The organism is Janthinobacterium sp. BJB301, from assembly GCF_002735685.1.
Classification (GTDB): Bacteria; Pseudomonadota; Gammaproteobacteria; order Burkholderiales; family Burkholderiaceae_D; genus Janthinobacterium; species Janthinobacterium lividum.
The window spans coordinates 226,334-268,382 of sequence record NZ_PDZJ01000006.1; the positions used below are offsets into that span (position 1 = coordinate 226,334).

At 63.0% G+C, this 42,049-nt stretch carries 45 protein-coding genes and 1 rRNA gene; 20 read left to right on the forward strand and 26 right to left on the reverse strand.

Going from position 1 to position 42,049, the window contains the following annotated elements; genetic code table 11:
• Positions 1-105: 105 nt before the first annotated feature.
• Genes argS through CSQ91_RS26550 form a run of 7 tightly spaced genes read left to right on the forward strand, consistent with a single transcriptional unit; the run spans position 106 to position 6,302 of the window.
• Positions 106-1,815 carry an arginine--tRNA ligase gene (argS, locus tag CSQ91_RS26520; protein WP_099390063.1) on the forward strand — a complete coding sequence of 570 codons (1,710 nt, stop codon included), beginning with the start codon at positions 106-108 and terminating at the stop codon, positions 1,813-1,815.
• Positions 1,816-1,837: 22 nt separating this feature from the next.
• On the forward strand, positions 1,838-2,548 hold the full coding sequence (locus tag CSQ91_RS26525) for an SPOR domain-containing protein (protein WP_099390064.1): 711 nt from the start codon (positions 1,838-1,840) through the stop codon (positions 2,546-2,548).
• 9 nt (positions 2,549-2,557) lie between these two features.
• The gene (locus CSQ91_RS26530) at positions 2,558-3,229 is read left to right on the forward strand and encodes a thiol:disulfide interchange protein DsbA/DsbL (RefSeq protein WP_034784709.1); all 672 of its coding nucleotides are present in this window, start codon (positions 2,558-2,560) and stop codon (positions 3,227-3,229) included.
• A 37-nt stretch (positions 3,230-3,266) separates the two neighbouring features.
• Positions 3,267-4,049 (forward strand): SDR family oxidoreductase, encoded by a 783-nt coding sequence (locus tag CSQ91_RS26535; protein WP_099390065.1) that lies wholly within the window; start codon positions 3,267-3,269, stop codon positions 4,047-4,049.
• Positions 4,050-4,064: 15 nt separating this feature from the next.
• Positions 4,065-4,859 carry a biotin--[acetyl-CoA-carboxylase] ligase gene (locus CSQ91_RS26540; protein ID WP_099390066.1) on the forward strand — a complete coding sequence of 265 codons (795 nt, stop codon included), beginning with the start codon at positions 4,065-4,067 and terminating at the stop codon, positions 4,857-4,859.
• A 4-nt stretch (positions 4,860-4,863) separates the two neighbouring features.
• A complete protein-coding gene (locus CSQ91_RS26545; protein WP_099390067.1) occupies positions 4,864-5,622 on the forward strand; it encodes a type III pantothenate kinase in 759 nt (252 codons plus the stop codon).
• Positions 5,616-6,302 (forward strand): SPOR domain-containing protein, encoded by a 687-nt coding sequence (locus CSQ91_RS26550; protein WP_070278304.1) that lies wholly within the window; start codon positions 5,616-5,618, stop codon positions 6,300-6,302. Before CSQ91_RS26545 ends, CSQ91_RS26550 begins: the two co-directional genes overlap by 7 nt.
• A gap of 137 nt (positions 6,303-6,439) precedes the next feature.
• Here CSQ91_RS26550 and CSQ91_RS26555 read toward each other — a convergent pair whose 3' ends face one another.
• The 6 genes from CSQ91_RS26555 to CSQ91_RS26580 form a co-directional block, all read right to left on the reverse strand.
• Positions 6,440-7,483: a septal ring lytic transglycosylase RlpA family protein gene (locus tag CSQ91_RS26555; RefSeq protein ID WP_052140358.1), complete on the reverse strand. Its 1,044-nt coding sequence runs from the start codon at positions 7,481-7,483 to the stop codon at positions 6,440-6,442.
• Entirely contained in the window at positions 7,483-8,598 is a 1,116-nt protein-coding gene (rodA, locus tag CSQ91_RS26560; RefSeq protein WP_034784703.1) for a rod shape-determining protein RodA, read from the reverse strand. The genes CSQ91_RS26555 and rodA overlap by 1 nt, the downstream gene beginning before the upstream one ends.
• 8 nt (positions 8,599-8,606) lie before the next feature.
• The gene (gene mrdA / locus CSQ91_RS26565; RefSeq protein WP_034784702.1) at positions 8,607-10,577 is read right to left on the reverse strand and encodes a penicillin-binding protein 2; all 1,971 of its coding nucleotides are present in this window, start codon (positions 10,575-10,577) and stop codon (positions 8,607-8,609) included.
• A 12-nt stretch (positions 10,578-10,589) separates the two neighbouring features.
• Positions 10,590-11,102 (reverse strand): rod shape-determining protein MreD, encoded by a 513-nt coding sequence (mreD, locus tag CSQ91_RS26570; protein ID WP_034749354.1) that lies wholly within the window; start codon positions 11,100-11,102, stop codon positions 10,590-10,592.
• Positions 11,099-12,172 (reverse strand): rod shape-determining protein MreC, encoded by a 1,074-nt coding sequence (mreC, locus tag CSQ91_RS26575; RefSeq protein WP_034784701.1) that lies wholly within the window; start codon positions 12,170-12,172, stop codon positions 11,099-11,101. Before mreC ends, mreD begins: the two co-directional genes overlap by 4 nt.
• 109 nt (positions 12,173-12,281) lie before the next feature.
• Entirely contained in the window at positions 12,282-13,325 is a 1,044-nt protein-coding gene (locus CSQ91_RS26580; protein ID WP_010393186.1) for a rod shape-determining protein, read from the reverse strand.
• Positions 13,326-13,675: 350 nt separating this feature from the next.
• On the opposite strand from CSQ91_RS26580, the gene gatC reads away from it, so the two are divergent.
• The 6 genes from gatC to CSQ91_RS26610 all read left to right on the forward strand — a co-directional run bounded on the left by gatC (position 13,676) and on the right by CSQ91_RS26610 (position 20,105).
• Positions 13,676-13,978: an Asp-tRNA(Asn)/Glu-tRNA(Gln) amidotransferase subunit GatC gene (gatC, locus tag CSQ91_RS26585; protein WP_034784699.1), complete on the forward strand. Its 303-nt coding sequence runs from the start codon at positions 13,676-13,678 to the stop codon at positions 13,976-13,978.
• A 178-nt stretch (positions 13,979-14,156) separates the two neighbouring features.
• A complete protein-coding gene (gatA, locus tag CSQ91_RS26590; RefSeq protein WP_099390068.1) occupies positions 14,157-15,641 on the forward strand; it encodes an Asp-tRNA(Asn)/Glu-tRNA(Gln) amidotransferase subunit GatA in 1,485 nt (494 codons plus the stop codon).
• Between the two features lie 37 nt (positions 15,642-15,678).
• Positions 15,679-17,154, forward strand: a complete 1,476-nt coding sequence (gene gatB / locus CSQ91_RS26595; protein ID WP_257217490.1) for an Asp-tRNA(Asn)/Glu-tRNA(Gln) amidotransferase subunit GatB — start codon at positions 15,679-15,681, stop codon at positions 17,152-17,154.
• 190 nt (positions 17,155-17,344) lie between these two features.
• Positions 17,345-17,728, forward strand: coding sequence for a BlaI/MecI/CopY family transcriptional regulator (locus CSQ91_RS26600; protein WP_099390070.1), 384 nt, complete (start codon positions 17,345-17,347; stop codon positions 17,726-17,728).
• Positions 17,725-18,972, forward strand: coding sequence for a M56 family metallopeptidase (locus CSQ91_RS26605; RefSeq protein WP_099390071.1), 1,248 nt, complete (start codon positions 17,725-17,727; stop codon positions 18,970-18,972). Before CSQ91_RS26600 ends, CSQ91_RS26605 begins: the two co-directional genes overlap by 4 nt.
• Before the next feature lie 95 nt (positions 18,973-19,067).
• The gene (locus CSQ91_RS26610; protein ID WP_099390072.1) at positions 19,068-20,105 is read left to right on the forward strand and encodes an oxidoreductase; all 1,038 of its coding nucleotides are present in this window, start codon (positions 19,068-19,070) and stop codon (positions 20,103-20,105) included.
• A 6-nt stretch (positions 20,106-20,111) separates the two neighbouring features.
• On the opposite strand, the gene CSQ91_RS26615 is transcribed toward CSQ91_RS26610, so the two are convergent.
• From CSQ91_RS26615 to CSQ91_RS26635, 5 genes are all read right to left on the reverse strand, one after another.
• The gene (locus tag CSQ91_RS26615; RefSeq protein ID WP_052140357.1) at positions 20,112-20,441 is read right to left on the reverse strand and encodes a hypothetical protein; all 330 of its coding nucleotides are present in this window, start codon (positions 20,439-20,441) and stop codon (positions 20,112-20,114) included.
• Entirely contained in the window at positions 20,441-20,905 is a 465-nt protein-coding gene (locus CSQ91_RS26620) for a carboxypeptidase-like regulatory domain-containing protein (RefSeq protein ID WP_143451101.1), read from the reverse strand. The genes CSQ91_RS26615 and CSQ91_RS26620 overlap by 1 nt, the downstream gene beginning before the upstream one ends.
• Positions 20,906-20,964: 59 nt before the next feature.
• The gene (locus CSQ91_RS26625; RefSeq protein ID WP_034749384.1) at positions 20,965-21,156 is read right to left on the reverse strand and encodes a YqaE/Pmp3 family membrane protein; all 192 of its coding nucleotides are present in this window, start codon (positions 21,154-21,156) and stop codon (positions 20,965-20,967) included.
• Positions 21,157-21,251: 95 nt separating this feature from the next.
• Complete coding sequence (locus CSQ91_RS26630) at positions 21,252-22,124, reverse strand: alpha/beta fold hydrolase (protein WP_099390074.1); 873 nt, start codon at positions 22,122-22,124, stop codon at positions 21,252-21,254.
• A 21-nt stretch (positions 22,125-22,145) separates the two neighbouring features.
• Entirely contained in the window at positions 22,146-23,039 is an 894-nt protein-coding gene (locus tag CSQ91_RS26635; protein ID WP_034749390.1) for a LysR substrate-binding domain-containing protein, read from the reverse strand.
• A 125-nt stretch (positions 23,040-23,164) separates the two neighbouring features.
• On the opposite strand from CSQ91_RS26635, the gene CSQ91_RS26640 reads away from it, so the two are divergent.
• Together CSQ91_RS26640 and CSQ91_RS26645 are read left to right on the forward strand one after the other, a co-directional pair.
• Positions 23,165-23,908 (forward strand): sulfite exporter TauE/SafE family protein, encoded by a 744-nt coding sequence (locus tag CSQ91_RS26640; protein ID WP_099390075.1) that lies wholly within the window; start codon positions 23,165-23,167, stop codon positions 23,906-23,908.
• Complete coding sequence (locus CSQ91_RS26645; RefSeq protein WP_180278524.1) at positions 23,908-24,150, forward strand: GNAT family N-acetyltransferase; 243 nt, start codon at positions 23,908-23,910, stop codon at positions 24,148-24,150. The genes CSQ91_RS26640 and CSQ91_RS26645 overlap by 1 nt, the downstream gene beginning before the upstream one ends.
• Here the strand turns inward: CSQ91_RS26645 and pyrE are convergent.
• Positions 24,147-24,809, reverse strand: a complete 663-nt coding sequence (gene pyrE / locus CSQ91_RS26650; RefSeq protein WP_035824465.1) for an orotate phosphoribosyltransferase — start codon at positions 24,807-24,809, stop codon at positions 24,147-24,149. The genes CSQ91_RS26645 and pyrE overlap by 4 nt on opposite strands.
• A gap of 108 nt (positions 24,810-24,917) precedes the next feature.
• Between pyrE and CSQ91_RS26655 the strand changes: the two genes are divergently transcribed.
• Positions 24,918-25,694 (forward strand): exodeoxyribonuclease III, encoded by a 777-nt coding sequence (locus tag CSQ91_RS26655; RefSeq protein WP_034784687.1) that lies wholly within the window; start codon positions 24,918-24,920, stop codon positions 25,692-25,694.
• A gap of 112 nt (positions 25,695-25,806) precedes the next feature.
• Here CSQ91_RS26655 and CSQ91_RS26660 read toward each other — a convergent pair whose 3' ends face one another.
• The 13 genes from CSQ91_RS26660 to CSQ91_RS26720 all read right to left on the reverse strand — a co-directional run bounded on the left by CSQ91_RS26660 (position 25,807) and on the right by CSQ91_RS26720 (position 38,585).
• The gene (locus tag CSQ91_RS26660; RefSeq protein WP_070278327.1) at positions 25,807-26,709 is read right to left on the reverse strand and encodes a pseudouridine synthase; all 903 of its coding nucleotides are present in this window, start codon (positions 26,707-26,709) and stop codon (positions 25,807-25,809) included.
• A 1-nt stretch (position 26,710) separates the two neighbouring features.
• A complete protein-coding gene (locus CSQ91_RS26665) occupies positions 26,711-27,613 on the reverse strand; it encodes a M48 family metallopeptidase (protein ID WP_070278329.1) in 903 nt (300 codons plus the stop codon).
• Positions 27,594-28,853, reverse strand: a complete 1,260-nt coding sequence (locus tag CSQ91_RS26670; protein WP_070278331.1) for an AmpG family muropeptide MFS transporter — start codon at positions 28,851-28,853, stop codon at positions 27,594-27,596. Before CSQ91_RS26670 ends, CSQ91_RS26665 begins: the two co-directional genes overlap by 20 nt.
• Positions 28,853-29,464, reverse strand: a complete 612-nt coding sequence (gene metW / locus CSQ91_RS26675; RefSeq protein WP_034784683.1) for a methionine biosynthesis protein MetW — start codon at positions 29,462-29,464, stop codon at positions 28,853-28,855. The genes CSQ91_RS26670 and metW overlap by 1 nt, the downstream gene beginning before the upstream one ends.
• On the reverse strand, positions 29,461-30,660 hold the full coding sequence (gene metX, locus CSQ91_RS26680; protein WP_071653281.1) for a homoserine O-succinyltransferase MetX: 1,200 nt from the start codon (positions 30,658-30,660) through the stop codon (positions 29,461-29,463). The genes metW and metX overlap by 4 nt, the downstream gene beginning before the upstream one ends.
• 135 nt (positions 30,661-30,795) lie before the next feature.
• Entirely contained in the window at positions 30,796-32,538 is a 1,743-nt protein-coding gene (gene ptsP, locus CSQ91_RS26685) for a phosphoenolpyruvate--protein phosphotransferase (RefSeq protein ID WP_034785303.1), read from the reverse strand.
• Positions 32,539-32,582: 44 nt separating this feature from the next.
• Entirely contained in the window at positions 32,583-32,852 is a 270-nt protein-coding gene (locus tag CSQ91_RS26690) for an HPr family phosphocarrier protein (RefSeq protein WP_070254359.1), read from the reverse strand.
• A gap of 92 nt (positions 32,853-32,944) precedes the next feature.
• Positions 32,945-33,349 (reverse strand): PTS sugar transporter subunit IIA, encoded by a 405-nt coding sequence (locus CSQ91_RS26695; RefSeq protein ID WP_035824452.1) that lies wholly within the window; start codon positions 33,347-33,349, stop codon positions 32,945-32,947.
• A gap of 14 nt (positions 33,350-33,363) precedes the next feature.
• Positions 33,364-34,320, reverse strand: coding sequence for a glutathione synthase (gshB, locus tag CSQ91_RS26700; RefSeq protein WP_092612705.1), 957 nt, complete (start codon positions 34,318-34,320; stop codon positions 33,364-33,366).
• Between the two features lie 97 nt (positions 34,321-34,417).
• Positions 34,418-35,716, reverse strand: a complete 1,299-nt coding sequence (gene gshA, locus CSQ91_RS26705; protein ID WP_070254361.1) for a glutamate--cysteine ligase — start codon at positions 35,714-35,716, stop codon at positions 34,418-34,420.
• Positions 35,717-35,920: 204 nt separating this feature from the next.
• Entirely contained in the window at positions 35,921-37,456 is a 1,536-nt protein-coding gene (locus CSQ91_RS26710) for an ammonium transporter (protein ID WP_034784678.1), read from the reverse strand.
• Between the two features lie 11 nt (positions 37,457-37,467).
• The gene (locus tag CSQ91_RS26715) at positions 37,468-37,806 is read right to left on the reverse strand and encodes a P-II family nitrogen regulator (RefSeq protein ID WP_010393464.1); all 339 of its coding nucleotides are present in this window, start codon (positions 37,804-37,806) and stop codon (positions 37,468-37,470) included.
• An 11-nt stretch (positions 37,807-37,817) separates the two neighbouring features.
• On the reverse strand, positions 37,818-38,585 hold the full coding sequence (locus tag CSQ91_RS26720; protein WP_070254362.1) for a TorF family putative porin: 768 nt from the start codon (positions 38,583-38,585) through the stop codon (positions 37,818-37,820).
• Positions 38,586-38,855: 270 nt separating this feature from the next.
• Between CSQ91_RS26720 and CSQ91_RS26725 the strand changes: the two genes are divergently transcribed.
• From CSQ91_RS26725 to CSQ91_RS26740, 4 genes are all read left to right on the forward strand, one after another.
• Positions 38,856-39,104: an accessory factor UbiK family protein gene (locus tag CSQ91_RS26725; protein ID WP_034749434.1), complete on the forward strand. Its 249-nt coding sequence runs from the start codon at positions 38,856-38,858 to the stop codon at positions 39,102-39,104.
• A 110-nt stretch (positions 39,105-39,214) separates the two neighbouring features.
• Positions 39,215-40,735 carry a YifB family Mg chelatase-like AAA ATPase gene (locus CSQ91_RS26730; RefSeq protein WP_099390076.1) on the forward strand — a complete coding sequence of 507 codons (1,521 nt, stop codon included), beginning with the start codon at positions 39,215-39,217 and terminating at the stop codon, positions 40,733-40,735.
• Positions 40,736-40,799: 64 nt separating this feature from the next.
• Positions 40,800-41,345 (forward strand): hypothetical protein, encoded by a 546-nt coding sequence (locus tag CSQ91_RS26735; RefSeq protein ID WP_099390077.1) that lies wholly within the window; start codon positions 40,800-40,802, stop codon positions 41,343-41,345.
• A 180-nt stretch (positions 41,346-41,525) separates the two neighbouring features.
• Positions 41,526-41,870, forward strand: coding sequence for a DUF1840 domain-containing protein (locus CSQ91_RS26740; RefSeq protein WP_034749443.1), 345 nt, complete (start codon positions 41,526-41,528; stop codon positions 41,868-41,870).
• A 59-nt stretch (positions 41,871-41,929) separates the two neighbouring features.
• On the opposite strand, the gene rrf is transcribed toward CSQ91_RS26740, so the two are convergent.
• Positions 41,930-42,042: ribosomal RNA gene (gene rrf / locus CSQ91_RS26745) — 5S ribosomal RNA — on the reverse strand.
• Between the last annotated feature and the right edge of the window lie 7 nt (positions 42,043-42,049).

The following is a 42,049-nucleotide window of genomic DNA, read 5'->3' on the forward strand; positions in this document are numbered from 1 at the left end:
AACCAGTATAATTAACGCAGTCTGGGCGGCTTGGGTACTTGCCGTCCGTTTTGCTTTTTGATTCATTCTATTCATTCTTAACGCGGTTCCACCGCCATCCTGCTCATGCTCGCCCAACAGAAACAAGAAATCATCGCCCTGTTCCAGGCCGCCCTCGCTCCCGTCCTGGCCGGCACTTCGCTTGCGCCTAGCGTAGTGCTCGAGCGACCACGCGATGCATCGCATGGCGACGTCGCCTGCAATATCGCCATGCAACTGGCCAAGCAGCTGAAACAGAATCCCCGCGAACTGGCGCAAACCATCGTTGCGGCCGTGCTGGCCAATCCGGCCGGCAAGGGCCTGGTCGAGGCAGTGGAAATCGCCGGCCCCGGCTTCATCAACGTGCGCGTCTCCGCCGCCGCCAAGCAAGCCGTGGTGAAAACCATTCTGAGCGAGGCCGACAGCTATGGCCGCAGCACGGCAGGCGCCGGCAAGCAGGTCATCCTGGAATTCGTCTCGGCCAACCCGACCGGTCCGCTGCACGTGGGCCACGGCCGCCAGGCAGCCTTGGGCGACGCCCTGTCCTCGCTGTTCGACGCGCAAGGCTACCAGGTGACGCGCGAGTTCTACTATAACGACGCGGGCGTGCAGATCCAGACCCTGGCCAACTCCGTGCAGGCGCGCGCGCGCGGCTTCAAGCCGGGCGACGCAGAATGGCCCGAGTCCGCTTACAACGGCGACTACATCGCCGATATCGCCAGCGACTTCAAGGCCGGCAAGACCGTCTCGGCCAGCGATGGCCAGCCTGCTACGGCCAATGGCAACGTGGAAGACATCGATTCGATCCGCCCGTTCGCCGTCACCTACCTGCGCAACGAGCAGGACATCGACTTGCAGGCGTTTGGCGTGAAGTTCGACAATTACTACCTGGAATCGTCGCTGTACGCGGACGGCAAGGTCAACAGCGCCGTGGAAACCCTGATCAAGGCGGGCCACACGTATGAGCAGGATGGCGCGCTGTGGCTGCGCACCACCGACTTCGGCGATGACAAGGACCGCGTGATGCGCAAGACGGACGGCACCTACACGTATTTCGTGCCGGACGTGGCCTATCACCTGGTGAAATGGCAGCGCGGCTTCGTGCAGGCCATCAATATCCAGGGCAGCGACCACCACGGCACCATCGCGCGCGTGCGCGCCGGCCTGCAGGCCGTCGACATGGGCATCCCGCAAGGCTACCCCGACTACGTGCTGCACAAGATGGTCACCGTCATGAAGGACGGCGAAGAAGTCAAGATTTCGAAGCGCGCCGGCTCCTACGTGACCGTGCGCGACCTGATCGAATGGTCGGGCGGCGGCGACATCGCCAAGGGCCGCGACGCCGTGCGCTTCTTCCTGATCTCGCGCAAGGCCGACACGGAATTCGTCTTCGACGTCGACGTGGCGCTGAAAACCACCGATGAAAACCCGGTGTATTACGTGCAGTACGCACATGCGCGCATCTGCCGCATCCTGGAAAACTGGGGCGGCGATGCCAGCACGATCGCCGGCGTCGACTTGTCTCCCCTGACAGCGCCGACCGAAGCGACCCTGCTGGCGACCCTGGCCGCCTACCCGGAAATGCTGGCGCGCGCGCAAGCGGAACTGGGCCCGCACCAGGTCGCCTTCTACCTGCGCGACCTGGCAGCCAACCTGCACAGCTTCTACTTCGCCGAAAAAGTGCTGGTCGAGGACGAAGCCGTCAAGATGGCCCGCCTGGCCCTCGTCATCGCCGCGCGCCAGGTACTGCGCAACGGCCTGGCACTGATCGGCGTGTCCGCGCCAAACAAAATGTAATCGCGAAGGTCTAACCGTCAAAATGAATCACGCTTCCCGCTTCTCTTCGACCCGGCGCCAGCAGGGCAATACCCTGGTCGGCATCATCATCGGCCTGGTCATCGGCCTGGGCATCGCCGTGGTGGTCGCCCTGGTGATCACCAAGGGTGCCTCGCCTTTCACCGACAAGTCGGGCAAGGCCGGCAAATCGACCGAACCGACGGCCGGCCAGATCGCCGACCCGAACAAGCCGATGTACGGCAACAAGGAAGCGGCCAAGGAAGCGGCGCGCGACTTCTCCAAGGAGCCGCGCGAGATCGTCACGCCGACGCAGCCAGCAGCGCCAGCACCCGCTCCCGCGCAGCAGCCGAAGGCGCCGCCGCCGGACGCGCTGCAGGAATTGATCGGTACATTGAAGGACAAGCCGGCGCCGAAAACGCCAGCGGCAGCACCAGCGGCGCCCGCGCCGCAAGCCAAGGCCGACGCAAAAGAGGCCAAGGCCGATGCAGCCAGCGACAAATGGATTTATTATCTGCAGGCCGGCGCCTTCCATGACATGTCGGACGCCGAAAGCACGCGCGGCAAACTGGCGCTGCTCGGCTTCGAAGCGGCCATCAGCGACCGCAGCACCGATGCCGGCGTGCTGCACCGCGTGCGTATCGGGCCGTTCAACCAGCTCGAAGCGATGAACCGCGCACGCACCAAACTGTCTGAAAACGGCATCGATGTCGCCGTCGTCCGCAACCAAAAATAAGGAACCAGCATGCGTTTTCTGAAGAAAATCCTGTTCGCCGCCGCCCTGTGCACCGCCGCCATGGGCGCATCGGCCTCGCCGGCCGAGCCGAAAAACGGCGTCGAATACGAAACCCTGCCCACGCCGCAGGCGACGGAATCGGGCAAGAAAATCGAAGTGACGGAATTCTTCGCCTATTACTGCCCGCATTGCAACGTGCTCGAACCGCAGTTGGCGGCCTGGGTCAAGAAACAGGGCGACAACATCGTCTTCAAGCGCGTGCACGTGTCGCGCGATGACAGCGTGGCGCCGCAGCAGCGATTGTTCTTCACCCTGCAAGCCATGGGCCTGGTCGACAAGCTGCACACCGGCGTCTTCCACGCCATGCACGTGGAACGCAACCGCCTGAACACGGACGACGCCGTATTCGATTTCGTCGCCAAGCAGGGCGTGGACCGCCAGAAATTCATCGACACCTACCGTTCGATGGGCGTCTCGGCCCGCGTGCGCCGCGCTGACGCCATGATGCAGGGCTATAACGTGACGTTCTGGCCCATGATCGCCATCGACGGCCGCTACATCACCTCGCCTTCGCAGGCCGATCAGGGCAGCAAGTCTGCCAGGAACGAAGAACAGCTGAACGCCCAGGCGCTCAGCGTGATGGACGTGCTGGTCGCGAAAGCCAAAGCGGAAAAGAAATAAGCATGGCCACTTCCCTGGCGCACCCGGGCATCGCCTGATGCATCGCGTTTTCATCACGGGTGCGTCGAGTGGATTGGGCGCCGCCCTGGCGCTGCAGTACGCGCGCCAGGGCGCCCATTTGGGCTTGCTGGCCCGCCGCGGCGACACCCTGCAGCAACTGATCGCCTCCCTGCCCTACCCTGAACGCCACCGCGCCTACGCCGTCGATGTGTGCGACCACGCCGCCCTGAAAAGCGCCGCCGGTGACTTCATCGCCCATGCGGGCGGCATCGACGTCGTCATCGCCAGCGCCGGCGTGTCCTACGGTACCTTGAGCGAACACGCGGAAGACCTCGACGCCTTCGCGCGCCTCATCGCCATCAACGTCACGGCTACCGTCGCCACCTTCGCGCCCTTCATCGCCGCCATGAAAAGCCAGGGCAGCGGGCGCCTGGTAGGCATCGGCAGCGTGGCCGGCATCCGCGGCCTGCCCGGCGCCGAAGCCTACAGCGCCTCGAAGGCGGCCGTCATCAGCTACTGCGAATCGCTGCGCCTGGAATTGAAACCCGCAGGCGTCAAGGTCGTCACCATCACGCCCGGCTACATCGACACGCCGATGACGCGCCACAATGCCTACCGCATGCCATTCCTGATGCCGGCCGAAAAATTCGCCGCGCGCGCCGCGCGCGCCATCGCCGACGGCGACAGCTACCGCGTGATCCCGTGGCAGATGGGCGTCGTCGCCAAGCTGCTGCGCGCGCTGCCCAATGCCGTCTACGACATGGCCTTCGCCAACGCGCCGCACAAGGCGCGCAGCAAGCCATCCGGCGGCAGCCAGTAAAACCAACCTCTCCCCATGACGAAGCACTCAGACCTGAACAGCGCGGCCATCGCCGCCCATTGCGCCACGGGCGCCTCCCACGTGGCCATCGAGGTGGTCGACGAAACGGGATCGACCAACGCCGACCTGCTGGCGCGCTGCGCCACCCTGGCCGGCCCCACCCTGCGCATCGCCGGCCAGCAGACAGCCGGACGGGGGCGCGCCGGGCGGCCGTGGGTGTCGCAGCCGGACGCCAGCCTGATGTTTTCGCTGGCCTGGCGCTTCAAGGGGCCGCTGCATCAGCTGGTCGGCTTGCCGCTGGCCGTCGGCGTGGCGCTGGCCGAGACCATGACGTCGCTGGGCGTGCCGGTGCAGCTGAAGTGGCCAAACGATATGCTCAAGGATGGCCACAAGCTGGCCGGCATCCTCGTCGAGACCCAGCAGGCAGCGGACGGCGGCGTGTGGGCCGTCATCGGCTGCGGCATCAATCTGCTGATGCCCGATGCGCTGGAACGGCAGATCGGGCGCAGCGTCTCGGCCGTGCCCTGGCTGGCGCAGATGGAACGCAATACCCTGGTGGCCGCCCTGCTCAGCCGCCTGGCCGGCGTGCTGGCCGAATTCGACGACACGGGCTTTGCACCGTTTACCGAACGCTGGAACGCGCTGCACGCCTGGCAAGGCCAGCACGTGAAAATCCTCGACAACGGCCAATTGCTGCAGCAAGGCGTGGCGGCAGGCGTGGACCAGCTGGGCCGCCTGCTGCTGCGCACCGATGGCGGCCTGCAGGAAATCATGTCCGGCGACGTTTCCTTGCGCCTGACGGGGGAGTAAGCGCATGCTACTGCTGATCGACGCCGGCAATACGCGCATCAAATGGGCACTCGTGGCCGCTGGCAGTCCCACCGGCGGCTGGCTGGCCAGCGGCGCCGTCGCGCATGCGCAGATCGACACCCTGGCCGCGCAGTGGGAGACACTCGGCATCAGCGAAGCGCTGCTGTCGAACGTGGCAGGCGCCGCCATCGGCACGCGCCTGCGCGCCATGCTGCCGGTCGCCGCCCGCGACTTTGTATCGCTGCCGCAGCTGGCGGGCCTCACGAATGGCTACCGCGCGCCGTCGCAGCTGGGTTGCGACCGCTTTGCCGCCGCCATCGGCGCGCAGGCGCTGGCGCCTGGCCAGGCCGTCATCGTCGCCAATTGCGGCACCGCCACCACCATCGACGCCATCACGGCCGATGGCGTTTTCCTCGGCGGGATGATCTTGCCGGGACTGGGATTGATGGCCAGCTCGCTGGCGCGCAACACGGCGCAGCTGCCGCAAATCGCCAGCGACGCCCTGCTGCCGGCCGGCTTTGCCGACAACACGGACGACGCCATCCTTTCCGGCTGCCTGGCGGCACAGGCGGGCGCCATCGAACGGGCCGTGCGCATGCATGGCGCCAGCGCCTGTTTGCTGTCGGGCGGCGCCGCACCGCGCATCGCACCGGCCCTGGCGCTGGCCGTGCCGCTGCATCTGGTGGACAATATCGTCATGCTCGGCCTGCAGGCGGCCGCGCGCGCCGGGACCGCAGGAACACAAGGAAACCACGTATGCTGAAATTCGTCTTCTGGCTGCTGGCCGGCGTCAACCTGCTGGTGCTGGCCATCGGCCAGGGTTATCTGGGCAGTTTTCGCACCGAGACGCGCGAACCGGCGCGCCTGAAAAACCAGCTGCAGGCGGGCAAGCTCACCTTGCTGACGCAGGAGCAGGCCACGGCGCCCGCCGCCGAAGAGGGCGCGACGCCGATGGCGGCGGCACCGGCACCGCCGACATCGTATGCCTGCACGGAAGTGGGCAATTTCCTGCTGGCCGATGGGCGCCGCTTTGAAGCGCAAGTGGCGGCATTGGACCTGGGTGACCGTCAGTCGCGCCGCAACGTGGCCGGCCAGGAGATTTCCAGCTACATGGTGTATATCCCGCCGCAGGGCAGCAAGGAAGGCGCCGACCGCAAGGCCGGTGAATTGAAGCAGCTGGGCGTGACGAATTACTTCATCATGAATGAAAGCAGCCCGCTGCGCTGGGGTATTTCACTGGGCGTGTTCAAGTCGGAAACCAGCGCGCAAAGCCAGCTGGCATCGCTCAACAAACAGGGTGTGCACAGCGCCCGCGTCGCGCCGCGCTACAGTGCCGGCAAGCAGCTGGCCTACCAGTTCCGCGACCTCGACGCCGCAACACGCGCGCGTCTCGAGAAGATCAAAACGCAATTCCCTGACCAGGAACTGCGCAGCTGCAAATAAGCACCTGACCAAACCTACTGCGCGTCGCGCTTTGCGGCCTGCGATGCTCGCTGTGCTCCAGCACAGCTGCGCTTCTTGGCCAAAAATCGCTGCCGCTCGCTACGGTTTTACCAGGCGCTTTGCACTGTCAGGCGCGCCTATCGTTGGATGACGATGGGCTTAATGCCTGTCGATTCAGGCAGGCTGGCCGCCGCCCGCGCCGCATCGGCACGGCTCGAGAATGGGCCACCGTACAGGCGGAACAGATTCCCGGCCTGCACCACGCCCAGGGTCCCCAGGGCTGCCGCGTAGGGTTCCAGGCGCGAGCGGCCCGTTTCCGCATTGTCGGCGCGCGAGTAGGCGCCCAGCTGCAGATAGAAACCGCTGGCCAGCGCCGCCGGTGCCGGTGCGGCGACCGTCGCGTCGACGGGCAGCATTTGCGACGACACTTCCGGCTGCACCACGGCGCCCGTTTCCACCGGCGTATCGATGGAGATGGCCACCACGGACGGCACCGGCTTCGGTGCCGCACGGGCGGCCAGGATGGCATCGATATCGGCAGGCAGCAGCCGTTCGACCACCACCTGGTGACTGCCCTTGCCGAGGAAGCCCAGTTTCAGCGCCGCCGTGTACGACACGTCGATGACGCGCGTGGCATGGAAGGGGCCGCGGTCGTTGATGCGCACGATCACCTGCTCGCCGCTGTCGATGCTCGTCACGCGCGCATACGAAGGAATCGGCAAGGTCGGATGGGCCGCCGTCATCTTGTACATATCGTAGATCTCACCCGACGAGGTGCGCTGGCCATGGAATTTCTTGCCATACCAGGTGCCCGTGCCCTTTTGCTTGAAGGGCTCATTGTCGGTGATCGGCGTGTAGGTCTTGCCGAAGACGACATACGGGCGGTTCGAGCGCGTCGAATACGGCTCGTTGCGCACTTCCGCATCGGGCACGTCGCGCAGGTTGGCTGGCGGATTGTCGCCCGGGCCGTCATCCTTGTAGTAGCCGCCGCGCCCGGAGCCGGCCGCCGGCAATGCCGGCAAGGTGGGATCCTGGCGCACGGGCACCTTGACCTTGCCGCCGGACGGCAGCGGCACGTTATTCGATGCGGGCTTTTGCGGCGTCGTGCCGCAAGCGGCCAGGGTCAGCAAGACCGTCAGGCCCAACCCGCGCATGGCGAAAGTATCGAAAGGCGCGCGCATCAGGTCTGCACCAGCTTGCGGTGGCGCTGAATGCTCATCAGGATACCGGTGGCCACGCCCAGGGTCAGCAGCGCGGTGCCGCCATAGCTAAGGAATGGCAAGGGAACGCCGACCACCGGCACGATGCCGCTGACCATGCCCATGTTTACAAAGGCGTAAGTAAAGAAAATCATAGTGATCGCTCCTGCCAGCAGGCGAGTGAAAAAACTGGGGGCATTGGCGGCGATCATCAGCCCCCGTCCCACCAGCAGCAAATACATCAGCATCAGGATCAAGTTACCGACCAGGCCGAATTCCTCGGAATATACGGCAAAAATAAAATCGGTCGTACGCTCGGGAACAAATTCCAGGTGGGCTTGCGTGCCGTGCGTCCAGCCCTTGCCCGTCATGCCGCCGGAACCGATGGCGATGATGGACTGGATGATATGGAAGCCCTTGCCCAGCGGGTCCTTGGTCGGGTCGATCAGCATCATCACGCGGTCGCGCTGATAATCATGCAGGTGCGACCAGGCGATCGGCAGGCATGAAACAAAGGTGATCAGCAAGCCGGCCAGCACCTTCCACGACAAACCGGCCAGGAAGATGACGGTAAAGCCGGCCGCCACCACTAGCAGCGCCGTGCCCAGGTCGGGCTGGCGCGCAATCAGGTAGACGGGCACCAGCAACAGTATCGCCGCCATCAGGAACGATTTCCAGCGCAGGGCGCCCGCATTGTGCTGGAAGAACCAGGCCAGCATCAGCGGCGTGGCGATCTTCAGGAATTCGGACGGCTGGATGTCGATCACGCCGATATGCAGCCAGCGCCGCGCACCGAGCTTGATGGTGCCGAACAGCGCCACGGCCACCAGCAAGATCACCGATATCGTGTACGCCGGCACGGCGATGCGCATCATCATCTGCGGCGTGACGTTGGCCGCCACCCACATGACGAAAAAGCACAGCAAAATATTGCGCAGGTGGTCTTCGATCTTGCCCGGGATGCCGATGCTGGCCGAATACAGGGTCAGCAAGCTGGTACTGAGCAGCATCAGGATGATGATCATCAGCGGCGGATCGAACACCGCCAGATAGGGTTTGGCGCGCCGCCACAGCGAGCGCCTCTCGTTAATGGGCATGTGCTTCCTTATTGCCTGGCAGGTACCGCCGGGGCGGCCTGCTCGTCAGTGATTTCTTCCAGGGTGCGCACTTCGTCGACATCTTCCTTGGGCACCTTGGTGGTGTCCTTTTCCTTGTCGCTCGGGCGCTTGCCCAGCAGGTAGTAGTCGAGCGCCTTGCGCGCGATCGGCGCGGCCACGCCGGCGCCGAAGCCCGCGTTTTCCACCACGATGGCGATCGCGATGCGCGGCTTGTCGGCCGGCGCAAAGGCCGTAAACAGGGCGTTGTCGCGCAGGCGTTCGGCCAGCAGCTTGGCATTGTACTTCTCGTTTTTCTTGATGCCCACCACCTGCGCCGTACCCGTCTTGCCGCCCACCGTGTACTGCACGCCGGTGAAGATGCGCGCGGCCGTGCCACCCTGCTCGCTGGTCACGCCCACCATGGCGCGCTTGATGACGTCGATGTTTTCCTGCTTGAGCGCGATGCGGTAGCTTTCCTTGGGCACCGTCAGGGTGCGCGCGCGCGTAGCCGCGTCCTCGATGATCTTCACCAGATGCGGCTTCATCACCACGCCGTTATTGGCCAGGTTGGCCGTCGCGTGGGCGATCTGCAGCGGTGTATACGAGTTGTAGCCGGAGCCGTTACTCACCGAAATCGTGTCGCCGCCCACCCATTTTTTCTGCTGCGGCGTCTTGAAGCGGTTGCGCTTCCATTCCGTCGACGGCAGCACACCCGTCTTTTCGTTATTCAGGTCGATGCCCGTCAGCTGGCCGAAACCGAACGGTTTCATGAAGTCGTGGATAGCATCGATGCCCATGTCGCGACCCAGCTGGTAGTAATAGGTGTTGCACGAAACGACGATGGACTTGTGCATGTCCACCGTGCCATGGCCGCCCACCTTGTCATCGCGGAAGGTGTGGCCGCCGAGGATGAAGAAACCGGGATCGGAAATCGACTGGCTCGGCGTGCGCTTGCCCAATTCGAGTGCGGCCAGCGCCATGAAGGGCTTGAAGGTCGAGCCGGGCGCGTAGGTGCCAGACAGGGGACGGTTGACCATCGGCCGGTCCAGCGAGGTATTGAGTTCGTTCCAGCTTTGCTGGTCGATGCCGTCGACGAACAGGTTCGGGTCGTAGCCGGGCTTCGAGACATACGCCAGGATGTCGCCCGTGGCCGGATCGATGGCCACGGCTGCGCCGCGCCATTCGCCGAACGCTTCCTCGACGACCTTCTGCAGCTCGATGTCGATCGACAGGATCAGATTGTTGCCAGGGGTGGCGGCCGTGCGCGACAGGGTGCGCATGGCGCGCCCGCCGGCCGACACTTCCACCTCTTCATAGCCGGTGGTGCCATGCAGCTGCTTTTCGTAGCTTTTTTCCAGGCCTTCCTTGCCGATATGGTCGGTGCCGTTGTAATTGGCCGCGTCCTCGCCCTCTTCCAGCGCCTTCGCTTCATTGCGGTTGATGCGGCCGATGAAGCCCACCACGTGCGACGCCACCTCGCCCATCGGATACTGGCGGAACAGGCGCGCCTGCACCTCGACGCCGGGGAAGCGGAAACGCTGCGCCGTGAAGCGCGCCACTTCCTCGTCCGTCAATCGCGTGCGCAGCGGCACGCTGACGAAGTTCTTGGATTCTTCCAGCAGCTTCTTGAAGCGGCGGCGGTCCTTGATGTCGATCTGCACCAGGGTCGACAGCTCGTCGATCACGGAATCGAGGCTGGCGCTCAATTTCGAGGGCGTGATTTCCAGCGTATAGGCCGAGTAATTGCGCGCCAGGACCACGCCGTTGCGGTCGAGGATCAGGCCGCGCGTGGGCACGATGGGCACCACGGCGATACGGTTGTCCTCGGCCTTGGTCGCGTAGTCCTCGTGCTTGATCACCTGCAGCCAGATGAAGCGCGCCAGCAGCAGCGAAAAGCAGACGAAGACGAGCGCGCCCAGGATGGTCAGGCGCATGCGGAAAAAATGCAGTTCGCGCTCGGTGTTCTTAAGTTCAGTCATTGCAGGCGCCCGTCAAATCGGCCGGTTATGGTCGCGGTCCACGGCGCGGCGCTGCGGTGCCAGCAAGATCCACGTGACGATGGGCCACAGGGCGACGGCGACGAAGCTCTCGATGAAATTGAGCCAGCCGGGGAAGCGGCCCGAGACGATCAGACGCGTCAGCAATTGCAGCGCCTGCGTCAGCAGCAGCAGCGGCAGCACGTGCAGCGCCTGCGTCATGATGGGGAACCACAGCACGCGGCGGTGCATCATGATGGCGAAGTACGACAGCAAGGTATAGGCCAGCGCATTCTCGCCCAGCAGGGTCGAGTCGTGCACGTCCATCATCAGGCCCATGAAAAACGCCACGCCGATACCGACCTTGCGCGGCTGGTGGATGCCCCAGAAGACCAGCACCAGGGCGACGAAATCGGGCACGCCGACGAACTGCCCCCATGGAAGCAGGTTCAGCAGGAAAGCGCACAGCAGGGAAAACCCGATGAACAGGGGGCTGACCGGCAGCAGGATGTAATGCGGGCGGTTCATCGTGTCGCTTCCTTCGGTGGCACGGCGGCAGGTGTTGGCGTTGCTGCTGGTGTTGCGGCAGGCGCCGCCGGTTTCGGCGCCGGGCTGGCAGGCGGTTTCGCGGCCGGCGCGGTCGCCGCATTGGCGGCCGCTGGTGCCGCAGCGGCAGGCTCCTTGGCGGGATCCTTGATCGGCGCCATCTTGCCGGCGATCTTGCGCCCCGTCTTGACTTCTTCAGCGGGCGGACGCGGCGGAATTTCCGGCGACGTCATCAAGATGAGCAGCTGGGTGTTGCGTTCAATGCCGGCCAGCGGCTGGCAGACGACGCGGCCGAACGGGCCATGCGCATTGCGCTCGACCAGGGTCACGCGCGCCACGGCCAGGCCGGCCGGATACAGGCCGTCGAGGCCCGAGGTAATGACGATGTCGCCGATCTGGATGTCGGCGCTGGGGGCAGTGAAGCGCAGCTCCATGGTGCCGGACTTGCCGCGCCCGATGGCCACGCTGCGCACACCATTGCGCAACAGCTGCACGGGAATGGCCTGCTCTTCATCGGTCAGGAGCGTCACTTCGGAGGTGAACGGGAACACGCGCGTGACTTGTCCCACCACGCCCAGGTTGTCGATCACGGGGCGGCCCAGTTCCACGCCATGCTGGATGCCCCGGTCGAGCACGATCTTGCGCGTGGCCGAATCGCGCGTGTCGTACAGCACTTCGGCCATCATGGTCTTGACAGGCACGCGCTCGCGCGCTTCCATCAACTTGCGCAGGTGGTTGTTTTCAACGATGTTGAGCTGCGCCTGCTGCAGGATCTGCGCCGAGGCGATCTGTTCGTGTTTCAGGTCGCGCACCTGTTTTTCCAGGGCGGACAGCGAAGAAAAATAGTTGCCGACACCAACCGCCACGTCGCGCGGCACCAGGGCTGCCATCTGCACCGGATACAGCACGGTGCCGACGGCCTGGCGCACGGCCGTCAGCGCGTGCATGCGCGAATCGACCAGCAACAGGGCGATTGAAATGCCGGCGAACACCATCATCTTGACGCGGGCGGAGGCGCCTTGTTTGAAAAGTGGCGGAGGACTGTATTCCATGACTTCCAATAATCAGGCCAGGCGCAGTGCGCCAACGTGCAGGCCCCGGTCAAACGCCGGCGCCAAAACCAAAAAAAGGCCGGAGTTGGTTTCCGGCCCTTCTGTCAGATTATTCGTAGGAAAAGATCGAGCCGAGCTTGTCCATACGTTCCAGGGCCATCCCGGAACCGCGCACCACGCAGGTGAGCGGATCCTCGGCCACCAGCACCGGCAGGCCGGTTTCCTCCATCAGCAGGCGGTCCAGGTCGCGCAGCAGTGCGCCGCCGCCCGTCAGCATCATGCCTTTTTCGGCGATGTCGGCGCCCAGTTCCGGCGGCGTCTGTTCCAGCGCGTTTTTCACGGCCGAGACGATGTTGTTCAGCGGGTCGGTCAGCGCTTCGAGGATTTCGTTGCTGGAGATGGTGAACGAACGCGGGATGCCTTCGGACAGGTTGCGGCCCTTGACTTCCATTTCCTTCACTTCCGAGCCAGGGAAGGCCGAACCGATGGCCTTCTTGATGGCTTCAGCCGTCTGTTCGCCGATCAGCATGCCGTAGTTGCGGCGGATATAGTTGACGATGGCTTCATCGAATTTGTCGCCGCCGACGCGCACGGAACCCTTGTAGACCATGCCGCCCAGCGAAATGATGCCCACTTCGGTGGTGCCGCCGCCGATGTCGACCACCATCGAGCCGGTCGCTTCGGACACGGGCAAGCCCGCGCCGATGGCCGCAGCCATCGGTTCTTCGATCAGGTACACCTGCGAGGCGCCGGCGCCCAGGGCCGATTCGCGGATCGCGCGGCGCTCAACCTGGGTCGAACCGCACGGCACGCAAATGATGATGCGCGGCGATGGACGGAAGAATTTCGAGTCGTGCACCATGCGGATGAATTGCTTGAGCATCTGCTCGGTCACGGTGAAGTCGGCGATCACGCCATCTTTCATCGGACGAATCGCTTCGATATTGCCCGGCACTTTGCCCAGCATCTGCTTGGCTTCCTTGCCGACTGCCTGAATGGTCTTCTTGCCATTCGGACCGCCTTCCTGGCGGATGGCGACAACGGATGGCTCGTCCAGGACGATACCGAGGCCGCGTACATAAATAAGGGTGTTGGCCGTGCCCAAGTCAATGGCCAGATCGGTGGAGATATACCTGCGTAAAAAACCAAACATGAGTGTCCTGTAGCGCATCGAGCTGCGCAAAAGCTGTTTATGGGGAGTTTCAAAGCGGGCGCTTTCAGGCACCCTGAAAATCCAAAAGGCGATTTTTCCGGGTTTCGCTTGGCGCTTGCGCAATCTTTTCTATGCTGCGGCAGCAGTCCATCAGCGCCGGCAACGCATTAACCCGCCATTCTACCTTATAATTTGAATGCGATTTGCTCAAAAACCATGGAAAAGTGCGACTCTTGCAGCCGCGAGTTACGCGGCATTCCTCGATTTTTGTGAGCAAAATAGCAGTAAATACCCGCGTTTTATCAAAACGCCAACTTAATACTAATGCGCGGCACTCCGCGCCATTCGCCATGTCCCTGACACTCTCCGACGTAAAACGCATCGCCCACCTGGCCCAACTTGAAATGGCCGACGACCAGGCCGTCACGTCTTTGGCCCAATTGAACAAGATTTTTGCACTGGCAGAACAAATGCAAGCCGTCAATACCGATGGCGTGGCGCCCCTGAGCCACCCGCTGGCCGCCCATATGGACAATATCGCCCTGCGTCTGCGCGAGGACATCGCCACGGAACAGAACCGCCGCGATGCCTACCAGGCCGTGGCGCCGAAGGTACAGGATGGCCTGTATCTCGTGCCCAAGGTCATCGAGTAACTGGCACCTGACATAAGCTACTGCGCGTCGCGATTTGCGGCCTGCGATGCTCACTGTGCTAAAGCACAGCTCCGCTTCTCGGCCACAACTCACTTCCGCTCGCTACGCTTCTGTCAGGCGCTAGAACGGCGCAGTGCACGAATCCCAACCTTGCCGAATAGATAAAAATAGAAACGCCATGCATACAAAATCCATCAAACAGCTGTCCACGCTCTTGCAGAACAAGGAGATTTCCGCCGTTGCGCTGGCGACGCATTTCCTCGACCGCATCGAAGCAGACAACTCGAACGCCTTTTTGCACGTCGACCGTGCCCTGACCCTGGCGCAGGCTGCCGAGGCGGACGCACGCATCGCCGCCGGCACGGCCACGCCATTGACGGGCGTGCCGATCGCGCACAAGGACTTGTTCGTCACCAAAGGCTGGCGCACGACGGCCGGCTCGAAAATGCTGGCCGACTACGCCAGCCCGTTTGACGCCACCGTGGTGGAGAAATTCCGCGCGGCCGGCATGGTCACTCTGGGCAAGGTCAATTGCGATGAATTTGCCATGGGCTCCGGCAACGAGAACTCGGCCTTCGGCGCCGTGCGGAATCCGTGGGACAAGAATGCCGTACCAGGCGGCTCGTCCGGCGGCTCGGCCGCCGCCGTCGCGGCTGGCCTGACGCCAGCGGCCACCGGCACCGACACGGGCGGCTCGATCCGCCAGCCTGCCGCTTTTTGCGGCATCACCGGCATCAAGCCGACGTATGGCCGCGTCTCGCGCTTCGGCATGATCGCCTTTGCCTCGTCGCTGGACCAGGGCGGCCCGATGGCCCGCTCGGCCGAAGACTGCGCCCTGCTCTTGAGCGCCATGGCCGGCTTCGACGAACGCGACTCGACCAGCCTGTCGCCGGAACAGGGTGGCGTGGCGGAAGATTTTTCGCGCGATCTTGACCAGCCCCTCACGGGCTTGCGCATCGGCGTGCCGCGCGAATACTTTGGCGAAGGCTTGGCCAAGGACGTGGAAGCGGCCGTGCGCGGCGCGCTGGCGCAGTATGAAAAGCTGGGCGCCACCCTGGTCGATATCTCGTTGCCGAACACGGCCCTGTCGATTCCCGCCTACTACATGATCGCGCCGGCCGAAGCGTCGTCGAACCTGTCGCGCTACGACGGCGTGCGCTATGGCCACCGCGCCACCGAGTACAAGGACTTGCAGGACATGTACAAGAAGTCGCGCGCGCAGGGCTTCGGCCCGGAAGTACAGCGCCGCATCATGGTCGGAACCTATGTGCTGTGCCACGGCTACTACGACGCCTACTACCTGAAGGCGCAAAAGATCCGTCGCCTGATCGCGCAGGATTTCGACGCCGTGCTGAATGGCCCGAACGCCGTCTGCGACGTCATCATGGGACCGGTCGCGCCGACCGTCGCCTGGGACCTGGGCGACAAGACGGATGACCCGGTGGCGAACTACCTGGCCGACATCTACACCCTGTCGACCAGCCTGGCCGGCCTGCCCGGCATGTCGATTCCATGCGGCTTTGGCGACGGCGAGAAAAACAGCAAGCGCCCCGTCGGACTGCAAATCATCGGCAATTACTTCGGCGAAGCCAGGCTGCTGAACATCGCTCACCAGTTCCAGCAAGTGACGGACTGGCATACGCGCAGCCCTGCAGGCATTTAAGAAAAAATTCGCGCCGCCCAGGCGGCGCCACCAAAAAATAAGCGAGAACACTATGCAATGGGAAGTCGTCATCGGTCTTGAGAACCACGTGCAGCTCACGACCGAATCCAAAATTTTCAGCGGTTCGCCGATCAAGTACGGCGCCGAAGCCAACACGCAAGCGAGCCCAGTCGACCTGGCGCTGCCAGGCGTGCTGCCCGTGATGAACAAGCAGGCCGTCGACCGCGCGATCCGCTTCGGCCTGGCCGTCGGCGCCACCGTCGCGCCGCACTCGGTCTTCGCGCGCAAGAACTATTTTTATCCGGATTCGCCGAAGGGCTACCAGATCAGCCAATTCGAAGACCCCGTCGTCATCGGCGGCGCCCTGACCTTCGGCTATGAAAAGGATGGCGAATTCGTCACCAAGACGGTCAACCTGACGCGCGCCCACCTGGAAGAAGACGCCGGCAAATCGCTGCACGAAGATTACGCAGGCATGAGCGGCATCGACTTGAACCGCGCCGGCACGCCGCTGCTGGAAATCGTCTCGGAACCGGAAATCCGCAGCGCCGCCGAAGCCGTGGCCTACGCCAAGGCGCTGCACTCGCTGGTCATGTGGTTGGGCGTGTGCGACGGCAACATGCAGGAAGGCTCGTTCCGCTGCGACGTCAACGTTTCCGTGCGCCCCGTCGGCCAGAAGGAATTCGGCACCCGCTGCGAAATCAAGAACCTGAACTCCTTCCGCTTCATCGAAGAAGCCGTGCACGTGGAAGTGCGCCGCCAGATCGAACTGATCGAAGAAGGCGGCAAGGTTGTGCAGGCGACGCGTTTGTACGATCCGGACCGCAAGGAAACGCGCGAAATGCGCAGCAAGGAAGACGCGCAGGATTACCGCTACTTCCCGGACCCGGACTTGCCGCCGCTGGTCATCTCGCAAGCGTGGATCGACACCGTCAAGGCATCGATGCCGGAACTGCCGGCCGCCATGCGCGCCCGTTTCATCAGCGAATACGCGCTGCCGGACTACGATGCGCTGGTGCTGACGCAATCGAAAACCATGGCCACCTATTTCGTCGCCGTGGTCGACAAGGCCGGCAAGGAAAACGCCAAGGCCGCCGCCAACTGGCTGATGGGCGACGTGTCGTCGACCCTGAACCGCGAAGGCGTGGACCTGGATGACGCGCCCGTCTCCGCCGCGCAGCTGGCCGCCATGCTCAAGCGCATCGCCGACGGCACGATCTCGAACAAGGCGGCAAAGGAAGTCTTCGCCGGCATGTGGGAAGCAAAGTCCAGCGACGAGCATCTGGTCGACGCCATCATCGACGCCAAGGGTCTGAAGCAGATCTCGGATTCGGGCGCCCTGGAAGCCATCGTCGATGAAGTACTGGCGGCCAACGCCAAGTCGGTGGAGCAATACCGCGCCGGCAAGGAAGCGGCCATCAACGCGCTGATCGGCCAGGCCATGAAAGCATCCAAGGGCAAGGCCAACCCGGCCCAGCTGACGGAACTGCTGAAGGCCAAGCTGGCGGGCTAACTCTCCCCCATCCCCAAAAAAGACGCTGCGGCGTCTTTTTTTTCGCCTGTACGCATCGTTTATAAACAGTATTGTCTAGACTTTTCCTCTTCCTTCAAGGGCATTTGCAGACCGCCTCAAATTAAAGTATACATTTTTGTCTACAAGGTTTAATCTAGCCATATTGAATTTCAGGCAAGAGGAAAACAGCATGACCAAGACGCACGACATCCCGAAACCGACGGCAGCCGAACTCGATCTGCTGCAGGCACTGTGGCCGCTGGGCGCCGCCACGGCCAAGCAGGTGCACGAGGCGATGGCGCTGGCCAAGCCTGCCATCACGTATGGCACCGTGCTGCGCCTGATGCAGATCATGCACGGCAAGGGCTTGCTGATCCGCGACGCAAGCCAGCGTTCGCACGTGTATGCGCCGGCCCAAGCGCAGGACAGCCTGCAGACGAATCTGCTCAAGGAATTGATGCAGAAAGCCTTTGCCGGTTCGGCCAAGGCACTGGTGCTGGCGGCGCTGCGCACGGGCGTGTCGCGCGCCGAACGCGAGGAAATCGAAAAAATGCTCAAGGACGATCAGTCATGAACGGCTTCGTGCCGGCGCTAGGCTGGACCCTGCTGCACTTCCTGTGGCAAGGCTTGCTGATCGGCTGCGCCACGGCGCTGGCGTGGGCGGCCCTGCGCAATGCGCGTGCGGAGGCGCGCTACGCCGTCGGTTGCGGCGCCCTGCTGGCCTGCCTGGCATGGCCGACGGCGGGCTTGTGTCTGCGCCTGGCCGGCGGCGATGTCACCGGCGCCCGGTACTCCAGCGCCTTGCTGCCGACCGCCCTGCTGGCGCCCGACAGCCTGCCCGACCTGGACCTGCTGCTGCGCGCCATCGTCGGCGTGTGGGCGCTGTGCGCCGCCGTGCTGGCCGTGCGCATGGCGATGGGCATGCTGTGGATAGAGCGCAGCGCCAGGAACACCGGCGCCACGCATGGACAACTGCAGACAAGGCTGTCGCGCATGGCCCAGGATGCCGGCGTGACGCGGCCCGTGCGGCTGCGCGTGCTAAACGGCATCGCCAGCCCGCTCACGGCCGGCATCTGGCGCCCCATGGTGCTGGTGCCCGCTTCGCTGGTCACCGGCATGCCGCCGCACCTGCTCGACGCGCTGCTGGCGCACGAACTGGCGCACATCCGGCGCCACGACTATCTGATCAACCTGCTGCAAAACGCCATCGAGGCGCTGCTGTTCTTCCACCCGGCCGTCTGGTGGATTTCACGCGGCGTGCGCCTCGAACGCGAACACATTGCAGATGATTTCGCAGCAAGACAACTGGGCGAACCGCGGCGTCTGGCTCTTGCACTCTCGGAACTGGAACGCCTCCAGTTCTCAACCCACCACCTGGCCCAGGCGGCCAACGGAGGAGATCTTATGTCACGTATCAAACGATTGCTGCGCCCCGCACCACAAACCCTGAACTGGAAAGCGGCCGTGCCGCTGCTGGCCCTGGCCGGCGCCTGCCTCGGCATCTACGGCCAGGCCATGGCCGCCGACAGCGCACCCGTGCTGGAACGCCGCCCCGTCATCGACTTTGGCGTCTGCGGCAAGCCGGTCTGGCCAGCCGCATCGCTGCAGGCGAAGGAAGAGGGCACGGTCAACATGTCCTTCGACGTGAATGCCAGCGGCAAGGTAACGGGATCGAGCGTGGTCAAAAGCAGCGGCCATCCGGCCCTCGACGAGGCGGCGCGCAGCGGCATCGCCAAGTGCACGTTCAAGCCGGCCCTCGCTGGCGGCAAGCCGGTCAGCGCCAGCGTCAAGGTGCAATACGTCTGGAGCCTGAACTAAAAGCAGCGGCGGCGGCGTTGCAACATCGCAGCAGCGCTGCCGCCACCCGCTTGCGGGTATGATCATGGATTCTTCCACGCACCTGTGAACACGCCATGAACAAGATCAAAACCGGCCTGGTGGGCTACGGCTTTGCCGGCTCCACCTTCCACGCTCCCGTCCTGTCCACCATCGAGGCCCTGGAACTGACGGCCGTCGCTTCCAGCAAGCCGGAGCTCGTACACAAGGATTGGCCGCACGCGACCGTGTATGCGGAAGCGGCACAGCTGTTTGCCGATCCGTCCATCGAACTGGTCGTCATCGCCGCGCCCAACGAAGCGCATTTCAGCCTGGCGCAGGCGGCCCTGCAAGCGGGCAAGCACGTGGTGGTCGACAAGCCATTCACCATTTCCAGCACCGAAGCACAGAGCCTGATCGCGCTGGCAAAAGAGCGCAAGCTGGTGCTCAGCGTATATCACAACCGCCGCTGGGATGGCGACTTCCTGACCCTGAAAGCGCTGCTGGCACAGGGCACCCTGGGGCGTATCGCCAGCGTCGAATCGCATTTCGACCGTTTCCGCCCCGAGATCCGCCAGCGCTGGCGCGAGTCCGGCGCGCCGGGCGGCGGTTTGCTGTACGACCTGGGCCCGCACATGCTGGACCAGGCCATGCAGCTGTTCGGCCAGCCGGAAAAGCTGTACGCCGATATCGTCCTGCAGCGCGATGGCGCGCAAGCCGTCGACTACATGCACATCGTCCTGTACTACGACCGGCTGCGCGTGGTGCTGCAGGCGGGCTGCCTGGTGAAGGCGCCGACGGCGCGTTTCGCCGTGCATGGCGACAAGGGCAGTTTCGTGAAGTTTGGCCTCGATCCGCAGGAAGATGCCCTGAAGGCGGGCGGCAGGCCGGGACAGCCCGGCTGGGGCGTGGACCCCGTGCGCGGCGCGCTGCACCTGGGCACGCAGCCGGACGGCCATTTCGAACACCTCGAGATGCAGGCGGGCCGCTACCAGGACTTTTACCAGGGCATGGCCGACGCCATCCGGCACGGCGCACCGGCGCCCGTGGCAGCCGAAGATGCGGCAGCGACGATACGCCTGATCGAACTGGCGCTGCAAAGCGCGGCCGAAGGGCGCGTGCTCGCAGTCAGTTGATCGACGTCAGTTGATAACGAAGGCCAGCACCACGGCGCCCAGCGCCAGCAGGGCCAGGCCGCAAAGGAACAGCAGTTCGCCCCACCATTCGTGGCGCAAGCGCGACTGGCCGGGGCGCAGCGACATGAACGAGAGCACGGCGCTGACGAGAAAGACGATGGCATCGATGGCCAGCAGCTTGTCGATGGCCACGCGTACCTCGCCGCGCGGTGCCAGGTGCCCGATCGACAGCACCGTCATGCACACGCCGACCATCGTCGCCGACGTGGGCAGGATATGGGCAGACAAACCGCGCGCCGGCACACCCCGCTCGGGCGCCTTGCCGTCGCCCGGCATCAAGGCCGGCCCTGGTTCGTTCCCGCCGGCCAGACCAGCTCCACGCGCGCGGACGATCCCGCCTTGACCTGCACCTTGCGTTCCAGTGTCTTGCCGGCCAGCGTGGCGCGCAGGCTGTAGCTTCCCGGCGGCAGTTTCGCCAGCAGGAACGGTCCGCTGGCCGTCGTTTCCAGCACCGGCGCGCCCTTGGCGTCGCGTACTTCCAGCTTCACGTCGGAGGCAAATTCCGCCTTGCCCGCCGCTTGCACGGAAAACACGAGACTCAAGGGCCAATGCCGGCTGGCGCCCTTGATGGCCGTCGATTCATCGAGGCCGATGCCGCCGCTCAGGTATTCCACCGCCCCGCTTTTCTGCACGGGCGGCAGTGCGCTGTCGGTTTGGGCCTGCGCCGCACTTCCCAGCAACAGCCCGGCGGCCAGCATTACCGCCGCCAGGTTCAAGGTACCGCGTCTGTCTGGTGCCATCTCACTCTCCTCATGTCGGTTGAATCAAGATAGGAAGCGCAGCTTAGGCCAGTCTTAGGTTAGCGCCGGCGCATGGCCTCGGCGATCTTTTGGTCCGTCTTGTACTGGCTCAGCGCATATACGGCCCAGATCGTCGCTGGCAGCCAGCCGATCAAGGTGATTTGCAGGATCAGGCAAATGATGCCGGCGATCGGACGGCCGATCGTGAAAAAGGTCAGCCACGGGAGTAACAGGGCAATCAGCAAGCGCATCGTTCGTTCCTTGAGTATTCCCCTGTACCGCGGGGACCGGGCCGGCATGCGCCGGCGGTGAATTCAGTTGAACCGATTATAACGATACTGGCGCCTCACGGCGCTACGGGTGCCAGCAGTTTCTCCATCCACGCCAGGATGGCCGCGAAGATCACGTCGCGGTTCACTTCATTGAAATTCTCGTGATAATTGGCCGGATAGTAGTGATAGTCGAGCAAGCCATCGGGCACGCTGCGCAGCATGCTCTCCGTGGCGCGGCTGTTGGCCAGCTTGTCGTCGCCCGCCACCACGGCGAACAGGGGGAAGCGCCAGTCCGACAAGCCACCCGCCAATTCCTTTTGCGCCGACGTCAGCGCATGGGCAAAGCGCACCGACGCCGCACTGGCGCGTATGCCGTCGCGCTCGTCCTGGAAATGGCGCGCGGTGATGGTTTGATCGTGCGTCAGCAGCATGGTCAAATTTCCTAGCGGCACCTTCATCATGGGGAAGCGCTGCGCCAGCCAGCCCGATAGCATCTGCAGCACCTTCGGCACGGGAATCGCATTCACGTAATACGGCGATGAGATGATGAAGCCTTTGATCGCCGGGTCGCCCGCGAAGCGCCGCAGCCCCAGGTGCGTGGCGATCAGGCCGCCCATGGAATGGCCCATGACGAATACGGGCAAGCCCGGATACGCCTGCTTGACCCAGGCGAGGAACAGCTCCGCGTCGTCGAGGAAGGCATCGAACGAAGGGATATCGACCTTGCGCTTGCCATCGTGGCCCACCATGTCGAAGCTGACGGTGGCGAAGCCGTGCTGGCGGAAATACAGCGCCGGCGTGACGTAATCGCCCGCATGCGCCATGCCGCCGTGGATCGCCAGGATCACTGCACGTGGCGGGATGTGCTCCGGCTGCCAGATGTGGATTGGCCGCTCGACCTGGTCGCTGCACAGCAGGCTGGCCATCTTGTCTTCTGAAAAACGCATCGCTGCTCCTGTCATGCCCTGTCACGCCTTCAGATGATCGATCAACTGGCGCGCATACAGGGGTAATTCACTGAACTGGCGCACGCAGATTGTCAGATTGCGTACCGACCAGGGATCGGATAATTCAAGGCAGCGCAGCGCCATCGTCTGCTGGCAGCGGCTGGCAGCCGCCAGCGGCACCACGCTGATGCCCACGCCGCTGGCCACCATGCGGCAGACGGCATCGAAACTGCGCAGGCGCACGCGCACCTTCAACGGACGCCCCAGGCGCGCCGCATGCATGCCCAGGTACTGCTGCATCGCGCTGTCATCGGCCAGGCCGATGAAATCGTGATCCAGCACGCTGGCGAAGTCGACGACGCCATCCTGGCCCAACGCGCGGTGGTGCACGCCGTCGGCCGCGGCGATGACCACCAGCCGGTCGGGGCGGAACAGGAACGTCTGCAAGCCGCGCATGTCGACCGAGTCGGACACGATGCCCATGTCGGCCAGCCCTTCCGAGACAGCCTTGACGATATCGTAACTGAGGCGCTCTTCCAGGTCGATGGTCAGGTTCGGATGGCGGTCGAGAAAAGCGCCTAGCGCCTCGGGCAAGAACTCGCTGAGCGCGGCCGTATTGCACAGCAGCCGCAACTGCCCTTTCAAGCCGCGCGCAAATTCGCCAAGCTCGCCGCGCATTTTCTCCATTTGCAGCAGCACCAGGCGCGCATGATGCAGCAAGGTCTGGCCCACGGGCGTCGGCTCCACACCGCGCCGCCCGCGCAGCAGCAGGGGCATGCCCAGCATCTCTTCCATGCCGCGCACGCGCGCGCTGCTGGAGGCCAATGCGAGATGGCTGCGCGCGGCGCCCGCCGTCAGGCTGCCCGCCTCCACCACGTTGACAAACAGCTGCAAATCGACCAGATCAAAGCGCATGGCGGCTCTCCTTTTCGCCATCTTATCAGCCTTCGTATTTTACTAAGGCTGACTCAAAATAATCCACCTTGGCGAAATCCCCGGGCAAGCGCAGAATCCACGCAAAATCACTCTGGATAAAAAAGATGGAGACGTCATTCCTGCTGGCTGTCGGCGCCAGCTTCCTCGTCGCTGGCTTCGTCAAGGGCGTAGTCGGATTGGGCTTGCCGACGGTAGCCATGGGCACGCTCAGCCTTGTCATGCCGCCCGTGCAGGCGGCAGCCCTGCTGATCGTGCCATCGATGGTGACGAACGTCTGGCAACTGGCGGTGGGTCCCGGCCTGCGCGCCCTGCTGCGCCGTTTGTGGCCCATGCTGGCGGCCGTCATGGCGGGCACCCTGGCGGGTGGCGCCCTGCTGCCGACCGACAGCGGGACCTGGGCCGTCGTCGCGCTGGGCGTGGCGCTAATGCTGTACGCGCTGGCCGGCCTGTTCTCGCTGCAGTTGCGCGTACCGGCCCGACACGAAGCGTGGCTGGGGCCCGTCGCGGGCGCGGCGACAGGGCTGGTGACGGCCGCCACGGGCGTGTTCGTCATCCCCGCCGTGCCATATCTGCAGGGACTGGGGCTGGGGCGCGATGCACTGGTGCAGGCGCTGGGCCTGGCGTTTACGGCATCGACCGTGGCGCTGGCGGCCAGCCTGGCCCTGCACGGCGACTTCAGCCTGGGCGCGGCGGGCGCCTCCGCGTATGCGCTGCTGCCGGCGCTGGCCGGCATGCTGGCCGGTCAATGGCTGCGCGGACGCATCGCGCAGCAGGTATTCAAACGGTGTTTTTTTGCCGGGCTGTTCGCCCTGGGCTTGCATGCGGCGCTCAAGCCATGGCTGGCGTGATGCAGATAGACTGGCAAGGGGACAGCGCGCTGTGCGCGTGGATCGACGGCCAGCAGGTGGCCATGCTCGACATCAGCAAGTGCGGGGACGGGGTGACGGTGAACATGCTGTTCGTGAAACCGCCATTCCGGCGGCGCGGCATCGGCGGCGCGCTGCTGCGGCGGCTACTGCAATGCCATCCGCAAGCTGCCACCGCCTGCAGCGACCCGCGGCTGCGGGCGCTGCTGGACAAGACGACTTAAATACCGTAGCGCGTGCGGTAGGCGGAAACAGCCTCTTTATGTTTCAGCAGTTCCGGATCGGCGCCCGCGCCATTCAGGTAGCCGAACAAGTCGTCCAGATTGCCGATCGAGATGACGGGGATGCCGTACTGTTTCGACACTTCCTGCACCGCAGAACTTGGCGACAGCTGGCCGTCCGGGCCGGAACGCTCCATGCGGTCCAGGGCGATCAGCACGGCGCATGGCTCGGCGCCGGCGGCACGGATCATGTCCACCGATTCGCGCACCGAGGTGCCGGCCGAGATCACATCGTCAATGATGACGACCTTGCCATGCAGCTTGGCGCCGACGATGGTGCCGCCTTCGCCATGGTCCTTGGCTTCCTTGCGGTTGAAGGCGAACGAAGTGTTGCGGCCCTTGCCGGCCAGCGCCACGGCGGTGGCCGATGCCAGGGTGATGCCCTTGTAGGCGGGGCCGAACAGCATGTCGAATTCGACGCCCGAGTCGAGCAGGGTCTGCGCGTAGAACTGCGCCAGCTCGGCCAGGGTGGCGCCGTCGTGGAACAGGCCCGCATTGAAGAAGTACGGCGACTGGCGTCCGGCCTTGGTGGTGAACTCGCCGAACCGCAAGACTCCCTTGGATACTGAAAACGCGATAAACTGCTGGCGTAAATTATTCACATTAGCCTCATTTTTTAAAAGTGCCTGTATTTTAATCCGCGCGCACCGGCGAGACAATCGCCATGCCGCGCCCGCCGGCCCCGTCCAGCGCCCTTTCACTCTCGACCTATGCCAAAAATTATCTCCGCCAACCTGAACGGCATCCGTTCCGCCGCCAAAAAAGGCTTTTTCAACTGGATGGGCACGCAAACGGCCGATTTCATCTGCGTACAGGAATTGAAGGCGCAACTGCCCGACATGACGCCGGAATTCCTCAACCCGCACGGCTACCATGGCCATTTCCACTACGCCGAGAAAAAGGGCTATTCCGGCACAGGCGTGTACAGCAAGGTCGAACCGGACGCCGTGCATATCGGCTTCGGCAGCCCCGAATTCGATGCCGAAGGCCGCTATGTGCGCTGTGATTTTGGCAACCTGTCCGTCATTTCCGTGTACTGCCCGTCCGGCTCGTCCGGCCCGGAACGCCAGGAAGCCAAGTTCCGCTTCATGGAACTGTTCCTGCCGCACCTGCTGGCATTGAAGGCGCTGGGCCGCGAAGTGGTCATCTGCGGCGACTGGAACATCGCCCACCATGAAATCGACCTGAAAAACTGGAAGGGCAACAAGAAGAATTCCGGCTTCCTGCCCGAGGAACGCGCATGGCTGACGCGCGTCTTCGACGAAGTGGGCTTTGTCGACGTACACCGCGGCCTGGACAAGCGCGAAGACCAGTACACCTGGTGGAGCAACCGCGGACAAGCCTACGCGAAAAACGTGGGCTGGCGCATCGACTACCACGTCGCCACGCCCGGCATCGCGGCCCAGGCGCATACGGTCAGCGTCTACAAGGACGAGCGTTTTTCCGACCATGCGCCGCTGATCATCGATTACACGCTCAAGAGCTGATCTTTGACACGTCGCGGGTGGTGTCGGCTTACGCCTGATCTGCCGTAGGTCGGATTAGGTCCGCTGGAGCGTAATCCGACAACATTGTTGGCTGTGTCCTTGGTGGCGTGGGTTACGCGAGCACGCGCCGGCTTTCGAAATGGCGCATCTCGCCCGTCAACGGGTCGGCAAATTCGATGGCCCGCGCCAGCAGCTGCAAGGGCTGCGACATGTCGTCTTCCTTGCACGGCAGGGCCACCGGGTAAAACGCATCGTTGACGATGGGGATGCCCAGCGACGCCAGGTGCACGCGCAGCTGGTGCTTGCGCCCCGTGTGCGGCTGCAGCCGGTACAGGTTGACGTCGCCGCGCTCTTCGATCACGTCGATGATGGTTTCCGAATTCGGCTCGCCTGCTTCCTCGCGCATGAGGAAAAACTGCTCGCCTTCGACCATGCGGCTGCGGTAGGCAAATGGAAAATCGCGGCCATCGAGGCGCGGCGCCAGCGCCTCGTACGTCTTGCGCACTTCGCGGCGCTGGAACAGCGATTGATACGCGCCGCGGCTGGCGATCTGGCGCGAAAAAATCACCACGCCGGCCGTCTCGCGGTCAAGGCGATGGATCGGCGTCAGCTCGGCGCAGTCCAGCTTTTTCTTCAGGCGCGTCAGCAGGGTCTCCTGCACGAAACGCCCGGCCGGCGTCATGGGCAGGAAGTGCGGCTTGTCGACCACGATCAAATGCTCGTCCTGGAACAGGATCTCTTCCTGGAACGGGATCGGCGTTTCGCGCTCCAGCTCGCGGTAGTAAAAAATGCGCATGCCGCGCCGGTATGCGCTGTCGGGCGCCAGCACGGCGCCGTCACCGTTGACCACTTCGCCGCGCGCCATGCGGTCCCGCCATTGCGCGGCGCTGATCTGCGGATAGCGCTCGAGCAGAAACGCCAGCATATCGGGCCACTGCCCTTCCGGCAGCCACAGGTAGCTGGGCGCCACACCGTCGCGCATGGGCAAGGGTGCGGCGGTGTGGCGGTTCGACATCCTAGCGCTGCGCGATGGCGTTGCTGCGGTATGGCGGCAAGGCATCCACGCTGACACCCTTGCTGCGCGCGTACAGGGGTAGCACTTGCGTCATGTGGCTGTTCATCTGCGAGATGCGGTCCTTGCCCGACGGGTGGGTCGAGAGGAATTCCGGCGGCGCGCCCGCGCTCACGGCCGCCATCTTCTGCCACAGCACCACGCCGGCGCGCGGATCGAAGCCGGCGCGCGCGGCCAGGTCCATGCCGATCAGGTCCGCTTCGCGTTCATCGTCGCGCGAGAATTTCAGCATCACACCCTTGGCCGCCATATTCGTGGCGGTACTGGTCAGATTCGGGTCGACGCCGAGCCAGGCCGACAGGCCGGCGCCGGCCAGCTTGGCGCCGACGGCGGCCAGGTTGCCCTTGCCGGCCTGCGCCTGCGAATGTTCGCGCAAGGCGTGCGAGATTTCATGGCCCATGACGACGGCCACTTCATCGTCGGTCAGGTTCAGCTTGGTGATGATGCCGCTGTAAAAGGCGATCTGCCCGCCCGGCATGCAAAAGGCGTTGACCTCGTCCGAGTTGAGCAGGTTGATCTGCCAGTTCCAGCTGGCCGCCGCCTCGTTCCAGCGCGTGGCGAACGGGATGATGCGCTGGGCGATGGCGCGCAGGCGTTTCACTTGCGGATCGCTGTCCGGCACCAGCGCATTTTTTTCCTTCGCTTCGTTGACCAGCTGCGTATATTGCTGCTTCGATTGTGCATTGAAATCGGCGCCGCCGGCAAAGATGCGCGAGGTCGACAAGGGACGCACCTTGATGCCATCCTGTACTGTCGCCTGCTGGGCGGAGACGGACAGGGGCGCCAGCGCGGTGGCCGCGCACAGGCTGGCCAGGACGGTGTAACGTTTAAGGGATATTGGTGCCATTGGCAGACCTCCATGGAGCGATTTTAGGCAGCATCATCATGGCCGGGAAGGCCAGGAAGAAGCAAACGATGAAAAACGAGAACCAGCCCAGCTCGGCGACGAGGAAGCCCACCGAGGCATTGATCAGGGTGCGCGGCACGGCGCTCAGGCTGGAAAACAAGGCATATTGCGTGGCCGTGTAGCGCGGGTCCGTGGTGCGCGACAGGAACGCGACAAAGGCGGCCGCACCCAGGCCCAGGCTGGCGAAAGCTTCGAAGCCGATCACGGCGCTCAATAGCATGGTGTTCGGCCCCACCTGCGCCAGCCAGGCGAATCCGAGGATGGCGATGGCCTGCAGCGCGCCAAACACCCACAGGCCCCGGTTGATGCCCAGCTTGAGCATCCAGATGCCGCCCACCACGCCGCCGGCCAGGCTGGCCCAGAAACCCGTGGTATTGGCGGCCAGGCCGATCTGCGTCATGGAAAATCCCAGGTCGAGATAAAACTTCGTCGCCAGCGCCGTGGCCATGCTGTCGCCGATTTTGTAGAGTAATACGAAGGCGAGGATCCACATTGCGTTACGCCAACCATCACGCGCGATGAACTCCTGGAACGGCAAGATGATCGCTTCGCGCATGGTCTTCGGCGGCGAGCCATACACGGTCGGCTCCCTGATCAGCAAGGTGCACACGAGGCCTGGCAGCATGAAGGCGGCCGTGATCCAGAAAACGGGCTGCCACGGCATGCGGTCGGCCAGGATCAGCGACAGCGCACCCGGCACCATGCCCGCCACTTTATACGCGTTGACGATGACGGCGGCGCCCAGGCCCTGCTCGTTATCGCTGAGGATTTCGCGCCGGTAGGCGTCGATGACGATATCCTGGCTGGCCGACAGGAAGGCCACGCCGCCGGCGGCGGCCGCGATCAGGCCGATCTGCGTGAGCGGATCGAGCATGCCCATGCCGCCGATGGAAAAGAACAGTGCCACCTGCGTCAGGGCCATCCAGCCGCGCCGGCGTCCCAGTCCCAGGATGCGGTAGCGGTCCATCAGGGGCGCCCACAGGAATTTCCAGATGTACGGAAACTGCACCAGGGCGAACAGCCCCAGCGCCTTGACGTTCAAGCCCGACTTGGCCAGCCATGCCTGCAGCAGGTACAGCAGGATGAACAGGGGCAAGCCGGAACTGAAGCCCAGCACCAGCACGGCCAGCATGCGGCCATTGGCATAGGAACGCCAGCCTGGCGCCGGGCTTGTGGTCATCAATGCACCGCTTTTTTACGCAGGCGGAAGACGGCCAGGTCGCCGCGCAGGTTCGGCAGCACGGAGACCATCTTGCCTTCGGCCAGGGCCACGCATTCGATCACTTCCAGGCCGCATTCCTCGGCCAGTTCGCGGAAGTCATTGATGGTTGCGCAGCGTACGTTGGGCGTGTCATACCACTGGTAAGGCAGCGATTTCGACACGGGCATGCGGCCTTTGAGCAGCGCCACGCGGTGCGGCCAGTAGGCGAAGTTGGGGAACGAGACGATGGCCTCGGCGCCCACGCGCACGATGTCGCGCAGCAACGGCTCGACCTGCTTCATCATCTGCAAGGACGACAGGCACAGCACCGTATCGAAGCTGTTGTCGCCAAAGATCGCCAGGCCCTTCTCCATGTCTTGCTGGATCACGTTCACGCCGCGCACGGTACTGGCCAGCACCTTGTCATCGGCGATCTCGATGCCGTAGCCGCTGCACTCCTTGTCGCTTTGCAGATACTGCAGCATCACGCCTTCGCCGCAGCCCACGTCCAGCACATGCGCGTTGTTCGGCACCCAGTGGGCGATGAAGGCCAGGTCGGGGCGCAGCGCGCTCAATTCGTCAAAAGTCATGCGGTCTCCTTCGCGCCCTGGCGGACGGCGGTGTGCTGTGCAGGAGCGGGCAAGCCCGCCCCGATGTCGTTCCATACCTGGCCATAATAGGCGCGCACCATGTTCATGTAGCGCGCATCTTCCAGCAGGAAGGCGTCGTGGCCGTGCGGCGCATCGATTTCCGCATACGTGACCTGGCGGCGGTTGCATACGAGCGCTTCGACAATCTCCCGGCTGCGCTCGGGCGAAAAGCGCCAGTCGGTGGAAAACGAGGCGAGGAAGAACTTGGCCTTCGTGCCCGACAGGGCCTTGGCCAGGTCTCCGCCATGCGCGCGCGCCGGATCGAAATAATCGAGCGCCTTGGTGATCAAGAGATACGTGTTGGCGTCGAAGTATTCGGAAAACTTGTCGCCCTGGTAGCGCAGATAAGATTCGATCTCGAAGTCGATGCCGAAGCCGAATTTGTAGTCGCCCGTCTGCGCCGCGTCGCGCAGCTTGCGGCCGAATTTCTCGGCCATGTCATCGTTCGACAGATACGTGATGTGGCCCACCATGCGCGCCACGCGCAAGCCGTTCTTCGGCACCACGCCATGGGCATAGAAATCGCCGCCATGGTAATCGGGATCGGACAGGATGGCCTGGCGCGCCACGTCATTGAAGGCGATATTCTGCGCCGACAGCTTGGCCGTCGAGGCGATTACCACGCAGTGGCGCAGGCGCTCGGGGAACATGATGCTCCACGCCAGCGCCTGCATGCCGCCCAGGGATCCCCCCATCACGGCGGCAAACTGCCTGACGCCCAGTTCATCGGCCAGGCGCGCCTGCGCGCTGACCCAGTCTTCCACCGTCACGACGGGGAAGGAGGCGCCATACGGCTTGCCGGTGGCGGGATTGGTGTGCATGGGGCCCGTCGAACCGAAGCAGGAACCCAGGTTGTTGACGCCGATGACGAAGAATTTGTTGGTATCGAGCGGCTTGCCGGGACCAACCATATTGTCCCACCAGCCCGTGCTTTTCGGTTCATCCGCGTAGACGCCGGCCACGTGGTGCGAGGCGTTCAGGGCGTGGCAGACCAGCACCGCGTTCGATTTGTCGGCGTTCAGGGTGCCGTAGGTTTCATACATCAACATATAGTCTTGCAGCGATGCTCCGCTTTGCAGCTGCAAGGGTTGCGCAAAATACATGGTTTGCGGCGAAACGATTCCAATGGATGACATGTGTGTCGGTTTATAAAAGGAGGTTGGCCCCACGGGCCATAGTCGATGCAGCACCGCGATGATAGGTGCTGCAACTTTAGCATCAGGACACATCTTGCCGCGCGCGATGTGTCCCGATGCCGATAGGGTGACAGTTTACATGAGCTGCAACTGTTGTACGGCTTCCGCGATCACATTTGGTTCCATGGAACGCATAATTTTGCGCATTTGTGGCGCAATCAGGCCCAGGTCGCTGTTGAGGATCTCTTGCTTGACCGCCAATAGTTGCGCCGGATGCATGGAAAACTCGCGCAGCCCCATGCCCAGCAGCAAGCGCGTGAGCTTCACGTCGCCCGCCATTTCACCACAGACGGCCACGTCGATGCCCGCCTTGTGGCCGGCGGCGATCGTCATGGAGATCAGTTGCAGCACGGCCGGGTGCAGCGGGTTGTACAAATGCGCCACCTCATAATCGACGCGGTCGATGGCCAGCGTGTACTGGATCAAGTCATTCGTGCCGATCGACAGGAAATCCATGCGCTTGACAAACATGGGCAGGGCCAGCGCCGCGGCCGGGATCTCGATCATGGCGCCCACTTCGACCTCGTCGTCGAACTTGACGCCCTCCTCGCGCAGGCTGGCCTTCGCCTGCGCGATCATGGCCAGCGACTGGTCGATCTCGAACGCATGCGCCAGCATGGGAATCAGGATGCGCACCTTGCCAAAGGCGGAGGCGCGCAAAATGGCCCGCAGCTGCGTCAGGAACAGTTGCGGCTCGGCCAGGCAGTAACGGATGGCGCGCAAGCCCAGGGCGGGATTCAATGCCGTATGGTCGGCCTGGTCGAGCGGCTTGTCGGCGCCGATGTCCAAGGTGCGGATCGTCACCACGCGTCCCTTCATCGACTGCACCGTGTTGCGGTAAGCTTCGAACTGCTCGTCCTCTGTGGGAATCTTGTGGGCGCGGCCCATGAACAGGAATTCGGAGCGGAACAGGCCCACGCCGCTGGCGCCCGATTCCAGCGCAAACGGGCAATCCTCGGGCAACTCGATATTCGCCAGCAGGGTGATGGGCGTGCCGCATTTGGTCACGGCCGGCGTCTTTTTCAGCTTGCCCAGCTTTTTGCGCGCGCGCTGCATGGCCGTCTGGCGCTCGCGGTACTGTTCCAGCACCAGGGCGCTGGGGTTGGCGATAACGACGCCGGCATCGCCGTCGATGATCAGCCAGTCGTCCTGCTCGATCAGCATCGACGCCTGCGACATGCCGACGGCGGCCGGGATATCCAGGCTGCGCGCGACGATGGCCGTGTGCGAGTTCTGCCCGCCCACGTCGGTGATGAAGCCGATGAAGGAACGGTCGCGGAACTGCAGCATGTCGGCTGGCGAGATATCGTGCGCGACGACGATCATCTGCGCCATCAATTCATCTTCGGCGGCCGCCTTGGGCAACAGCTGCTCGGTGCCCAGCAAGACTTTCAAGACGCGTTCGGCAACCTGCTGGATGTCGGCCTTGCGTTCGCGCAGGTACGGGTCTTCGATTTCGTCGAACTGGGCCGACAATTCATCGATCTGCGTGAGCAGCGCCCATTCGGCGTTGTAGTGACGCTTGCGGATGATGTCGAGCGGCGCTTCGGAAATCATCGGATCGGACAGGATCAGCGCGTGCACGTCGATGAAGGCGCCCAGTTCCGTGGGCGCATCCTTGGGCAGCTCGTTCCACAGGGTTTGCAGTTCCTTGTGGACGGTGGCGATGGCGCTTTGCAGGCGCTGGACTTCGGCTTCGATCTGTTCCTGGGCGACCAGGTAATGTTTGACGTCAAGGGCGGCCGGCGCCAGCAGATGCGCGCGGCCAATGGCGATGCCGCGGGAGACCGGGATGCCGTGGAGCGTGAAAGATGCCATGGGGTGACCTGTCGGAATGCGGCTGCGGCTGCGTTCGGCGGGCATTACTCGCCTTCGCCAAACCTGTCATTAATCAGGGCGGTGAGCGCATCGACACATGCCAGCTCATCATCGCCCTCGGCTTCCAGGGTCACTTTCGCGCCCTTGCCGGCGGCCAGCATCATCACGCCCATGATGGACTTGGCGTTGATGCGGCGCGCGTTGCGGGTCAGCCAGACGTCGCTCTTGAACTTGGCGGCGAGCTGGGTAAATTTGGCGGAAGCGCGTGCGTGCAATCCCAGCTTGTTGATGATTTCGAGTTCTTTTTGAATCATTTTTGTATGGTCTCTATCCCTGAATGCACTACGCTGATGACAATCTTGGCCTATAAAACCCGCCGCCTTCAGGGCGGCGGCCATGTACTTCCTTATTCGCCCACGCGGATGCGGTTATCGACGCGCACGGCGCCGCTTTGCGCACCGGCCAGCGCCATCTCCACCACCACGTCGAGCGTGTCGCGGCGATACGTGATGGCGCGCAGCAGCATCGGCAGGCTGATGCCGGCGATGACTTCCACCCGACCCGCATCGGCCAGCTTGTTGCAGCAGTTCGACGGCGTGCCGCCCTTCACGTCGGTAATCACCAGCACGCCGGAGCCGTCATCGAGGCGGCAGATGGCGTCCGACGCCAGCTTCTGCACTTCCGCCAGGTCCTGGTCGGCGACGACGTCGATGGCTTCAAAACGTTCCGTTGGCCCGCGAAACACATGCGCGCAAGCGGCGATGAATGCCTGTCCCAGCGGTGCATGTGTCATGAGCAAAATCCCTACCATAGTCATTCCACTTTCTAGCGCTGCTGTGTTTGCGCAACGCCATGCTCGACGGCGTCGACAAACATGGCAGCCACGTCAAAACCCGTCTGCTGCATGATTTCCTGGAAGCAGGTCGGGCTGGTGACATTGACTTCCGTCAGATAGTCGCCGATCACGTCCAATCCTACCAGCATCAGGCCGCGCGCGGCCAGGATCGGACCCAGCTTTTCAGCGATTTCCAGGTCGCGCGCCGTCAATGGCTGCGCCACGCCCGTGCCGCCGGCGGCCAGGTTGCCCCGCACTTCGCCCGCCTGCGGGATGCGCGCCAGCGAAAATGGCACCGGCTTGCCGCCGATGACGAGGATGCGCTTGTCGCCCTTGTCGATATCGGGAATAAACCGCTGCGCCATGATGGTTTGCGCGCCGTTCTCGCTCAGGGTCTCGATGATGGCGCCCAGGTTCAGGCCATCGGCCTTGACGCGGAAGATGCCCGTGCCGCCCATGCCGTCGAGCGGCTTGAAGATGACGTCCTGGTGCTTGGCGTGAAAGGCGCGCAGGCGCGCTTCGTTCGACGTCACCAGGGTCGGCGAAGTGAATTCGGAAAACTGGGCGATGGCCAGTTTTTCATTGTTGTCGCGGATGGCGGACGGCTTGTTGAAGACGCAAGCGCCCTGCTTTTCCGCCAGCTCCAGCAGATACGTGCCGTACACGTATTCCATGTCGAACGGCGGATCCTTGCGCTCGATGATGGCGTCCAGGGCCGACAGGCGCACTTCCTCGGTGGAGACCACCTTGTACCAGTCGTGTTCGTCGCCCGTCAGCTCGATGTGCTGTACCCGTGCCGTGACGATGCCCTCTTCCAGCGCCATGTCCTTCTGTTCGAAGGCGTACACGGCGTGGCCGCGTTTGGCGGCCTCGCGCATCATGGCGAAGGTGGAATCTTTGTAAGTCTTGAAGCCTGCCAGCGGGTCGGCAAGGAATGCAATTTTCATGGTGCGTCCAATCGGGGAGCCTGGATAAGGAATGCTTGATTCTAGCCGAGATCGCCAGGCGCGGTAGTCGCCGCGCCCGGCAAGCCTCATTGGTGGATCAATACACCTCGGGATTCGGGTCCGTGCGCTCCATTTCCAGCGACGCGGCCAGCAAGGCCAGGCGCGCCACCACGCCATACACATAGAAGCGGTTCGGCGCGGCCGTGCCCGGCTTGGCCTTCAAGTCCGGCACGGCATGCTGCTGGGCAAATGCCAGCGGCACGTACTGCGAACCGGGCGCGTTCAGGTTCTGGTCCACGCCACGCTCAGCATGTACGCGGTAGAAACCGCCCACCACGTAGCGGTCGATCATGTAGACGACCGGTTCGGCCACGGCATCCTTGATGCTTTCAAAGGTCGGCACGCCTTCCTGGATGATCACGTCGGTGACGACTTTGCCATCCTTGACGATGGACATCTTGTCACGCTGCTTGCGCGACAGGTCGCGCACTTCGCTGGCGTCGCGCACCGTCATGATGCCCGTGCCATACGTGCCCGCATCGGGCTTGACGATGACGAAAGGCTTTTCCTTGATGCCGTATTCCTTGTATTTCTTGCGGATCTTGGCCAGCAGCACGTCGACGCTGGCGGCCAGCGCATCTTCGCCTTCGCCTTCCTGGAAGTTGACGTCGCTGCACTTGGCGTGGAAGGGGTTGAGCATCCACGGATCGACATCGATCATCTTGCCGAATTTTTTCACCACTTCATCGTAAGCCGTGTAGTGGTTGCTCTTGCGGCGCAAGGCCCAGCCCGCGTGCAAGGGCGGCAGCAGGCTTTGCTCATGAATATTTTGCAAGATATCGGGGATGCCGTCCGACAAGTCGTTATTCAGCAGAATCGTGCACGGGTCGAAATCCTTCAAGCCCAGGCGGCGGCCATTGTTCAGACGCACGAGCGGCTCGATGACGAGCATGTTGCCATCTGGCAACGCCAAGGGTGTCGGCTGGGTGATGTCGGGCGACCAGGAGCCGAAACGCACGTGCAGCCCCGTCTGGCGGAAGATCTGCATCAGGCGCGCCACGTTTTGCAGGTACTGCGGCGTAGTGTTGTGCAATTCCGGCACGATCAGCAGGTTGCGGGCGTCCGGGCAATACTTGTCGATGGCGGCCATGGCCGCCTGCACGGACAAGGGCAGCATTTCCGTGGCCAGGTTATGGAAACCGCCTGGGAACAGATTGGTATCGACGGGCGCCAGCTTGTAGCCGGCGTTACGCAAGTCTACCGAGCAATAGAAGGGCGGCGTGTGTTCTTGCCACTCCATGCGAAACCAGCGCTCAATGGCCGGCGTCGCGGCCAGAATCTTTTTTTCGAGGTCGAGCAGCGGTCCGGTCAGGGCCGTGACGAGATGGGGAACCATAGTTACATCCTTAAATTATGTGCAGTATTCAAAAAAGCACACAGAACTGCCGACTATATTACCGTGTAAGTACCCCAAATCGGGGCAAAAGCCTTGTTTTAAAGACCTTTTACATTCCCACAACGAAAAAAAGGCACCTCAATGAGGTGCCTTTTCCAGCCGGGCATGCCGCGCCGGGGCGCTGGCATGCCAGATAATGACTATTTAGCCATGATACGCTTGCTCGCCGTGGCTGGTGATATCGAGGCCTTCGCGCTCTTCTTCTTCCGGTACGCGCAGGCCGATGACGATGTCGACCAGTTTATAAGCGATGACGGAGACGATGGCCGACCAGAGGATGGTGGTGCCGACCGCTTGCGCCTGCACCCACACCTGGTGGCCGATCGAGTACGGATCCGCCGACATCTTGTTGGTGACATAGTCGAATACGCCCTGGCCGCCCAGTTGTGGCGCAGCAAACACACCCGTCAGCAAGGCACCGAGGATACCGCCCACGCCATGCACGCCGAACACGTCGAGCGAATCGTCGGCGCCGATCAGGCGTTTCAGGCCATTCACGCCCCACAGGCAGACGACACCGGCCAGCAAGCCGATGACCAGGCCGCCCATCGGGCCGACAAAGCCGGCCGCCGGGGTGATCGCCACCAGGCCGGCCACGGCGCCGGACGCGCCACCGAGCATGGAAGGCTTGCCTTTGCTGATCCACTCGCCAAACACCCACGACAGGGTGGCGGCGGCCGTTGCCAGCAAGGTGTTGACGAAGGCCAGGGCAGCCACGTCGCCCGCTTCCATCGAGGAGCCGGCATTGAAACCGAACCAGCCCACCCACAGCAGCGACGCGCCGATCATGGTCATCGTCAGCGAGTGCGGTGCCATCGATTCGCGGCCGTAGCCGACGCGTTTGCCGATCATGATGGCGCCCACCAAGCCGGCGACAGCGGCATTGATGTGCACCACGGTGCCGCCGGCGAAGTCCAGCGCGCCTTTTTGCCAGATCCAGCCCGCCTTCAGGGCTTCGCTGGCCGAGGTGGCGGCGCTGGTGATCAGGTCAGGCCCGGTCCAGAACCACACCATGTGAGCCGCTGGCAGGTAGGCGAACGTGAACCACAGCACGACGAAGGCCAGCACGGCGGAAAACTTGGCGCGCTCGGCAAAGGCGCCGACGATCAGTGCGCAGGTGATGGCGGCAAACGTGCCTTGGAAAGCAACGAAGACGAACTCGGGAATGACGACGCCCTTGCTGAAGGTGGCGGCGGCGGCAAACGTACCCTTGGCCGGATCCCAGATACCATTCAGGAACAGGCGGTCGAAGCCACCGAAGAAGGCGGTTTTTTCCGTGAAGGCGATCGAGTAGCCGTAGATACACCACAGCACGATGACCAGCGCGAACACCATGAACACCTGCATCAGCACCGACAGCATGTTTTTCGAGCGCACCAGCCCGCCGTAGAACAGGGCCAGGCCGGGGATCGTCATCAAGATCACCAGCAAGGTGCTGATCATCATGAAACTGGTGTCGCCCTTGTTGGCGACAGGTGCGGCGGCTGGCGCGGCAGCAGCGGGGGCCGGAGCGGCGGCGGCAGGCGCTGCGTCAGGAACCGGCGTGACGGCGGGAGCGGCGACGGCCGTGGTTGTGGCCGCCTCCGTCTTGGCAGGCGCATCGGCAAAGCTTGGCGTGGCAATGCCAAACGCACACAGGCAGGCTATCCCAGCTAGCAATTTTGTTATATTTTTATGCATCAATATTCCCCTTAGAGCGCTTCGTTGCCGGTTTCACCGGTACGGATGCGGATGACCTGTTCCAGGTTGTAGACGAAAATCTTGCCATCACCGATTTTACCGGTACGCGCGGCACCTTCGATCGCTTCGATGGCCTGGTCGACAATGGCGTCATCGACGGCCGCTTCAATCTTGGTCTTTGGCAAGAAATCAACGACATACTCGGCGCCACGGTAGAGTTCCGTGTGGCCTTTCTGGCGGCCGAAGCCCTTGACTTCCGTGACGGTAATGCCTTGCACATTGATAGCCGACAAAGCCTCGCGTACTTCGTCCAGTTTGAACGGTTTAATGATTGCAGTAATCATTTTCATGGCAGTCTCGCTTAAAAGGTTTTGGACACGGTCAGCACGAGACCGGATTTCGCCAGATTCTTGCCGTTCGGAGCCAGCGATACGTTATTGGCCTTGACGGCCGCCAGGGAAACGGTCGCCACGCCGAAGTCCTTGGTCACGCCAATCTTGTAATCGCTGTAGCTGAGGGAATCGTTGTGCTCGACCTTCTGACGTCCGACATGCAGGTTCAGCATGTAGCCATCATGCACCTCGACGTTGGCACCCACGTCGAGGTAGCCGCTGTTCTTGCTGTCGGCGACACCGAACAGATTCGTCGTCGAATGCGAGTATTTGACATATATCGGGCCATAGCCGAGTTGGCCGTACAGCTCGAAGGTGTTGGCATTGGTGCTCAGTCCATTCGAGGGATAGAAATAGTACAGGCCGCCCACGTCATAGGTAAAATCCTTACTGATCTCGCCCCGCTTGCCGCCGTAGATATCCCATTCCAGATTGGTGTCGCCGCCGCCATCCTTGATCCATTTGATACTCGACAACCAGGTGCCCACATACAGGCCCGTCGGGTTATGGGTATAGTCGGCGCCGCCGCTGATGGCCGGTTTCAAGCGGCTTTGCGACAGGCCGCGGTAACGGTAGTCGCTGGTCAGCGCCACGTTATAGCTCACCACGTTATCAGGCACGGCTTCGGCCGCAGCAGGCGCCGCCACTGCATCCTGGGCCATGGCGCTACCGCACATGGCGGTCATGGCCAGCGTCAACGCTGCAGCTAAAGTCATGTTCTTGGACAGATTCTTCATGGCGATTCCCTTTTATTGAACTTTTAAAGCGGTTGAGGTTTAAAATCTTGGCTGGAGATCACAAAGCGTTCATACCTTCTTTAGCAGAATACGTGCCAGCTCCATTGCCACCTTGACAGGTGCGTTTCCGGCCATACATACCCTGCAAGCCTCTGGGCATGCGGGTACGGGCTGCTAAAGCATTGTGAATTTGCCCAGATTCGCACCAGATTAACGCCGCTGTGCACCGCAATGGTGCGATGCACAGGCCGCACCATAAAAGGACTGACCATGGACATGAATACCTTCTTTAACGATTTGCAAGGCAAGATCCATCAAGCCATCGAAAACTCGCCGGCCAAGGATATCGAGAAAAACGTGAAGTCGATGATGACCCAGGGCTTCGCCCGCCTCGATCTCGTCACGCGCGAGGAATTCGATATCCAGGCGCAAGTACTGGCCAAGACCCGCGCCAAACTGGACGCACTGGAATTGCGCCTGATCGAACTGGAAACGCGCCTGAACGACACCAAGGCGTAAACTGCGTCCGGCAGGGTCCGTTATTGACGGCCTTGCTGGCATACCTCAAGCCTGGCGGCGTTTCAAGCGCTAGACTGATCCTGCCCGCGCCCGCGCTACAGGGGAGTCTGATGAGCCTGGCCGTCCTGAAAAGCCGCGCCCTGGCCGGCATGGAGGCGCCCGAGGTAAGTGTCGAAGTCCACCTTGCCAACGGCTTGCCTTCGTTTACGATTGTCGGCTTGCCGGATACGGAAGTGAAGGAATCGCGCGACCGTGTTCGTGCCGCGTTGCAAAACTGCGGCTTTGAAATGCCGGCCCGGCGCATCACGGCCAATCTGGCGCCAGCAGACTTGCCCAAGGAATCGGGCCGCTTCGACTTGCCCATTGCACTGGGCATTCTGGCCGCCTCCGGCCAATTGCCGGGCGATCAATTACATCACTATGAATTCGCGGGCGAACTGTCGCTCTCAGGCCAGTTGCGTCCCATCCGCGGCGCCCTGGCCATGACCTTTGCCATGCAGCGCAGCCAGTCGGGCGCGCCACGCGCCTTCATCCTGCCGCAGGCGAACGCGGACGAGGCTGCTCTCGTCGGCGATGCCTGCATCTATCCCGCCCACAGCCTGCTCGAGGTCTGCGCGCATTTTGCCGCGCGTACCAGCCATACCGCCCTGCAACGCCACCAGCCCGTGCTGGCAGCGCACGCTTTTCAGTACCCCGACTTTGCCGACGTGCAGGGGCAGCAGCAGGCGCGGCGGGCACTGGAAGTGGCGGCAGCGGGCGGTCACAACGTCTTGATGGTGGGGCCGCCAGGCGCAGGCAAGACCATGCTGGCCAGCCGCTTTCCCGGCGTGCTGCCGCCCATGAGCGATGAAGAAGCGCTGGAATCGGCTGCCGTGCATTCGCTGGGCGGCCACTTCAAGGTGGAACACTGGAAACGGCGGCCCTATCGCGCCCCGCACCAGACAGCATCCGGCGTGGCACTTGTGGGTGGCGGCAACGTGCCGCGCCCGGGAGAAATCTCGCTGGCCCACTGCGGCGTGCTGTTTCTCGATGAAATTGCCGAATTCCAGCGGCGGGTACTCGATGTGCTGCGCCAGCCCATGGAATCGGGCGTGATCAGCATTTCACGCGCGGCCCGCCAGGCCGAGTTTCCTGCCCGCTTTCAACTGATCGCCGCCATGAATCCCTGCCCGTGCGGCTATCTGGGCCACGCTTCCGGCCGTTGCCGCTGTACGCCAGACGCCGTGCTGCGCTATCACAATCGCCTGTCCGGCCCGCTGCTCGACCGTATCGACCTGCAGATTGAAGTGGCCGCCATGCCGCCGGCCGCGCTGGGCCGGCAGGCCGGTGCCGGAGAATGCACGCAGCGGATCGCCACGCGGGTAGCGGCAGCCTATGCCTTGCAGCTGGCGCGACAGGGAAAATCAAACCAGCGGCTGAGCAACATGGAAATCGAGCAGCATTGTCGCCTTGAAACGCATGGCGAACAGTTGCTGCATGGCGCCATGACGCGCCTGCACTGGTCCGCGCGCACCTATCACCGGGTACTGCGCGTGGCGCGCAGCATCGCGGACCTGGCGGGTAGCCCGGCCATCACGCAGGCGCATGTTGCCGAAGCGATCCAGTACCGGCGCGTACTGCGTGAAATATAAGGCGGCCAATGAGCCCCACGCGTGCGCGATTGCGCGTGATGGACGGCGCTGCTACCATCTGCTGATGAAAAAAACATCAATTGCCCTCTTTCTGGCGACGCTCGCGGCCGCCGGCGTCCTGTCCGCCTGTAGTCCGAAATTCGACTGGCGCGACTATCGCAGCCCCGATGCCCAGTTCACGGCCCTGTTTCCAGGCAAGCCGGCCGTGCTGACGCGCGAGATCGATCTCGATGGCAAAAAAGTCAGCCTGACCATGACGGCAAGCGAGGTCGATGGCAATACCTTCGCCATCGGCAGCGCCGTGCTCGACAGTGCGGAACAGGCACAAACGGCCCTGCCCGCCATGCAGACGGCACTGCTGAAAAATATCAACGGTACCGTGCGCAGCGAAAAATCGGCCTCGGCGGCCAGCAGCACGGCGGCCGGCAGCCATCAACGCAGTTCGCTGAGCATCGAAGCGACGGGGACGCAGCAGGGCAAGCCCGTCCTGCTGGTCGGCCGTTTTGTCGCGCAGGACAAACGCATCTTCCAGGTCATCATTCTCGGTGAAGAAAGCAAGCTGTCGCGTGACACCATCGACACCTTCATGGACTCCGTGAAACTGGATTGAGACTTAACGATCGCTTAAACGGGTGTTTTCACGATAAACAAGCTCTTGTAAATGCGTGCGGTGTCCAACAGATGGCCCTATCCGGCTTGCAAATGTGCAATCCGGGCAATCGGACGGCCTGTGCGACATTTCAAGTCGTGATATTGTTTCGACACTAACAACAAGTTTCAGAAAGCGCTTATGTTGATCTCATTCAAATCCAAATCCTCCCCAGAAGTGCTGATGTACCAGGAACATGCCCAACGCATCCTCGACATCCTGCACAAGAACCCCACGCGCGGCGTCATCACGCCAGCTGAAGCGGGCGATGCCCTGGCCCTGCTGGAAAAAGAAGTCGCGGAAAGCAAATTGCATCCGGAAAACGACATCGAACACGATGCGCATACCCCGGAAACCCTGGAAGATGGCGAAACGGGCGCTCATGCGCGCGCGCAAAAAGTGCATTTTTCGCAGCGCGCCTATCCCTTGATGGAAATGCTGCGCTCGGCCAAGGCGGAAAATGAAAGCATCACCTGGGGCATCTGATCCGATGAATGCTGCAGACGAAAAAAACCCCGCACACGCGGGGTTTTTTTATATAACAAGCCTGACGATAACCTACTTTCACACTGGTTGCAGCACTATCATCGGCGCAAAGTTGTTTCACGGTCCTGTTCGGGATGGGAAGGGGTGGGACCAACTTGCTATGGTCATCAGGCATAACT

Bases quoted from the DNA above. Each gene is read 5' to 3' on its own strand.
- gatC (WP_034784699.1), top strand. From the start codon at position 13,676: ATGTCCCTGACACTCTCCGACGTAAAACGCATCGCCCACCTGGCCCAA.
- CSQ91_RS26660 (WP_070278327.1), bottom strand. From the start codon at position 26,709: ATGTCGAACCGCCACACCGCCGCACCCTTGCCCATGCGCGACGGTGTG.
- argS (WP_099390063.1), top strand. From the start codon at position 106: ATGCTCGCCCAACAGAAACAAGAAATCATCGCCCTGTTCCAGGCCGCC.
- ptsP (WP_034785303.1), bottom strand. From the start codon at position 32,538: ATGGCATCTTTCACGCTCCACGGCATCCCGGTCTCCCGCGGCATCGCC.
- CSQ91_RS26725 (WP_034749434.1), top strand. From the start codon at position 38,856: ATGGACATGAATACCTTCTTTAACGATTTGCAAGGCAAGATCCATCAA.
- CSQ91_RS26630 (WP_099390074.1), bottom strand. From the start codon at position 22,124: ATGCGTTTTTCAGAAGACAAGATGGCCAGCCTGCTGTGCAGCGACCAG.
- CSQ91_RS26580 (WP_010393186.1), bottom strand. From the start codon at position 13,325: ATGTTTGGTTTTTTACGCAGGTATATCTCCACCGATCTGGCCATTGAC.
- mreC (WP_034784701.1), bottom strand. From the start codon at position 12,172: ATGGAATACAGTCCTCCGCCACTTTTCAAACAAGGCGCCTCCGCCCGC.
- CSQ91_RS26535 (WP_099390065.1), top strand. From the start codon at position 3,267: ATGCATCGCGTTTTCATCACGGGTGCGTCGAGTGGATTGGGCGCCGCC.
- mreD (WP_034749354.1), bottom strand. From the start codon at position 11,102: ATGAACCGCCCGCATTACATCCTGCTGCCGGTCAGCCCCCTGTTCATC.
- CSQ91_RS26715 (WP_010393464.1), bottom strand. From the start codon at position 37,806: ATGAAAATGATTACTGCAATCATTAAACCGTTCAAACTGGACGAAGTA.
- CSQ91_RS26640 (WP_099390075.1), top strand. From the start codon at position 23,165: ATGGAGACGTCATTCCTGCTGGCTGTCGGCGCCAGCTTCCTCGTCGCT.
- CSQ91_RS26545 (WP_099390067.1), top strand. From the start codon at position 4,864: ATGCTACTGCTGATCGACGCCGGCAATACGCGCATCAAATGGGCACTC.
- CSQ91_RS26550 (WP_070278304.1), top strand. From the start codon at position 5,616: ATGCTGAAATTCGTCTTCTGGCTGCTGGCCGGCGTCAACCTGCTGGTG.
- CSQ91_RS26710 (WP_034784678.1), bottom strand. From the start codon at position 37,456: ATGCATAAAAATATAACAAAATTGCTAGCTGGGATAGCCTGCCTGTGT.
- gatA (WP_099390068.1), top strand. From the start codon at position 14,157: ATGCATACAAAATCCATCAAACAGCTGTCCACGCTCTTGCAGAACAAG.
- metW (WP_034784683.1), bottom strand. From the start codon at position 29,464: ATGACTTTTGACGAATTGAGCGCGCTGCGCCCCGACCTGGCCTTCATC.
- CSQ91_RS26555 (WP_052140358.1), bottom strand. From the start codon at position 7,483: ATGCGCGCGCCTTTCGATACTTTCGCCATGCGCGGGTTGGGCCTGACG.
- CSQ91_RS26655 (WP_034784687.1), top strand. From the start codon at position 24,918: ATGCCAAAAATTATCTCCGCCAACCTGAACGGCATCCGTTCCGCCGCC.
- metX (WP_071653281.1), bottom strand. From the start codon at position 30,660: ATGTCATCCATTGGAATCGTTTCGCCGCAAACCATGTATTTTGCGCAA.
- mrdA (WP_034784702.1), bottom strand. From the start codon at position 10,577: ATGACTGAACTTAAGAACACCGAGCGCGAACTGCATTTTTTCCGCATG.
- gshA (WP_070254361.1), bottom strand. From the start codon at position 35,716: ATGGTTCCCCATCTCGTCACGGCCCTGACCGGACCGCTGCTCGACCTC.
- rodA (WP_034784703.1), bottom strand. From the start codon at position 8,598: ATGCCCATTAACGAGAGGCGCTCGCTGTGGCGGCGCGCCAAACCCTAT.
- CSQ91_RS26665 (WP_070278329.1), bottom strand. From the start codon at position 27,613: ATGGCACCAATATCCCTTAAACGTTACACCGTCCTGGCCAGCCTGTGC.
- CSQ91_RS26615 (WP_052140357.1), bottom strand. From the start codon at position 20,441: ATGCCGGGCGACGGCAAGGCGCCCGAGCGGGGTGTGCCGGCGCGCGGT.
- CSQ91_RS26625 (WP_034749384.1), bottom strand. From the start codon at position 21,156: ATGCGCTTGCTGATTGCCCTGTTACTCCCGTGGCTGACCTTTTTCACG.
- CSQ91_RS26670 (WP_070278331.1), bottom strand. From the start codon at position 28,853: ATGACCACAAGCCCGGCGCCAGGCTGGCGTTCCTATGCCAATGGCCGC.
- CSQ91_RS26740 (WP_034749443.1), top strand. From the start codon at position 41,526: ATGTTGATCTCATTCAAATCCAAATCCTCCCCAGAAGTGCTGATGTAC.
- CSQ91_RS26530 (WP_034784709.1), top strand. From the start codon at position 2,558: ATGCGTTTTCTGAAGAAAATCCTGTTCGCCGCCGCCCTGTGCACCGCC.
- CSQ91_RS26620 (WP_143451101.1), bottom strand. From the start codon at position 20,905: ATGGCACCAGACAGACGCGGTACCTTGAACCTGGCGGCGGTAATGCTG.
- gshB (WP_092612705.1), bottom strand. From the start codon at position 34,320: ATGAAAATTGCATTCCTTGCCGACCCGCTGGCAGGCTTCAAGACTTAC.
- CSQ91_RS26600 (WP_099390070.1), top strand. From the start codon at position 17,345: ATGACCAAGACGCACGACATCCCGAAACCGACGGCAGCCGAACTCGAT.
- CSQ91_RS26540 (WP_099390066.1), top strand. From the start codon at position 4,065: ATGACGAAGCACTCAGACCTGAACAGCGCGGCCATCGCCGCCCATTGC.
- CSQ91_RS26735 (WP_099390077.1), top strand. From the start codon at position 40,800: ATGAAAAAAACATCAATTGCCCTCTTTCTGGCGACGCTCGCGGCCGCC.
- CSQ91_RS26730 (WP_099390076.1), top strand. From the start codon at position 39,215: ATGAGCCTGGCCGTCCTGAAAAGCCGCGCCCTGGCCGGCATGGAGGCG.
- CSQ91_RS26720 (WP_070254362.1), bottom strand. From the start codon at position 38,585: ATGAAGAATCTGTCCAAGAACATGACTTTAGCTGCAGCGTTGACGCTG.
- CSQ91_RS26525 (WP_099390064.1), top strand. From the start codon at position 1,838: ATGAATCACGCTTCCCGCTTCTCTTCGACCCGGCGCCAGCAGGGCAAT.
- CSQ91_RS26605 (WP_099390071.1), top strand. From the start codon at position 17,725: ATGAACGGCTTCGTGCCGGCGCTAGGCTGGACCCTGCTGCACTTCCTG.
- CSQ91_RS26645 (WP_180278524.1), top strand. From the start codon at position 23,908: ATGCAGATAGACTGGCAAGGGGACAGCGCGCTGTGCGCGTGGATCGAC.
- CSQ91_RS26690 (WP_070254359.1), bottom strand. From the start codon at position 32,852: ATGATTCAAAAAGAACTCGAAATCATCAACAAGCTGGGATTGCACGCA.
- CSQ91_RS26610 (WP_099390072.1), top strand. From the start codon at position 19,068: ATGAACAAGATCAAAACCGGCCTGGTGGGCTACGGCTTTGCCGGCTCC.
- CSQ91_RS26635 (WP_034749390.1), bottom strand. From the start codon at position 23,039: ATGCGCTTTGATCTGGTCGATTTGCAGCTGTTTGTCAACGTGGTGGAG.
- CSQ91_RS26695 (WP_035824452.1), bottom strand. From the start codon at position 33,349: ATGGTAGGGATTTTGCTCATGACACATGCACCGCTGGGACAGGCATTC.